Here is a 57,671-nt window from a genome sequence, read left to right as displayed (position 1 = left end):
ACCCAATGGCCAGATAACGCACCCAGAGGATCAGTGACCGCCTTCTGCACTGAGCACGGAATCAGCCGCAAAACGTTCTACCAAATCCTCAAACGGGCCCGCGAAGAAGGCCAAGCCGCCGCGTTGGAACCGCGTTCACGCCGTCCAAAGCGCTCTCCGGAAAGCACCAACGAGGCGCTCAAAGACCAAGCCGTCGCGGTCCGCAAAGCACTGGAAGAGGCCGGGTGGGACCACGGGCCCATCAGCGTGCACGACAAAATGCTCAGCCTCGGCATGAAGGCCCCATCCATCGCGTCGCTGGCCAGGATCTTCAGGGAACGCGGGGTCATCACCCCGTCACCACGCAAACGTCCCAGATCTTCTTACCGGTCCTTCCGCTACCCCCTGCCCAACGCCTGCTGGCAGTTGCACGCCACCGAATACCTGCTCGAAGGCGGACGTAAATGCGTGATCTTCCAGCTGCTCGATGACCATTCCCGACTGGCAGTTGCCTCGCTGGTCGCAAGGACAGAGAACAGCAAAGCAGCGGTGGAAGTCTTCCGCCGAGGCGTTGCTGCCCATGGTGTTCCGCAACGGCTCTTGAGCGATAACGGGGACGCCTTGAACCCTATCCGCCGCGGCGTGGTCAGCGAATTAGTCGCCTACGCCAATAGCCTGGGGGTCGCGACGATCACGGGCAAACCGTATAAGCCAACAACCCAGGGAAAGAATGAGCGGTTGCATTCGACGCTGTTCAAGTGGTTGAAGAAGCAGCCCTACGCCAAGGATTTACCGGCGTTGCAACGGCAGGTCGATGTCTTTAACCATGCCTATAACAATGAACGGGGCCATCAATCCCTGGAAGACCGGATGACACCTCAGCAGGCATGGGACGCGACCCCGGTGGCTGCTTCACCAGAGCCTGGATACGCGCTGAAATACAGTACCAAGCCACCAGGCAAAGCCATTTCTGAACCGGTTGCTGACTTTGCCGGACCTGTCGCTGAGCAGGTCGGTACTCCTGCCAAGCTCATGGCAACGTTGCGGTCCGAGGATATGGGCAGCAGCGGTGAGCAGTTGATGCGTGCGAACAAGAACCGGTGCATCCGAATCGCCGGGGTAGAGATTTATCTGGGCAAGCTTCTACGCAGCACGCCGCTGAAGGCTTGCTGGGATCAGCAGGAATTGATGCTGGTGACGATGCACGGTGAACTCATTGCCAGATACGATTTCCCTTTTCCAGAAGGAACGAAATATCGGAGCTTGAAGCATGCGACAGCCCTGTTCGAAAATCCTCGGGAAGATCAGTGAGTGTTACCGATGTCTTGATACAGCAAGTGTTACCGATGTCTTGATGCAGTTTTGTCACCGCTGTCCTGATACATGACACGTTTTTCTTATAACAGGCACGCGCATAGCCAGGGGCATTGTGTGGCAAGCTGGTCACTCTCCCCGTGGTGTTCCATTCGAATCGGTATTCTCAATTCAACTTCGTTCAGCTTCATGATTCGGCGGTTACATGGGCTCTGCTGCAGCAAGTACTGCCCAAAGGAGCGCTGTGACAACACCATGCATGAGTCTTTCCAGTTGACGAAGCAGGCTGAATTCGATGAACTGCACTGCCGGGGCATCCGGTCGGGTGCGAAATATGCAGTGCCTCGGTGGATTGAGATTTTCTTTAGTAGTTTTCGGCAGCATTCATGCCTGGGGATGGTTCTTGCAGTGGAGTTTTATCAACTGGCTTACGCCTAGAATATTCTAGTTGAAGCGCGAGAATCCCCGGATTCTCCATGTCCTAAGCCATTTAATGCTGAAACATCGAACGCAGTTGCGAGCGGATAATCTCGCAACTGCGTTCTAATGGGTTCTTAGTTTCTCCCCCAATGACCTCAGTTAAAGTAGACTCCACCATTAGCTTGGATTACTTGACCGGTAATGGCCCCCGCTCCCGGGGTAAGCAGGAAGTTGACGGTCTCAGCAATTTCACGCGGGTCGATGAATCGTCCAATTAGGGAGGATGACAAGATTCGGGTCTGATCTGATTCACTGAGATTTTGTGTCATAGGCGTGCTGGTCGCAGCTGGGGACACCAAGTTCACACGTGTGCCCCACTCAGATAATTCCCGAGCGTACCCCCTTACCATGCCTATGACTGCAGCTTTCGAAGTCGCATAGACACCGCTGCCCATCAACCCGCCTCCTGTATTTGCAGATACGCTGCCCAGGACAACAACTGAAGAACCACTAGACCTCATGAGGTACTTGGTTGCAGCTGAAATTGAGTTATGCACTCCTTCGACGTTGATCGACATGACTCGCCGGAACTCTGCCTCAGTGACATCTTTGAGAGGTGTCTGGCACACGATCCCGGCGGCGGCAACCAAAGCAGTTGGACTGCCAAGAGTATCCGTGATCGTTTCGAATGCTACTTCCACTTTTCGACGATCTGTGACGTCGGTTTCAATGGCAAGGTGCAAATGCGGTTCAGGCAGGACGGCTAATGCCTTTTCGCCTGCCTGCTGGCTGATATCGAGAATAGCTACTCTGGCGCCACGAGCAGCGGCAACTTTTGCGCATTCGAGCCCGATTCCTGATGCACCACCAGTAATGACTACAACTTCAAGATTCTCGGTCTGATTCATTTTGATCCTTTGGGTGGTCTACAAGATTGCTATTGCATTTGCTGGGCTGCCGACTCCGCCGACGAGGTTCAATGGCTGAGCGAAAATGAATGACTCGTAACGGTTCAGTTGGTGGCATCTCTCTGCAAGTGAATCCAGATTCCATAGCTCGCCAAGGGAAAACCCTAGCAAGGGAATAAGGATACGGTGGAGCATCCCAGTGTGGCTCGAAGTTTCAAGCCGACCTGATTGTTCCGCTAATGTAGAAATCGAGGTCCGGTTGGGAGGCCATGCCTCGACAGCAATATTATCTGCGGCAACGACTGAAATTTTCTGGTCCCACAACCATGCTGCGATGTCTTCGCTTTGTTCCAGCCCAGCACTGTTTGTAGAAGGTTTCTCCACGGTTGCGTAATGCTGTAGCCACCCGAAGCGCAATAGCAAAATATCGCCTTCCCTAGTTTGCACTTTCTGGTGCTTCAGCGTGGATTCCAAGTCCTGAACTGAGATCTGTTCAGTGTCTTGATGATTGATCGGTAGACCAATACTGTCCCGATATCTTGCTATGTCTAGTAGCAAACCCCGTCCAGCGATTCCATGTTCCGCGACGCTCTGGATCCCCAAAGTGGAAGTTCCCTTGGTTATGGAATCGTCAGGGAAGCCATTATAGAATCCATGATCCGGATGCGCGAAGTGGCGGAGGCTATCAAGCTGAGTGGAAGATTGCGGATAAAAATTATCTATCTTGTCGTCACGGTGAAACTTGTTGAGACCGAAAACTTTATGTTCGAGTGCACCGCGATGAGCTATCAGTGGCGGATCAAAGTAATCAAGCGGGAGGTTCAAGTTGAACCGTTGTCCGGTCTTGATGAGGCCGGATGCTTCGACCACGCGCTCATTCGACAGCAGGTTCAACGTTCCGAGCTGATCTTGGTCGCCGAAGACTCCCCAAGCTGTTCCTGGGTGATTGCGCTCAGGTGATTTGAGTTCCTCATAGGATGGCCGTTCTCCGGCAGCCATTCGAGTACGTGATCGATGCATGGGTCCGCCTCCTTACTTCTTGACTTCGTGGATCTCGATCATGTTGCCAGCGGGATCGGTGAGGAAAATTTGGTGCCAGCCTTCGACAGACCAAATTCCCCAGTCATCGAATGGAATTCCATGATCCGTCAGCTGTTGCTTGATCTCTTCGATGTTGTCAGTTCTAAAAGCAAAGTGTCCGCCGATCAACGGATTGACTGAATGCCCTTCCTGCGCCGCAAGGTATGGCTGACGCTGCGTGGCATGGATTTGCAACTCCTCAGGGTCACCAGCCTCGAAGAATTTCGCACCGGTATCCCACTCTTCGTCACCGCTTTTCCCCTCACTCCCTTTAGTGGCGATCATTGCTGGCGACGGAAGCATGTCCAGGCCCAGTGCATTCTTGTAGAAATCAGTCAGGATCGACATATCGTCGGAGGTGACATTGACGTGGTGTAGGCGTAGATTTGCCATGGTCTTCCCTTTCGGTTGGGTGTGGAAGTTATTTATCGGTTCTGTAGGCGTCGAGTTTTTCAGGATCGATTTCAATCCCTAGCCCAGGATCGTCGGTCAACAGCATCTCGCCGTTTGAGATATGCAGGTCTTCGGTGAGCAGGCTGTCGCTGAGGTCCAAGTAATTCGAAAGTTCGGCGGCATAACGTGACGTGCTTCGTTGCGAGGCACCGAAATGCAGCGAGCAGATGGTACCAATATGAGCGTCTATCTGGTTTCCGATCACCGCTTGAATACCCAGACCTTCGGCAAGGTAGGAGACCCTCAACGAATCAGAGAACCCTGTCCGTGCCGTCTTGATGCTGACAGCATTGGCAGCCCCAGAAAGGACTTCCCTCGTGATATCCGCGGGCGTCGGCGCACTTTCATCCGCAACGAACGGAATCGACGATTGTGATACCAACCAGCGACGTGACAAAACGTCATCCGCTGGGCAGAGCTCTTCCGCCCTTGCCAGATTGACGTCTTTTAGTTCTCTGAGTGCATGTGCTGATTCTGCTGCAGTCCAGCCGCGGTTCCCATCAATGTAGATTTCTGCGTCCTCCCCGAGCGCTTCACGCACGGCACGGCAAACAGCAATATCTGGATGTGAAGGAGTTCTGCCAACTTTGATTTTGAACGAATTGATCCCATACTTTTCGCGAAGGGCCAGAGCTTCGTCCGCCATTCGAGCTGGTTCGTCGAATCCAATCATGTGGCTAACTTTTAGCCGATCCGTGAAACCACCCAAAAGCCTGTGCACTGGCAGACTTGTGGCCCGGCCCAGAGCGTCCCAGAGCGCAATATCAATGGCCGCTTTAGCGGTCAGATTTCCAACTGTACGATCAAGCTTTGTCTTGATGATCTCACGATCAAGTAAGCTATGCCCAACCATTGCCGGCGCAAAGAGCTTGTTGATTACAGCAACGATGGATTCTTGAGTTTCACCATAAGTGTAGGGACGGGGCGGCGCTTCTGCTATTCCGACAATCCCGTCTCTTGTACGGATGCGGACAATCACATTATCAGCGACTGAAATTGAGCCACTGGCAAACGCTAATGGTTTGCTGTAGGGGATTTCATATGGAATTGCTTCAACGGCAACAATTTCCTGGTCAAAGCCCATGTCCTTACTCAAAGTAACGCCGCTTTGAGAATGGAGCTGCATGTCTGTCACTGAATTCCTAACTGTGTCTTGGAAGTTGGGGGAAGCATTTACTAAGGACTAGACCAAGCCGGAGATTCCGCCAGTTCGCTTATCGGCCCATCGCGTACCGAAAAATACGCATACTGCGGCAAGCGCAAACGAGCCCGACATGATAAGCAAACCGGTGTCGGTGGAACCTGTCAGATCTTTGAAGTATCCCAGGATGTACGGACCAACGAGTCCGCTCACATTTCCAACGGCATTTACGAAAGCGATGCTCACTGCAGCCAGAGCTCCCGCATAGACCTGCGCAATCGTTGCTTGGAATGTGGATAGGACACCAAAGAATCCTGCTGCTGCGAGAGACATTCCAACTAGGGAGGCTACAGGGCTGCCTGATACTACGCCCAAGAACAATCCAACTGCCGAGGCAACCATCAAGCCTGTCATATGCCACGTTCGATCACCAGTGGCCACAGTCGTTTTTGCCACAATAGCCATGACAGCGATGGATACCAGCCACGGAACCGAGGAGAGGAACCCGGATCCGATCACCCCTAAGCCGAACTGCTCCTTCACGATCGTGGGAAGGAAGTAGGTGATCGACCAAAAACCCGCGAGGATCAAGAAGTAGGTCAATGCAAAAAACCAAACTGAACCCTTTTTCAGCATCTTAGGGATCTGACTCAGCCGATGAGAAGCCTCAGATTTTGACTGAGTAACAGATGCCTCGAGCATCACTTTCTCTTCCTCAGTTAGCCATTTTGCTTTGGCCGGACTTGAAGGAAGATTGATGAAGATGATGATTGCTAGCGCAATCGCGGGTAGCCCCTCTAAAACGAAGACCCAACGCCACCCGGCAATGCCAGCGATTCCATCCATCGTTAAAATCAGAGTCGTAATTACAGTCCCCAGACACAGCGCCACTGGTACCGCCAGGTTCAATGCGGCCACTGCCTTCCCTAGAGCTTTCGGTGAATACCACATGGCCAGGTAAAGAATAACTCCCGGCGAATATCCCGCTTCTGCCGCTCCGAGCAGGAACCGCATGACATGCAAGCTCCACTCAGTTTGCATGAGCGACATGAGAACGGTCACGGCTCCCCAAGTCAGCATGATGCGTCCGAGCCAAAATCGAGCACCATACTTGGCAAGAGCCATATTGGAAGGAACTTCCAATACCAAATAGCCAATGTAGAAGAATCCAGCAGCCAAGGCGAAGGATGAGGCCGTAAGTCCTAAATCGAGTGAAAGCGGTTCGGAAATAACGCCCAGGTTGGCTCGATCAATGTATGAAATGAACATGCCTAGAGCCAAAATAGGCATTATGCGCTTGGTGATTTTCCGGTTGAGCTGACGCTCAGTACCGGCCTTGCGGGTGGTATCTATTTGCATCGGGGACCTCGTCGTCTGAATTTCATGACCTCCGCTGTAGGCCATGTCACATTCGAGAATAACGACAGGTATTGATTAGAGTCCAATACTATTCAGGAAAGGATTATTCTCAATATTTGATAAGTCTGGTGTGGGAATAGCAGCCTCTGATACCTCTAAAACGCTCCTCAGAGCGGCCGAGCTATTGTCTTTCCTCCACGCCAGAGTCGCGAACATATGCTTAGGCCTAATACCCATCAGTGGCTTGTAGGCGATCCCTTGACTTTGAGCACCTTGAGTCGAGCTTAAAGTAATGGTTACGCCAGCACCTGCAGCTACAAGCGCAAGCACTGTGGCCGAGTCAGGGGCTTCCTGGGTGATGTTCGGGTTAAAACCTGCAGCCACGCAAAGCGACAGCATCGTTGATTGGAGGATTGACCCCTGAGTCGAGGGGAGGCTGACAAACTCTTCATCGGCCAGCAAGGAAATGTCAATCTCATCCAATGCGGCCAAGTGATGATCCTCCGGCAACGCGCATATGAGACGCTCGATTTCGATAATCCTGCTGTCCAGCTCATCGTTCGAAGTAGGTAGACGCGAAAAGGCGAGATCCAGAGTGCCTTCTTGCAACATCTCCATTGCCGTGTAAACGTAAGTCTGAGAGTGCAACTGCAGATCGATTTCAGGGAACGCCTGGCGGACGGCACGCGTAAGTCTCGGAAGGGATCGATAGCTTGAGGCGCCTGCGAAGCCTATCGAGACCACACCAGCTTCACCGGACACTAGAGATTTGGCAACATCCGAGAATTTACGCATTGTCCGCAGGGCGTGGCCAGCCGGGGCGACCAGCTGTTGCCCAGCCGAGGTCAACCGGACATTCCGAGTGCTGCGGTCGAACAATTGGATGCCGAGCTCCTTTTCGAGCTGTTTGACCCTCATGCTCAGCGGAGGCTGGGACATGTGAAGCTTCTCAGCTGCCCGGCCAAAATGCAGCTCTTCAGCTACTGCCAAAAAGGCTTCGACTTCCTTAAATTCCACGTTAGCACCTTTCGAGTGATCAATATTTTGAATCAATATACACTCTATTTGTATTGGACTCAGTGGTAATACGGGACTTAGTGTTTCCTTGCAATCCCTAACTTCAATTGGTCAAGATTGGACAAAAATGAGTGAAAGATTATTGGTCACCGGTGGCGCTTCGGGTATTGGACGAGCAATTGCAGAAAATGGGCTGAAATCGGGATGGGATGTAATAGTAATCGACCGGGATTCAGCACAGTATGGTCACTCGCTGATTGCAGACTTGTCGGACACAACCGAAACTGCTGATGCACTGAGTGAAGCGCTCTCACATGGTCCGATCACACGCTTGGTAAATAATGTCGGCGCGGTATTCCCTGGACCGCTAGAGGAGCAAACTCTTGAGCAAATCAACGCATCGATGGCCCTGAATCTCCGAACGGCCATTCAGGTGTCCCAGACGCTGATCCCTGGCATGAAATCAACTGAGTTTGGACGCATAGTGAATATGACTTCTCGGGCGGCGCTTGGAAAAGAGCTACGAAGCGTTTATGCTGCAGCAAAGGCTGGTTTGATCGGACTGACTCGCGTCTGGGCACTTGAACTGGCGCAACACGGCATCACAGTGAATGCTGTTGGTCCTGGGCCAATTGCTACGGATCTCTTCCTTGCGGCAAATCCTGCCGAGTCAAACCAGACGAAGGCCATTATCCAGGGGGTGCCGGTGGGACGGCTCGGCAAACCTGAAGATGTTGCCAATGCCGCTGGGTTCTTTCTGGAGGACAAGACAGGGTTCGTTACTGGCCAGACACTTTATGTTTGCGGAGGACTTACAGTCGGGACCAACCCCTTCTAGATCCGTTGCCATACTCAGAAATTGCAAAAAATTTGAACGCAGCAATTCGGAAAATTTTGAGTTCATAAACGCTGAAAAGCTGTGAAGGATTGAGCGTGTTCGGACGAACAAGATCCAGCAAATATTGAAAAATGTTCAATCAGGATATCGTTTCACATTGTAACTAAATCATGTTTCGAGCAACCTCCCACTATCTGCTGGTTGCCTGCAATATGTCAGCCTCCCGTTTGGAGTGCGGAAACGCGATTACGCGCCAAACGGAGAGCCCCAACAAGATAGCGATATCTTTATGACGAGGTGAAATTCTCATAGCCTGAGGCTCTGGTATCCGGCAGAATCGCCCTAGACTCATCAATTTGTATCAAACCAAGATAGGCCACGCGACGGCCCATGGCATCGACATGCAGACAGGGACCGAACAAAGCCGTTTTGATTTCCCCCGGCTCGTTGCGCTGGTCGCACTAGAGGCAATTTGCCTGTGGATACGTTAGGCATCGATGCATCCTTCAAACTGCACCAGAATGAACCAAGCCGGGGCCCTTTGGTAGGCCCCGGCAGTCCTTTGCTCCACGGGAGGCATCTGCTAAGCAGTGCAGTCAGTTGAAAACCATACCGCCGTCGACAAGGATCGACTGCCCGGTGATGTAATTCGAATCTGGTCCGGCCAAGAAGGATACGACACCGGCAACCTCGGCAGGTTCAGATAGCCGCTCCATGGTAATGCCACTTGTGAACTGCTCCCAGCCCCAGGCTTCCGGTTTACCGGCGGAGACTGCAGTTTTCTTTGCCAGATCCTCCATCAGGGGTGTTCTTACAATCCCCGGGGCGTAAGTATTGACTGTGATTCCGTACTGCGCCAGGTCCCGAGCCGCTGTCTGGGTCAGTCCCCGAACCGCGAATTTTGTGGCCGAATACAGGGCAATGCCTGGATTTCCGATGTGCCCGGCTTGTGACGCTGCACTAATGATCTTGCCGCCATGACCGAGCTTCCTGAAGGCCTTGGTTGCTGCTTGGATTCCCCATACAACTCCGTTGAAGTTGATAGAGAAGATCCTATCGATGCTTTCGGGCGTGATCTCGTCGATCGGGGATTGAGGGGCGATACCGGCGTTGTTGACAATGACGTCGAGCCCACCGAGTGTAGCTACGGCTTCATCGACACATGCAAAAACACTCTGCCTATCGGAAACATCCACTTGCACCGCAGTTACCCCATGGTCCTGGCCGCCCAAGGTGCGTGCCAGCTGTCCTGCACGTTCGATATTCAGATCTGCGATGGCGACCTTGAATCCATCTGCATGAAGCCTCTCAACGGTTGCTTGCCCGATGCCCTGTGCACCACCGGTCACAAGAGCGACCTTACTGTTCCCTGTCTTATTCATCATGACTGTTCTTTCGTTTGGATGATTCGGCACTTGTGATGGACAACCTCTGAAAGCGCCGGGACGTTTGCTTCTGGAAAACCTTGTCTCATGCCACTGGTGACCCGCTCCGCGAAACGTTCGAGGATTCTCGGGCCCCCACGCCTGTTGCGTGTTGAATGTTCATTTAGGACCGCCGCTTCCGATTGTCCGCAACGGGAATGCCGCCTCTTGCCCCAGTGCGGGATGTCCTACGAGATTCCGGTTCAAAGCTTGAAGCGTACCTGTAGGATCGTCCCATGCCTGACACGCCAAATCTGGAAGTCGCTTTAGGCTTTCCACAGTTCAGAGGCGCCACCAGTCAGGCATTGACCAGAATCTCCTGGCTAGTTACGAAGTTCGGGAAACCGCCAGCGGACTCTGTGATGACAAGATCCCGAAATGCTTTTAATCCACCCAGATAGAAGAGCACGGTATGTTTCTTGCCGGGAATATTCGCGCCGAAGATCCAGGAATCGGCCTTGGGAAAGAGCGTGGCATTGGCGATGTCAGTGCAAAGCTCAGTCCACCTTGTTTCGGCTTCCGGCTGTACGTCCATCCATGCAGTTTCATTGGATCGAAGATGCTTGATGGCTAACCCGATGGCTTCGACCTGCGCTTCAATGGAGGGGACTAGGTTAGTGAACGGGCTGTTCGGGCCAAGAACCATGAACATGTTCGGGAAGCCTGCGGTAGAGATGCCCATGTAGCTGGTCGGGCCTTCGCTCCAGTGGTCTTTGAGGGCCACCCCGTCGCGTCCGGTAATGTCGACCTTTACATAGTTGCCATCAACCGCATCGAATCCGGTGGCCATGACAATGACGTCCAACTCATATTCCGTCCCGTCCGCCAGCACGATGCCGTTCTCGTTCAAGTGGGCGATCGGATTGTCCTTGACCAAAGCCACTGAGACATTTTCACGGTTGAATGCCTCGTAGAATCCCGAATCGCACTGAGGACGCCGGGCGTATAGATCAGTCGGGGTCAACGCTTTGGCTGTGTCCGGGTCCTTGACGATCTGTGCGATCTTCCTACGGATGAACTTCGCGGCTTCCTCATTGGCCACCGGATCAGTCGCCAAGTCGGAAAAGGTCTCGAACATGAATCGGAAGCCACCGCCTTCGTTCCATGCCGCCTCAAAAATCCTTTCGCGCTCTTCAGAGCTGACGCTCATGGCAGGAGTAGTGCTTTCTGCAAAGCCGAAGGCTACCGAGGAGCCCCGAACTTGTTCCCACGTTTTCTCGAAGTTTTCCTTATACGACCTTTCCTCAGCTTCAGTCAAAGACCGGTTACCCGCTGGAACGCTGTACTGCGGAGTACGGATAAAGGCAGTAAGGTGCTTGACGATCGGCGCGGTCGATGTGATGACCTGGTTGCCGGTGGATCCGTTACCGATCACCCCGACGCGCTTTCCGGTCAGATCCAGATCATCAGGCCAGTTCCCAGTGTGGACGATCCGCCCCTGAAACCTCTCAACGCCTTGGAAATCCGGGATGTTGGTGGCCGAAAGCAGACCCAGGGCTGTGATTAGATATTGCGCCTCATAAGTGATCCCGGCGTCCGTTCGAATACTCCAAATCGACTTGGCCTCATTGAACTCAGCCCCAGTCATGCCCGTCTCCAGACGGATGTGCTCACGCAATCCAAATCGGTCAACAACGCCATTGAGGTACTTGAGGATATCGGGTTGCTTGACGTACTTGCTGCGCAGTGGGTTGTCCTGGTACAAATCCTTGTCGAATGAGTATTGGTAGACGAAGGCCTCGGAGTCAGATAATGCACCCGGGTACTTGTTCCAATACCAAGTACCGCCGACGCCGGCCGCCCGATCGATAGCTTCAGCACTCATTCCAAATTCATTGCGCAGCTTGTGCAGTGCATGGATCCCGCCGAACCCGGCACCAACGACCAACGCATCAACCGACAGTGTTGTCTCTGGGACTACTTTGTCCATGAGAACATTCCTCCAAAATTCTTCTCGTAACCTGCTACGTGCATTCCATTCTGTGCGATGGAACACATCGGCGGTTGTTCCACTTTGAAACACCTTTCTCCAGCCTCTGCGCATGACAGTGATACTTTCGACGCATCAGTCGGCGCTTCACGAAACGAGCGCGTATGATCTAGATCTCATAAGAAGAATCCGCAATAACGGGAGGCGAGTCATTGAGCGATCCTGTCCGTGCTTCACGTGACCGTCTAATCCAACAAGGGTTGCAGGACTCTTGGATGGAGCTGGAAAACGTACCCGACGTGGTCGCAAGGAGTTGGCGTAGATCATTAGGAAATGCCGTCCCCAGCGACCGTGAGCCGAGATATCTACATGACTTCGACCCCGAATCGTTGCTCTGCAGGGCAGCCCTTCCGGTTCTCGATCGCTGGGAACAACAATTGGTCGACACCGGCACTACGCTATTCCTCAGTGACCGCGGGGGGCAGATTATTGCTCGTCGTTCCAGCGACCGTACAGAATTGAACCGGTTAGATAAAGTCAATGCCGCTGAGGGTTTCGACTACTCGGAAGACGGGATCGGCACCAACGCCCTAGGCACTTCATTGGCTGAGCGCTCTCCGATATTCATCAAGGGTGCTGAGCACTATAGCGATATCCTGCAGGTGAACGCTTGTGCCGCGTCTCCAGTCACCGCGCCTAGCGGCTTGATTATAGGATCCATCGCGTTGGGGAGTTCTCATGATTCTGCTAGTCCGCTGATGCTCTCGATGGCCAGAGAAGTAGGGCAGCAGATTGAACGCCGCCTCTGTTCGGCAACAAGGCCTCAAGACCTTGCAGTTGCTCTATCGTTCATGCGCTACGGTAATTCGAATCGCCCGACAGTAGTCATGGATCAGGAAACTGTATTGGCGAATAACCCAGGATTACCCTACGTCACTGTGGAAATACATGTCATGTTATGGGAGTTGTTTCGCGCTCACAACTGGGATAGCCATCCGGACTTCAGCCAGGAGCTGGAAGGAGCATCGCTACGTGTCACAGCTCGCCGCATCGCCGAAGGACCAAACACTCATTACATTGCCTATTTCGCCGACACGGGCTCCCTGGCTTCCCCGAGGCGCCCTATCGCACAACACGAATTCTCGACTGCCAGGGCCAAACAGAATCAGCATAGCGAGGGTGTCGTCGTCAATGCCGGTCCGCCGGGGTCTGGACGTGCGACCGCACTCAAGGCACATTTCAACCGGCACGACAGACCACCTCACTCGGTGGTCGTGGCTGCGGGGCACCCCGTGAACTGGGGCGAAGTGGGACGCGCTCTTGAATCCGGCCAAGATGTCATTGTTCGACGCGCCGAGGCCCTGGGTCCGGACCAGGCACGAAAGCTTGCCCTCATTAGCTTCGATCATATGCAGCAATGGAAAATAGGAGTACGGAGAAGTCTTCTGGGGATTACCGTTCACCTTGATTTGGCCACGAAGCCACTCGTCGACGTTCTCAATGACATTGGAATCTCTGAACGCATCAGGCCGCTGAACGCCACTCCGGAACGGATCCCGCTTCTAGTCAAGTCGATTCTTGACGCAATTGACACCAAACCCCTCCATACATTTTCCCCCGCCGCGTTGCAGTCAATGACGCAGTGGGACTGGCCTGGAAACATCAGCGAGCTTGCCGGCGTCGTCAACTATGCGATTGAAGTAGCTACAGCTTCAGTCATTGAACGTCGACATTTGCCTCAGCATATTCAGGCAGCCCCGCCTCGGAAGAAGATGACTATGATCGAGTCAGCTGAGCGTGAAGCAATTATCCAAGCTTTGGAAACTGCGGAGGGGAACAAGTCCGACGCGGCAAAGCTGCTGGGAATCGGGCGAACCACTATTTACCGGCGAATGAGGCAGTTGCGAATTTACACCGACGAACGATCCATTTAATTCGTCAAGCCGGTATAGCCAATGAACCAAAGTCCAGGAGCGATCCAAACGTGCTCCGCGCAGTGGCCACCGTCATCGGCAATCGCGATGTCGTTTCGCCACGAGGTTGGTTTGCCTCCGGCCAATCATGCGGACACAGGACTCGCGTACCGACAATAGCCAAGGGACAAGGAAGTACACAGAAAGTGGTACCACCACAGCCGTCAGGGTAAGTGCACGGAGGACCGGATGCCATCTGGGCGCGACCCAAGCGAGAATGCACATGCCCAGAGAAACGAGGGGAAATATCGCCACCCAAGTGAACGCCGCTCTTGTATGGATGGAAGCGGGGGCGACGGAAAATTCACGAATGGCAATGGCCCCGTCGGCTTCACGTATTTCTACTTGCATCTCTTCTTGCATAAAAATTCTCCAACCTAACAGTTGGAATTAGCATAGAGCATGAAGTATCGTTATCACCAAACCTATGTCTGGAGATTTGACTGAGCGCATGGCATGGAACACTGAAGCCACTCGGCTAAATTTGCTGGAAGCGGCGAGCGACGAATTCGCGAAACGAGGTTTCTCCGGAGCCAGAATCAGTGAGATCTCCCGCGCATCAGGGTGCAATCGAGAACGCATTTACCACTATTTCGGCGACAAGTCCGGGCTATTCACCGCTGCCCTGCTACACCGTCTAGTCGAGGCCCTGGACATTGTGCCTGTGGCCGGCGTGGGCCCCGAATCAATTGCTGAGTTCGCCGGCAGGTACTTTGATTATTCGCATGAAAACCCCTCCCTGGCTCGGCTGACCTTGTGGGAGGGTCTTGAACTGGGTGAACCAGTCGGGAAAAATGAACGAATACGCCGCTCAGCACGCAAGATCTCCGAGTTGCATAATGCACTACCGTTGGCGCAGATATCAGAGATTGAGGACCTCCTGCTAACAATTGTCTCGCTCTGCAATGCTTCTGTATCGACGTCCAACATCGAGACGGTGATCATAGGCGAACCGGAACTATCGCGCAAACGCGCGTCGATCACGAGAACCAGCTGGCTACTCGCCCACGGACTAAGTCATCAAGTTTGACGGTCCTTCGTGATTAACTGCTGAAATCAACCGCACCCCGGATACCCCAGCACATCGCTGGCCACCATCAAATAGCATAATTTCACCTATCGAAAGGCACACCATGATTACCCACGTATGGGGCATGACATTCAACGACCATGCCACCGCTCAACGACGCGAGGAATTCTTGCAGGCGATGGCTGAGCTTCCCGCACTGACCGGGGAGACCGCTTCTTTCAAGGCTGGCGCAGACATCGGACTCAACCCGGGAAACTCCGACGTCACCATCGTCGCCGAGTTCACCGACGCCCAAGCTTGGCGTAATTATATTGATGCGCCCGCACACCAGGAATTCATCGAAAAGCACGTTAATCCTTTATGCGCATCGTGGAACGCGATTCAGTTCAACAGCTGATCAGCTTCGAAGCCATCGATATCAATTGCTGACTTTCAGCGCTTTCCACAGATCTTCAGCATGTCGGTAGTTCTCCAATTGTCCAGAAAATGTATCCGCCGTACTGGCATCCAGATTGCGACCCTTTCTAGGGTTGTCCCCTGAGACGACTTGACAGTGCAGCGGCGCCACATGCGACGCAACAACTACCCTGCCACGGCAAAACGGTTCCCACCCCCAGTTGATCTTAGGGGTGGGAACCGCCACAGCAATGTTTAGGGTAAATAACCGCCTAACTTTTGACCCACTTATGTTGGGATTGCCGGTATCTGCCTCAACGTTTCCTACTTGAGCAGCCGGATGGCATGTTCCTCGACATACTCGGACAAACCGGCCGTGCCGAACTCACGACCTATGCCGCTCTGCTTAATCCCCCCGAAAGGCATCCGAAGATCCAGAGACTCGAACGCATGGGTATTGATGAATGTGCTCCCGGCCTCGATGCGGCTGGCAATATCGAATCCCTTGGAATCATCTGCGGTCCAGATTGACGAACCGAGACCGAATTCGCTGTCATTGGCCCATGAAATAGCCTGTTCGATGTCGTCGTAGGGAATCAGAGGAATGACTGGACCGAATTGCTCGCATGCGGAAATCGCATCGCTATGTGAAGCATTGCGCACAACATGAGGCAGGACATAATAACCGTCCTCCCAATTTGTGTCCGCGGATTTGCGTCCAAGCTCGACAATATCCGCGCCCGAGGCGCGGGTTTGGCTTATAAGCTCAGTCACCTTGCCGTATTGCTCTTCGGTGGCCAGCGGACCGAATTTCACGCCATCATCCAACCCGTGCCCGACAACGAACTCGTCGACCCTCTGAATTAGTTCTTCTGCGAACTCGTCATGCAGTTCACGTGGCACGTAGACCCGTTTCACCGCAAAGCAGATTTGGCCGCTCCGTGTGTAAATACCCATCAGCATCCGGTCAAGGGTTGCACTGATATCCGCGTCGTTCAACACGATTGCAGGATCATTGCCACCCAGCTCCAACGTGAGATTCTTGACCGTCTGCGCAGCAGACTTCGCCACCGCCCGCGCGGTGGCGATGCCACCGGTGAAACCCACTTTCCGGACCAGGGGATGGCTGGTCAGTGCCTCACCGACGTCACCATCGCCGTGGACAATGTTGAGCACGCCCTCGGGCAGGATTTCTGCTACCCGCTGCAAGAGCATGGTCAAGGCGGCGGAAGCGAACGGCGAAGGCTTCAGCACCATCGTATTGCCGGCCAATAGGGCCGGAGCAAGCTTCATCATGGTCAGGACAACGGGCATATTCCACGGAACAATTGCAGCCGCTACACCGCGAGGCACTTTTTCGATGCGGATAGTTGATGCCTCATCGTCGTAGGTCACCGGGGCAAAGAAATCTTCGGCCAAGGACGCCGTATGTTGGAGGACTCCTGCCCCCAGAGCGAAATCAGTTTGAGCTTCCCAGAGCACGCCGCCATGTTCGCGAACAAGCAGGGGGGCAAGTTCTTCGGAGGAAGCACCGAGGATCTCCGCTGCTTTAAGCAGCAATGCCGAGCGTTCCGCGACTGGAACACTACGCCAGTTCTGGAAAGCCTGGTGCGCTGCCTTCACAGCAGCATCCACATCGTCAGGGGTTCCAATTGCCACCCTTGCGACGATCTGTGAATTCTTCCCGGGATCACGTACATCCCGATAGTTCTCGGCTTCGAGCATATGCCCGTTGACCACGTGGCCAATAGTTGGAATTGCGGTTGCAATTGAGGAGGTATTCATGCGATTCAGTACCTTTCGTTGGAGATTTCCATGGGATGTGAACATGAAAGAAGGAGTCAGGCCTTGCCCTGCCTGGGCCCTGTTGTACCGGTGCTCGACGTGGTGTCCAAGCTCAAGCGTGGCACCAGCAAGACCGAGGCAAGACCGATTGCCGCGGCAATGGCCCAAATGGAGAAGTTGATGAATGTTCCAAGCGATGCAGCAATCAAAACCCCACCGCCATAAATCGCGATAACCGCTCCAATGCGGCCTACTCCCAACATGAGGCCCAAGGCCGTTGCACGGACTCTACCGGGATAGTAGGTTCCAAGGAACCCATTGACCAGAATTTGAGCGCCGACAGATCCGAACCCGACAACTGCAACCAGAACATACATCACCAGAAGAGGCATTATTCCAGTCGCCATCAATACCAGCGCCACCCCGGAACATACAAATGACACTGCTGTTACTGAGCGAGGTCCGAACCGATCCGCCAGAGTGGAGGAGACCAGTACACCAGCCACGGCTCCGACATTGACGGTCAATAGGAAAGAGAGGGAAGAAGCCAGGGAATAGTTCGCGGCGACCATAAGCTGCGGAAGCCAGGTATTCAGACCATATACCAACGTCTGCCCTGCAATACCTGCCAAGCAGAACATGAGAGTGGCAACCAGGAGCTTGCCGCTGAAGATCGCGCGGAATCGCCCCTGCTGAACGGGTTCGTCGTTGGCTTCATGCTCCGCATGCGTGGGCATCGGCTCCAACCCATACGCCCGGACAATCTGCTGAGCCTCAGCCTCGCGCCCGCGAGCCGATAAGAAAGCCGGCGATTCTGGCAAGAACTTCAGTAGCAACGGCACCACTATAATCAGAGGTGAAGCACCGATGGCGAGCATCCCGCGAAAGCCAATGTGCTGAAGCAGCGCGAGCGCAAGCAAAGCAGCCATCACTCCTCCCACAGCATAGCCGGAAAACATCAGCGCATTGTTGAAATTTCTCTTGGTGCGTGGAGAGAACTCAATAGTCATGGCTATGGCAGTGGGAATCACGCCGCCAAGTCCCATTCCTGCAAGGAAACGAGTTACTCCAAAGAATTCCGGGGTCGGCGACCACGCACTAGCAAGCATTAGCAAGGAGAAGAACGTTACGGAGGAGATCAGAACCTTGCGTCGTCCAACGATATCTGTCAAATAGCCGATACCAATTGCTCCGAAGAACATTCCGGCCAGCGCATAGCTTCCAATAGCTCCAGTTTGCACAGGCGTCAGATGCCAAGGCTCGAATGCGAGCAACGCTGGGGTGATTGCTCCGTATACAACCAGATCGTATCCGTCGAATACGATGGCGATGAAGCACAGACCAATGACTGCAGCGGTTGAACGCCGTGAAGTACCTTGATGGGTTTTCATTTGGAATACCTTTCAGGAGCGATCTTGTGTTTCATCTCACAAAACCTCGACCCGTTAAGGTATAACAATATTTTCACGTACCGTCAATAAACTGTCACTAATCTATTCTCAAGGCTATCTCCCAAAGGAGCACTCATGACACCGAAACCCAGATCTTTGATCATGGACCTGTTTGGCGACTATCTTCGCTACAACAATGGCGAGGCTCGATTGGGCGAACTGACCGAATTGCTGTCGGCATTCGACATAGAGCCCTCTAGCGCTCGCATGACCCTATCCCGTCTGAAAAAGCAGGGTTGGTTCGAGACCCGTCGGGAAGGCCGGGAAACCATCTACACCCTCTCGGAATCTATGCTGCAGGTGCTAGCAGAAGGACGCGAGCGGATTTTCCAACGACGCGACAGCCCCTGGGATGGGCGATGGACGATGGTCCTATACCAAGTTCCCGAAACCGAACGGGCCGTACGCGAATCACTAAGAAAGAACCTGTCCTGGCTCGGATTCGGCCAGCTTTCCTCCTCATCCTGGCTCGCCGCCCATGATCTCATGCGCGAAGCCAACGAACTAGCCGAGCTATACCCCCAAGCCTCAGTGGATATCATGTGGACCTACACAGATTCGACTGCCAAAGACAAGTCGCTGGCTTTGCGTTGCTGGGACCTGGAGGAACTCGCAGGCGATTACCGTGAATTCATCGACAAATATGCGCCTGTCGAGCAAAGCAGGGACTTCGAGAAAGCCACTGGCGCCGCCGCGCTCGTCATGAGAACCACCCTGGTTGCGGATGCCCGCCGGTTTACTTTCCGCGACCCCCGCCTCCCCCTGGAACTGCAGCCAAGGGACTGGCCGGGCCGCGAAGCGTACGAACTGTTCCGGAGGCTGCATGCCTACTTGGGCCCAGCCGCCCGCGCCTATGTGGAATCCATCATCAAATCCTCGCTCAGTGCTTACCCGCCCCACTAGTTGTTATCGAACAAGCCAAAATTATAAATAACAAAAACTTGACGTTGCCCAAATTAATGTCACACAATGGAGGTGTACATCACATCTAGTAAGGAGTCCCAATGGCTTTCCGAGTTGCATGCGTAGGTGGCGGCCCCGGCGGGTTGTTTTTTTCGACCTTGCTCAAGCGCCAGCTTCCAGAAGCAGAAGTAGTTCTCTTCGAACGAAACCAGGCCGCTGACGCCTTCGGCTTCGGGGTCGTCTTTTCAGATGCCACGCTCAATGCGATCAATGACGCGGATCCAGTCCTTCGTGACGGACTTCGTGACCACGGAACCCATTGGGACACGATCGAGGTCTGGCTCAAGGGCCAACAACTGCCGTTCACAGGCAACGGAATGGCAGCAATACATCGCCGCACCCTGTTGCCGCTACTCCAAAGTCGGGCACTGGCAGCCGGCGTTGATCTTCGTTTCGGCGAAAATGTTCCAGATCCACTGGTGCTGCGTGATGAATTCGATGTAGTAGTCGGTGCCGACGGGGCCAATTCGCGTACGCGAGAGGCTTTGGCAGAGCATCTGGGACACAGCACCGAGTCAGCCAGCGCCAAGTTCATCTGGTTCGGCACTACCCGCAAATTCGAGGGTCTGACGTTTGTGCATCGGGAAAGCGAATTCGGAAACTTTGCTGCTCATGCGTACCCGATCAGCGACGATCTGAGTACCTTCATCGTGGAAACCGACGAAGATACATGGCTTAAGGCCGGGCTCGACGAATTCGACACAAGCCAGCCCCCCGGCATTTCGGACGCCAAAACCCATGCATTCCTCGAAGAAGTCTTCGCCGAAGACCTGGCTGGGGACTCCATCGTGGCCAACAACTCTCGGTGGGCGACTTTCCAGACCCGGAGAACCGAACGCTGGCACTACGGGAATGTAGTCCTGCTTGGCGATGCGGTCCATACCGCGCATTTCTCCGTGGGATCCGGCACTAAAATGGCCATGGAGGATGGCATCGTCCTGGCCCGTGAAATCGCGGCGCACACACGGGATCTTCCCACTGCGTTCGCGAACTACCAGGCCGAGCGCGCCCCAAAGGTCTCGAAAATCCAGAACGCAGCCAGTGGTGGATTGAGCTGGTGGGAGCACTTCGGGCGATACTACAATGCGTTTGACCCCACGACTTTTGCCTTCCACTTCTTCTCACGCAGCATCGATATCGACAAGATGGCCCAACGGGACCCTAGGTTGGTGGACGAAACGCGGGAGCATTGGCAGCGTATCCACGGAACCCCAGTGCTCGATACCAGCGTGGAGATCGCCGGAATCACATTCGGCTCCCGTGAGCTGGCGTTGCACCAGGCTGAGGACACCACCCTGCGTCTGCTGGACCAGCGTGGTGCCGAACTGCCGGTGACCGGAGCCATTGCCAAGATCGTAGCTCCGATGGAATCGACGAAAGTCCCCGACATCGCTGCACAATTGCCCCCGAACACCAAAGCTGCCGTGATCGACGGCGGAACTGCGTTGACCCGGACCCTGCTCTCAGAAGAATTGCGCTTGATCCGCGGCATATCCACGATAATCGTCCAGGACCGGGACCCAGTGAGCGCAGAAACCCTGGTTCTCTCTTCACGCGCAGATGCTGTGGCCAGCCCAGCGCACGCGAACTCGGACAGCGGTGTATCCCATGACTGATCTCAATTCGCTGTTCAATCCCGCCGGAACCATGGTGGTCGGCGCCTCAGCGACCCCAGGCAAGCTGGGAGCGGTTATGGCCAGCTCCCTGGCGACCTACCGTTCCGGTCCCGCACTGGTCAATTCCAGGGGTACCGACGGGATGCACCGCTCGATTGCCGACGCGGTGGCCGCCGCCCCTGACACGATTGATCTGGCAGTTCTGTGCGTGCCAGCCGCAGCCACCGCGCAAGCAATTCGCGAAAGCGCCGCGCACGGGGTGAAGTCAGCTCTGGTGTGCTCCGGTGGATTCGCTGAAGCTGGCGGAGAGGGGCTGGATTTCGATGCCCAAGTGCGTTCCGCTGTCACAGAGACCGGAATCCGCCTGCTCGGCCCGAATACTTCTGGTTTCTTCGTGCCGCGACTGGGTCTGCGCGCCAGCTTTGTCCCCGGCGTCACCTCGCTGGAGCCCGGATCGGTCGCCGTGGTCGCGGCCAGCGGAGGCATCAACCACGTGCTTTCCTTCCACCTGCAATCAGCAGGCGTCGGGGTCAGCCTGGGTGTCGGCATCGGCGCTGGACTGGATATCACGGCACCTGATGTCCTTGACTACCTGATCGGCGACGCAGCAACTCGCGCGGTGGTCCTGCATCTGGAAACTGTCTCCGACGGGCCCCGGCTGCTGGACGCTGTTCGCCGGCTCAGCTCGGTCAAACCTGTCATTGCCTTGGTCATCGGCCGCAACGACGTCTCCGAATTTGCCCAATCCCACACCGGAGCATTGGCCACATCCTGGCACACCACGCGCGCGGTGCTGCGCCAAGCCGGAGCGGTTGTCGTTGACAACGAGACCGAACTTGTCGATGCAGCTACCGCGCTGTGCGGCAGGCGGCCTGCACCGTCACCTGAATTGTCGGCGGGCCTGGTCACTGGCCAGGCCGGTCCTGGCCTTCTGATCGCCGATGCGCTCTACGGCAACGGGATCGGGTTGCCTCGACTAACTGAGGATTCCATGCGCGAGATCGGCACCTTGCTTCCCCCGATCACCTTCCAGGGTAATCCAGTGGACACCGGTCGCCCTGGCCCTGGCTACCCGCAAATCCTCCGTACGGTGGCCGAGGACCCATCCATCGATGTGCTTGGCGTCTACGGAATCACCGAACCGGTCATCTCCTTGCCTGACGCGGTGGCCGAGGCGGGAGTCGCCGATGGGCTACCGGTATTGATCGGCGTCGACGGACCTGACGAAGAGATCCATGCCGCTCGGACCAAGGCCGCGGCTGCCGGTGTGCCGTTGCTGGTTGGTCCCGGCGCGCTGGCCCGGGGCATCGGGGCGCTGGCTGCCGATGCCCGATCGCAGTACCTGCGGTCTACAGAAGATGGCGACCCGGCGGAACCCGTGCGGATCGATGCCGGGGGGCCCTGGGATGAAGCACGGTCCAAGGACCTGCTTGACGCCCTGGGTTTCGCTACCCCCGATCGCCGAGTCTGCACCACCCGAGCCGAAGCCCATGCTGCCTTGGCGGAGCTGGGAGGCCGCGTTGCGGTGAAATTGCTTGATGCAGCGGTCTTGCACAAGACGGAAATCGGCGGCGTTCATCTTGGGATCACTTCCCCGGAGGAACTTGACGCCGCGTTTGATGCCCTGGTCCGCATCAACGCCCGCCAAGTGCTTGTCGAGCGCATGGCAGACGGGGGCGTCGACCTGGTTCTCGGGGTACGCCGCGATCCGGTGTTCGGGCCGATCGCAGTCTTGGGCCTGGGCGGAATTGCCACCGAGGTATTCGCCGATTCGACGATCCGGTCCCTGCCGGTGACTCCTCGCTCAGCTGCCGCCATGCCCGATGAGCTGGCCGCGGCAGCGCTCTTGCGCGGTTTCCGATCAGGACCGACACTGGATGTCGCCGAGATCGCCCGGCTGATATCGGTCCTGGGGTCCGTGCTGGAGACCAATCCCGTCATATCCGAAATCGAAATCAATCCACTTCGTCTACAGGACACCGGTTTGACGGCCCTTGATGCCGTCGTCATCAGCGAGGAGAACTGAGCATGCCACAGCATACTTCACAGGGAACCGTCCCCTGGCCAGAGGCCTTGGAAAAAAAGTTCCGTACCCTGGGATACTGGCAGGATCGACCACTTGGATCCTACATCCACGAGGTTTCAGACCGGCTGGGTGAGAAAATCGCGCTTGTTGATGGGGACACCCGGATGACCTATGCCGAGGTGGCCGATCGCATGGACGCCGGTGCCGAAAGACTGCTGGCGCTGGGATTGCGGCCTGATGACCGGGTCATGGTCCAATTGCCCAATTCATGGCCGTTCGTCATCTTCACGCTGTCCTGCTTCCGTGCCGGGATCGTCCCGGTGATGGCTCTCCCTGCCCATCGCCGATTCGAACTCAGCGCCCTGAGCGAGATCGCCGAAGCACGTGCCATTGCGGTACCCGATTTGGTCAAAGGCTATGACCATCGAGTGCTGGCCAGGGAAGTCCGCGAGGCCGTGGGCAGCATCGAGCTGACTTTGGTCAGCGGCCAGCCCGGCGAGGACGGGATCAGCTTAGAGGACATCCTTGCCCCAGGCGGGGATCCGGACGCAGCCCGAGCCCGTTTGGATGCGGCAGCCCCCTCGCCCGATTCGCCGGCCTGCTTCCTTCTTTCCGGTGGGACCACCGGTTTGCCCAAGCTGATCACCCGCACCCATAACGACTACGCCTACAACATCCGGGTGTGTTCCGAAGCCTCGGACTTGGATGAGGGCACCGTGTATCTGGGCACCTTGCCCTCAAGCCACAATTTCCCGCTGGCCTGTCCTGGCATCCTCGGAGCGCTGTTCGCCGGTGGTCGGGCCGTCATGCTGCCAAGCCCTGCCCCGCAGCGAGCTTTCGCCACCATAGAAGCCGAAGGTGTCACTATCGCTTCCGCGGTTCCCGCAGTAGCCCAGCGCTGGGTGGAATACCAGCAGGAAACCGGGGGCCGGCAAACCGAGTCGCTGCAGGTCCTGCAGGTGGGCGGTTCCCGCCTGCCGGACGAATTCGCTTGGAAGATCAAGCCCGTTCTGGGAGCCACCTTGCAACAGGTCTTCGGCATGGCCGAAGGGCTGATCAATATGACCGCGCTCGATGATCCAGAGGAAGTCATCTGCACCACCCAGGGACGTCCGGTCTCCGTGGCTGACGAGATCCGTATCGTTGACGAACTGGGCGATGACCTGCCCGACGGGACTCCTGGTTCCATCCTGACCCGTGGTCCCTATACCCCGCGTGGATATTACCGGGCTCCCGAGGCCAACGAGCGGGCCTTCACCGACGGCGGCTGGTATGCCAGCGGAGACATCGTGGTGCGCCGGCCAGATGGCAATCTCGTGGTGCACGGCCGTGACAAGGACATGATCAATCGTGGCGGGGAAAAGATCTCGGCAGAGGAAATCGAAAGCCTCGTCTACCGGATGCAGGATGTGACCCTGGCCGCGGCCGTGGCCATGCCCGACCCGGTGCTTGGTGAGCGTTTATGCCTCTACGTCACCATCCGCGAGGGAAGCAGCGTGACCCTGGACCGGATCCGAGAGGAGATCGAGCAGGCCGGTGTCGCAGCTTTCAAGATCCCCGAACGCCTGGTGATTCTCGATGAGCTGCCGACCACCAAGGTCGGAAAGATCAACAAGAAGGAACTGCGGGCCGACATCAAGGCCCGTCTGGATGCCGAGAACCCCGCAAACAGCCAGCCCTCGACTCCCAGCTAATAGCACCGGACCCGCTTCGACCAAATCATCCAATGACCATTCACATGGAAAGGACGACCCATGAGTGAGAACCAGATGGCTGTTCCCCCGCCCACGCCGGAGGAACAGCAGCAACTAGACGCCCTGTACCGCGATTTCGAAAGCGAGAACCTGATCCCGCTGTGGACCGAGATCGGCGACCTGATGCCCATGGAGCCTCGCCCGGCCGCCCTGGCCCATGTCTGGCGCTGGAAGAACCTGCTGCCCATGGCCGAACGTGCCGGCGATCTGGTACCAGTAGGCCGCGGTGGGGAGCGGCGCGCCATTGCCCTGGCCAACCCGGGACTCGGTGGCCGCCCATATGCTACCCCGACCCTGTGGGCCGCCATCCAGTATCTTGGCGGACACGAGACTGCGCCGGAACACCGGCATTCGCAAAATGCCTTCCGCTTCGTGGTCGAAGGCGAGGGAGTGTGGACCGTGGTCAATGGGGACCCGGTGCGGATGTCGCGCGGTGATTTCCTGCTGACCCCCGGCTGGAACTTCCATGGGCATCATAATGAAACCGACCAGCCCATGGCCTGGATCGATGGGCTGGATATTCCGTTTGTGCACTACACCGACACCTCATTCTTCGAATTCGGAACCGAACGGGTCACCGACGAGTCAACCCCGGACATATCCCGCTCCGAAAGGCTCTGGGCCAACCCCGGACTGCGCCCGCTCTCCGGCTTGGACAACACGGTTTCCTCCCCTATCGGAGCCTATCGCTGGGAGCACACCGATCGCGCCCTGTCCGAGCAGCTCGCGTTGGAGGACGAAGGCCAGCCAGCCACGGTCCACCAGGGCCATGCCGCTGTTCGGTTCATCAACCCGACCACTGGCGGCGATGTCATGCCGACCATCCGTGCGCAATTCCACCGGCTCCGAGCCGGGGCAAGCACCCCGGTGACCCGGGAGGTCGGATCCTCGGTGTACCAGGTCTTCGAGGGCCGCGGCACCGTGACCGTCAATGGCGAGCGTACCGCGCTGGATAAAGGCGATTTGATTGTTGTTCCATCTTGGGCCGCTTGGTCCATGGAAGCTGAGACCCAATTCGACCTGTTCCAGTTTGGCGACCAGCCGATCATGGAACGACTGAACTTCAACCGCACTTACATCGAAGGGCAAACCAAATGAAACTGGCTACCATCCGCACCGAGAACGGCACAGCTGCCGTCCGCCAAGATGGCGACAGCTACACGCTGATCGCTGGATACAGCAGCGTCGACAAGCTGCTGCGCGAAAGCAACTGGAAGCAAATCGCCGCCGATGCCACAGGTTCTGCCTCCGCAGGTACCGAGTTCGCAGTAGCCGAACGTGAACTGGCACCTCTGGTGACTGCACCGGGCAAGATCATCTGCGTCGGTTTGAACTATCGGACCCACATTCTGGAAATGGGGCGCGAGCTTCCCGAATACCCGACCCTGTTTTCAAAGTATGCCGAAACCCTGATCGGTGCCACCGACGACATCGAGCTGCCCACGGAAGACTCCGCGATCGACTGGGAAGCGGAACTAGCGGTGGTCATCGGCAAATCCGGCCGCCGTATCCCCGAGGCCGAAGCCACCAAGCACATCGCCGGCTACTCGATCTGCAATGACATATCAATGCGAACCTGGCAATTCCGAACGAAGGAATGGCTGCAGGGAAAAAACTGGGAGAATTCGACACCGCTGGGCCCTTTCCTGGCCACCACCGACGAATGGTCTCCAGGCGGGACGATCCGCACCACGGTGGACGGGGAAGTGATGCAGGAGGCCTCCACCGGGGATCTGGTCCATGGCCCTGAATTCCTGGTTTCCTATATTTCCACGATGATCAGCCTGAATCCGGGAGATGTAATCATTACAGGAACTCCGGGCGGAGTAGGCCATGCGCGAAAACCACAGCGCTACCTCACCGATGGACAGGTCGTGGAAACCAGCATTGAGGGTCTGGGCTCCTTGCGTAACCGCGCCAGCGGAAAGATTCCAGATCACGCCTAACTGCGTGCCGCTTCGAAACTCAACCCACGGTTTACCCAGGAGATGCCCATGGTCGCCCGTCATGATCTAGCCACGGATCCCGAACTGCTCGATGCCCTGCTGACCGTTCGGCGTGGAACGGCATTTTTCGGCCGTAAGCTCAACGAACTTCCCGATTCCGAACTCAGCGCCCCGTCGTTGCTGGATGGATGGTCCAAAGCGCACGTCATCGCTCACGTCGGCTACAACGCGCGGGCGCTGTGCCGGTTGATCGAATGGGCCAACACCGGGGTGGAGAACCCGATGTATTCCTCGCCCGTGGAACGCAATCGAGAAATCGAGTTCGGGGCCACCCTGAACCCGACTGCCCTGCGCAATCTCTACGAGCATTCGGCTATACATCTGAATGTAGAGTGGCGCGACACGCCAGACGAGGCGTGGACCCAGCAAGTCAAGACCGCCCAGGGGCGCACGGTCGCGGCTTCCGAGACGATTTGGATGCGCACCCGGGAAATCTGGATCCATGCGGTAGATCTGGACAATGGTGCCGGGTTCGAGCAAATCCCCGAGAATGTCCTGGACCGGTTGCTGGCAGACATCACCGGCATGTGGAAAACGCGGGGGCAGGGTTCGGGGCTCCTCCTGCGCGATATCGACACCGGTACCTTGTATGGAGAGGCGGAGGGCGCGCAAGAGATTTCCGGCAGACTTCCGGACCTCGCGGCTTGGGCCTCCGGACGCCCATCGAGCGGCTTGAGCGCCAATTACGGTACGGTCGAACCCGCACCACGCTGGCTCTAAGTCGTTCGCATCACCGATGGCCGTCGATCCGGCATTGCACTTACTTGATGCATCAACTAACGTGAAGATGTAGGTTGGAAACGTGCGTTGCCGGCTGCTGTCTCAGCCAGTGGCCCCGCTATTCCGATCCCCCTAGATAAATTTGGAAAGGTGACACCATGAAGATTTCGGCAGCCGTGGCCCGCGGCCACGGAAAACCTTTGGCAATCGAAGAATTGGAGCTCGATGCCCCCCGGCACAACGAAGTACGTGTTCGCATGGTGGCGACAGGAATCTGCCATACGGACGCGGTTGTGCGAGACGGAATCTACCCGACCCCGCATCCTGCGGTGCTGGGCCACGAAGGCGCTGGAGTGGTCGAGTCCGTCGGCGATTCGGTGACTACAGTCTCCCCCGGTGATCACGTGGTGCTGGCCGCCGCGTACTGCGGGCACTGCAAGCAGTGCCGGAAAGGGGAGATGGCCTATTGCGAAAACCTGTTCGCCGCTGATTTCGGCGGACGACGCCACGACGGAAGCACCTCGCTGACCGCGGCGGACGGCGAAATGGTTTCTTCGCATTTCTTCGGCCAGTCCTCGTTCAGCACCTTCGCCAACGTTGTTGAGGAGTCGGTGGTCAAGATCGACAAGGATGTTCCGCTGGAGCACCTCGGCCCGCTAGGCTGCGGCTTCAACACGGGTGCCGGAACCGTTCTGAATGAGCTGAAGCCCGAAATCGGCTCGACCCTTGTAGTCTTCGGCGCCGGCGCCGTAGGCGATGCGGCCATCATGGCGGCATTCGCCTCCGAATGCGGAATTATCGTCGCGGTGGACATCCATGATGACCGCCTGGCCTTGGCCAAGGAACTTGGGGCAACCCATGTCATCAACTCATTGACCGAGGACATCGCGGCACGGTTGGACGAAATCACCGGCGGCAATGGGGTCAACTATGTTGTCGATACCACCGCGAGGCCCGAACTGCTACGGGCCGCAGCGGACTCATTGGGTGTTCGCGGTACCGTCGCACTGGTCGGCGCAGCCAAGCCAGGGACCGAAGCCACCTTCGAAGTTGGAGGTTCGCTGGTCAAGGGTTGGACCTTCAAAACCGTGGTGCAGGGCAGTTCTGTCCCTCAAGTATTCATTCCCCGCTTGATCCAGCTCTGGAAAAACGGACGCTTCCCCTTTGAAAAATTGGTGAAGGAATACGCATTCAAGGACATCAACCAGGGATTCGAGGACTCGAAATCCGGCAAGACTGTGAAGCCGATTATCGTCTTCTAACCCAATTTGCCAGCAGGATAGTGGGTCGGATCCATCCGTCACGGGTGCCTCCGGCCCATTCTCATGCCACGACAAACCCTGGAATGGCATCGGATTCCTGCAACTCCTATCCATTTCATGCATTATGCAATTTTGCTGGATCTGCTCTATGCCATAGCTGCGGTCAAGAGCGCCCTCGGTGACAGCCAGTATCAGAGCCGAAAATCCCCTCGTCACCCACACTTTGGGGAGCTCACTCGTAATCACGATGCCCCTGAAGCTCGGTAGCCTGCAACGCATCATGGAGTTTCCCACGAGCTCCAAGGCAGCCTCAATTCCCGAACGCCACTATGGCCTGCGCTTAGCTGGCGCTGCTTGGCCGATCAGCGCATGCGCCCCCCCTTCCTCTCGCCGCAGGCAGCTGTCAACAGCATCAGCTGGAAAAGAACACTTTCGACATCCAAGAGTAGGATATCCGGCGCATCGGCGGCGGCCATCGAAATCTCCAAGCGATTACCGAGTCCCCCGCAGCCTTGAGCCTTAGAAGGCCACCCGAGCCAGGGGCTGGTCTTCATCGTCCAACGAGCGAAGCTCGAGTTGCGCGGCCAAGGCGTGGACTTTCTCGCTGATCAGCTTCCGATATCCGAGGGGCGCGTTTGCTCCGGTGCCGAAGAGTTTGCTGTAGCGCTTTCCGAGGTCGGGACGGTTCTGTCGAACCCATGCCTGGAACGATTCGAGCGCGCCGGGGCGAAGGTGCATAACCCCGTGCCGTACGGTCGATGCCCCGGCGTCCTTAATTCGTTGGAGCGCGTCGCCAAGTTGCTCGTCGGAATCTGTGAGAAACGGGATCACCGGCATGAGGAATACGGTGACGTCGAAGCCCGCACTTGAGAGTTGGCGCACCGTTTCAAGGCGTGCGGTGGCGGCCGGCGCCCCCGGTTCGAGGAGCCGGCGAAGCGATTCGTCGAGGATCGCGATGGACATGCTGATTTCAACCTTGACAACTTGACGGGCTGCGACGAGCGCTGGGATGTCCCGGCGGATCAGGGTGCCTTTGGTCAGAATGGAGAACGGGGTGCAATGCGTGGCGAGTACCTGGATAATGCCCGGCATGAACTGGTATCTGCCTTCAGCGCGCTGATATGGATCGGTATTGGTACCCAAAGCGACCAATTCGCGCTGCCAAGTGCGTTTGCGGGTAAGTTCGCGGTCGAGGACATCAACGATGTTTGTCTTGACGACGATCTGCTGGTCGAAGTCGGGACCGCTGTTCAACCCGAGGTAGGCGTGCGACCCGCGGGCGAAGCAGTAGCGGCAGCCCATCGTGCACCCGCGATAGGGATTGATGGTCCATCGGAAAGGCATGCGCGACGATTCAGGTACTTTCGTGAGCGCAGATTTGGCCTCGACCTCGTGGAACACCACACCGGCGAATTCCGGTGTGCGGACAATGCGCGTCGCACCAGCCAGCTTAAGGATAGGTGCCCCAGTGGTTTCCTCCCGTCCGACATCCTGCTTCTGGGCATCCCAGCGCGTTGGCTTTGGGATCAGTGCATCGAACTGCTCGCCAGTCATCGTTCGGTCAAGACGACGAGCTTGCCGGCCGCAGCCCCGGATTCCATCTTGCGGTGGGCATCATGAATGCGCTCGAAGGAGAAAACCTCGTCGACGGGGATCGGGACCATGCCGCGCTGCGCGTCATCTAGATACGCCTGCAGGATGTCGGCAGGAAGATCCTCCGGCCCCCCGGAGTACGCGGTGAGGCGCACGCCCTTGGGCAGATACTCGATCGGATAGAAATCTTTGACAGTCCACTGATTCGAGAGCATCCCCGAGAAGCACACCGTGCCGTGCACCCGCACGGCACGGAGCGTGTCCTGCAGGGTCGGTGTTCCGACGAGCTCGAGGGCTGAATCCACCCCGCCGGGCAGGATGGCGCGGATCTGAGCGGCTATGCCACCGTCATCGATAAGTACGTGATCGACGCCAAGGCGGCGCAGCGCACCGGCCTTGGCAGGATTCCTCGTAGTGGCGAAGATGGCAGCGGCACCCTGGCGTTTGGCCAGTGCTACGGCAGCCATCCCGATCGAGGATGTGCCACCCCGGATGAGAATGCTCTGGCCGGCTTGGAAGTCCATGCCCACATTAAGCGATCCGTAGGCAGTTTGGAGCATCTCGGGAACCGCGCCGAGCGATTCCCAGCCGAGATTCGAGGTGAAAGGGATGACTTGCCCCAGCGGCACGCAGGTGTATTCAGCATAACCGCCGTCGAAGCTTCGACCCATGCCTCCCATCATCGTCACAACCTGCTGGCCAGGGACCAGCGTGCCACTGGGGTCAAGATCGATAACACCGGTGGCCTCGATGCCAAGCACGCGAGGATAGGTGACCGCTTCACCGGCGAAGCCGAGCCTCGTGTGCAGCTCCGAACGATTGATGCCGAACGCCTTCACCCTGATGCGCACCCATCCCGGCTTCGGTAACGGGATCGGGACGTCGCGGATCTTGAGGGATTCGACCGGGCCGGGGCCGTCGAGCACGATTGCGCGCATCGTTTGTTCCATCGTGGTCACTCCGAATCCGCTTCGAGCAGTTCACACAGCCAGGCGCGTTGCGCACTGTTCGCTGCCTTGGCTGTCACGAAAATTCCCCGCCGGTAGGGGTCGGTGATCTCGGCGCTCTTCAGTGCCCGTCCGCCCGACGTGAAGAAGCTCGCTGGCTGCTCAAGAAAATCAAGGCGGCGCTGCAAGACAGCCCGACGCTCTGCCGGATCGGGCAGGTGCGCAAGGAACGCAAGCACGACGAAGAAGCTGTTCAAGTCGGTGAGGTCCTGCCCCTCGACCCCACGCAACAGCGATTCCAGCCGTTCTCGACCGGTGGCCGTGAGGCTCAGGGTCTTCCGGGGAACGCTCCCTACACCGGGTTCGACCTGCTCGCCCAGAAACCCGGCCTTGGCCAAACGCTTGATCGCCGGATACAAGGTACCGTCGCTGATCTTGCGGGCATGGCCATGCAGCTGTTCCATTTTGCGGCGCAACTCGTAGCCGTGCAGGGGCCCATCGGCGAGGAATCCGAGAATCATCAAATCAATCATGATTCAACGATACACCACGATTCGATGTACAACGTTTCGATGTATACTATTCATCATGATCGAGTTCCAACATGTCACCAAGGCCTACCCGGATGGCACCCTGGCTGTTGCCGACTTCTCCTTGCGGGTCGACTCGCACCGCACGATTGCCCTTGTTGGCTCGTCGGGTTCGGGGAAGACAACGCTGCTGCGCATGGTTAATCGAATGGTGGAGCCCACTTCTGGCCGGATCCTCATCGACGGCGAAGATGTCGCTTTGGGCGACCCGGTTCGCTTGAGGCGATCAATCGGCTACGTCCTGCAATCCGGCGGACTCATGCCGCACCGAACCGTTCTCGACAACGTTGCAGTCGTCCTGCGCCTGAACGGCGTCGGCAAGGCGCAGGCTCGCGAGCGGTCGCTGGAGCTGATGGATCGCGTTGGCCTTGACCGGGCACTGGGCAGGCGGTATCCGCGACAACTCTCCGGTGGCCAGCAGCAGCGCGTGGGCGTGGCCCGGGCGCTCGCACCCGAGCCGGACATTCTCCTCATGGACGAGCCATTCGGAGCTGTCGACCCTATCGTGCGCCGAGAACTCCAGGACGAACTGCTGCGCCTGCAGCGGGACCTGGGCAAGACAATCCTCTTCGTCACGCACGACATCGAGGAAGCATTCCGCCTCGGTGACGAGGTCGTGATCCTGAAGCCCGGCGGCGCCATCGCCCAGCACGGCACGCCATCGGAAGTTCTCGCATTTCCTTCGGATGAATTCGTGCGCGGCTTCATCGGTGCCGACCGGGCTGAGCGCCAGATGCGACTCCAAACCCGCGGTTCGCGCACGATCGTCCTGGACGGCAACGGGCGCCCCGTCGGAGCGGTCTCCAAATGACGTGGTTGTCGCTCAACTGGCCACAGGTCCTCGATCTCCTCTTGGCGCACCTGGCCTTGTCGATCCCGGCGATCCTGCTCAGCGCCGTGATCGCGATTCCGCTCGGGAGGTTCGCCAACACGAGGCCCAGGGCCGGAGGCGCAGTGCTCGGAGTCGCGACGTTGCTGTACGCGGTCCCGTCGTTGCCGCTGCTCATCGTCATTCCGGTGATTCTCGGGGTGGCGCTGCGATCCGCTTCGACGATGGTCATCGCGCTCACGGTTTACGGTGTCGCCCTGTTCGTACGGACCAGCGCTGACGCGTTCGGATCAGTCGACCAGGGGACGAGGGATACGGCCACCGCGATCGGCTATGCGCCACGCGCAGTATTCTGGCACGTCGACCTGCCTCTTGCGGCTCCGTTGCTCATCGCGGGCCTGCGCGTCGTCTCGGTCTCCACGATCGGCCTCGTCACCATCGGGGCCCTCATCGGAGTGAAGAACCTTGGCACTCTCATGACCGATGGATTCCAGCGCGGCATTGCGGGCGAAGTCGCGGTTGGAGTCATCGCCACCGTCTTCCTCGCCCTCATCATCGATGCCCTCCTGCTTTTGGCCGGGCGTTCGCTGGCCCCATGGGCACGGCAGGCGCGCGCGGGAAGGGCGGTATCGGCATGAACCTGCTCATCGAGGCTTGGGCCTGGCTGATCGACCCCGCGAATTGGTCGGGCGTCTCGGGTATCCCTCACCGTCTCTTCCAGCACATCACCATCACCGTGCTGGCCCTGCTGGTTGCGCTCGCCATCGGCATACCGGCCGGGATGGTCATTGGGCACGCCCGGCGCGGGGCTGCCCTCGCTGGCGCGCTCGCCGGAGGCATCCGCGCGATCCCGACCTTGGGACTGTTGACCCTGCTGGGCCTGTGGCTCGGGATTGGAGTCGAAGCGCCATTCATCGCACTCGTGATTCTCGCGATCCCCTCGCTGCTGGCAGGCGCCTACTCAGGTGTTGAAGCAATCAATGTCCAGATCCCGCAGGCTGCTCGCGCTATCGGAATGCGCCCGGCCCAGGTGCTCCTGGGTGTCGAACTGCCGTTGGCACTGCCTGTCCTCGTCGGCAGCATCCGCGCCGCGACCATCCAGCTCGTCGCAACCACCACGCTCGCCGCCTACACGGCTGATGCAGGCCTCGGCCGCTATCTCTTCGCCGGACTCAAATCCCGCGACTACGGCGAGATGCTCGGTGGCTCGATCCTCGTCATCCTCCTCGCACTAGTCTTCGAACTCGCCCTCGCCGGATGCCAGCGCCTCGCACATCGCATCGCAGCACCTGCGATATGATTCGGCGCCCGCCGGCAATCAACAACACCGTAAAGGAATCACAATGTCCCGATTGAACCGCACGAAATCTTTCGCCGCGCTCGCGCTCGTCAGCATGCTGGCACTCACCGCCTGCAGCGGAGCAAATGACCCGCTAAACGAGGGCAGTGCTGCGACCGTTGCGACCGAAACGATCGTTGTCGGCTCGCAGGACTACTATTCGAACGAGATCATCGCCGAGGCGTATGCGCAAACGCTTGAGGACGCTGGATACGACGTGGATCGGCAGTTCCGTATCGGACAGCGCGAAGCTTACCTGCCCGAGATCGAATCCGGTGCGATCGATCTTTTCCCCGAGTACTCGGGGCCAGCGCTCCAATTCTGGGACCCCGATACCGAAGCTCGGCTGCCAGATGATGTCTACGCCGCATTGCAGGGTGCCGCACCCGAAGGTCTTCGCGTTCTAGACCGGTCGCCCGCCACCGACCAGGACTCCTACGTCGTTACCCAGGCGTTCTCCGAAAAGTGGGACGTTCACACGATCGAGGACCTCGCCAAGGTCACGACGCCGCTCACCCTTGGCGGCAACTCTGAAGGCGAGGACCGGCCCAACGGGCCGAATGGCCTGAAGAACACCTATGGCATCGATGTGGAGTTCACCCCGATCGAGGACGGCGGCGGCCCGCTCACCGTCAAAGCGCTCAAGGACGACGACGTGCAGTTGGCGATCATCTACACCGCCGACCCGTCCATCCAGGAGAATAGCCTCATCTCTCTCGAAGACACCAAGGGCCTCTTCCTCTCCTCCAACGTTGTTCCGCTCGCCAGCGACAAGATCGATGGGAAGGCCGCCGGAATCATCAACAAGGTCAGCGCAGCGATGAGCCCCGAAGACCTCATCGCCCTCGACAAGCGCAGCGTCACCGACCAGCTCCCAGCCGCGGAGATCGCCAAGAACTGGCTCAGAGACGAGGGCCTCATCTAGCGCACGAGCCAGCTGTATGGACAACAGCTCGACGACCCAGCACGTGGCTATCGCGAACGCTTCACGGGAGCGTCCAGCAGTCGAGAGGATGGGCACGGGGCTGACGCCGTTCTTCAACGAGCTGGCAACGGGCCGGTTGTGTGGCGCGGCCCCTCTCATGCACCGGCCGCATGCTCCGCTGATCCCCGGTAGCATGCTCACCATTTCAAGCGGGATAACCTGCCACTCTCCCCTTTAGAGCTTGGCAATGCTAGTACCCACTAGCAGGATCGGTCCCGCCTGCGGCAAAGTAACCCACCAGTCACATATGCCGTCGATCTGGATCTCGTCAAAGACTTCACCGGCGTGTGCCGTTCAGCAACGAGTAAACGTTCCAACACCGCCGCATGGTGCGCTTGGAAGTCTTAGCACTCGGCCTGGGCGTGCTTGCTCATTAGCCAGTTGGCGAAGCCGAAGAGGATGTTTCGCTGGGCGGCATCTGGACGTTTGAAACTCGTTCTGGCATTGCAGCTGACACATTGCCATCACTGGGTCCCTGCCGCTTTTTTCACCGGTGGCTGGTAGATGATCCAAGTATGGGTCTACCCATCATGGTTCGCGCTGATGGGCAACCCCTGATGAATTGGATCCTGGCCCGCTTCAAATCCAGGGCGTCGTCAGTTTTCAGGCCCCCTATGACCTATAGGCCAGAGCCCGGAAGAGCTCGCTGCGAGCCCAAGGACCCGCGTCAAGCCCTCATCGCCCGGTTCGCCCTACGTCGATAATGATTGATACGAAGCACGGAATGCCGAAGAGGAAATTGGTATTGGATATTGAAAACCAAGCCACGCTAGGCTATCCCGTGAGTCCCCTCACAGGTAGATCCCAACGCAGTGATCCTCCCGGAATCAATCTGCCCAACCCGCACACAATGAGGTGAATAGACATGGCACTGCCTCCAGCACATGCCTTGATAAACGTCGCTTCCAAGGACGGCACGATGCTGTCAGTAACAGTCACTGGGGAAGGGCCGCCCATGGTTATTGTGCCAGGTTCGCTCGGTACCGCGCGTGACTGGCAAGCCGTCGCGGATGCAACCGCCCCCTACCTGACCACGTATGCCATCGATCGCTGCGGCCGGGCTGCCAGCGGAGACCACAGCGAGTACAGCCTCCAGCGGGAAGTTGAAGATGTTTCATCAGTCCTCGATCTCGCCGGACCGGAGGCCATCCTGTTCGGCCACTCCTTCGGAGGACTGGTAAGCCTCGCTCTTTCGATAGACCGCGCGATATCCGGCCTAGCCTTGTACGAACCCGGACTGCCCCTGAATGGGCCAGTCGCAGGTGCGGCGCTCGCGCCGTTTAGTACTCTCGTGGCGAGCGGCGATATGGACGCTGCCCTCCGATTCGGAGTCGAAAACTATGTCGGCCTCACAGCCGATGAGGCAACGGCATTTGCTCAAACTCCGGAGTGGTCCAAGCTCATGCCCCTGACGCCAACCTGGACCCGCGAGCTTGCCGCGATCGACAGCTTCACTTTCGACATTCAGCGCCTGTCAACGCTGGCCACACCTGCACTCATGATGGCTGGCGAGCTGAGCCCGGCATGGCTGGTCGATGTTACGCGGCAAATGCACGAGGCGCTCCCCCAATCGACGTTCGCGGTTCTCCCTGGCCAAGGACACGGAGCCAACGCATCTGCACCGGACTTGGTGGCAGCTGAGTTGGTCAGGTTTGCATCCACCCTGAACGCCTGCCTGACATAGCCCAAGAAATCCTCTAGCGTTGCTGCTCCCTGCTGCCACACCCGGCCGGGCTGACTCCTGGCTGCAAAATATGGAAAGTTGGCAATTCAAAATTATGTCGATTGCTTGACCGCGCCGTCGGGCCAGCACAATCGGAGTCACTGATCCCCCTCGGAATCCACAACGGCCTCGCAGCATGCAAAGACGCTAAGCCCCCACGGCCCGTACCCCGGATCGCGCGGGGTCTCGGCGGCAGGCTCGTTCCGATCTTCGTGCTCGTCTCCAGTCTCGTCCAAGCTCTCGGAGCCCATGGGTTGGCCAACTGGAAGCGGATCGACACCCCACTGGCCGTCACAATGCTTAGCTGCAACGGCGTGGCGCAGGCGATCCATTGGCGAATGAAACACAGACCGCGGCCGGAATCGAGCACAGGTCTTCGCCAGGACCGGTCGCACGCCTTCCGCAGCCAAGGCGACCCCTGGCGCCCGCATGCATTGGACCTCTTCCAGCGCTCGCCGTGCCTGACATCATCTCCGGCTTCCCGATGGGCAGCACCGCACAACAATCCCGCAAGGGCAAGAACGCACCGCATTCCTGCTCCACGTTCGACTCGGAACCAACGATAGTCATAATCGATTTTATCGCGATCGAGGACGTTTGCGACCCGCTTTTGGGAAGGTGCTGGTATGCGACAGTGGCCGTCATTGACGCGGGTACTGGCGGGCAACACCGCAAGGAGGAACGACCCTGGCATCACCACCATGATCCATCCCTATTTGGTCCCGCTATTGGGCACCCTGAGTCGCTCAGGGTCGGCGAACGAGTTTCAGGTTCGCAAATTCATCAATCCCCAGAGGGCCAAGCTCACGTCCGACGCCCGAGCGCTTCACCCCGCCAAATGGCAATTCCGGTGAACTCTTCGATACCGAGTTGATGTAGACCATCCCTGTTTCCAGGTCCTCGCTGATCTGCTCGGCCATCTCCTTGTCGCCGGAAAAGATCGCGCTGGAAAGTCCGTATGGCGAATCATTGGCCAAGTCGATGGCCTCCGCGACCGAACCCACCTTGAAAACCATGGCTACAGGGCCGAACATCTCTTGATAGTAGGCGCGGTTCCCGGGCGCTACATTAGCCAGCACTGTCGGTGGAAAGTAGGCCCCCGGGCCTTCCAGGCGCTGGCCGCCGGTAAGCACATCTGCTCCATCCGCCACTGCCAGGGCGACTTGCGTCTCCAATTCCTGCAGTGCCGCGGACGATGAGAGCGACCCCATTTCGGTGGCCTCATCGAAGGGATCCCCGACAACCACACCTTCCATGCCCTTGACGAAAAGCTCCACGAACTCGTCGTACACCGGCGCCTCGATAATGAAACGCTTGGCTCCAGTGCACTGCTGCCCGGCATTATTGCAACGTCCTTCCACGGCTGCCTTGGCTGCTCGATCCACATCGGCATCGGCAAGCACGATAAAGGGATCCGCGCCACCAAGTTCCAGCACACATGGTTTGATGTGCTTCCCAGCCAGTGCGCCGATCCGTTCTCCGGCAGCGTCCGAACCGGTCAACGACACCCCCTTGATTCTTGTATCTGCCACCATTGATTCGATCTGGGCGTGATCCGCGAAGATATTGGTATAGATGCCTTCGTCAGCCCCCGCTGCGGAAAAAATGTCGGCAATGTTCTGTGCCGATTGTGCGCTGATGGAGGCATGCTTGATGATGGTTGTGTTTCCCAGCATCAGGTTGGGAGCTACGAATCGCGCTACCTGGTAGTGCGGAAAGTTCCATGGCATGATACCAAGAAGCACCCCGATAGGATCCTTGCGCAGCCTAGCGGTGCCGCCGCCAAAGACTTCCAGGTCCCGGGTTTCCATCATTTTCCCGGCGTGATCTGCATAGTACTCAAAAATCGAGTTCACCAGTGCGATCTCTGCCAGCGCGGCCTTGTACGGCTTGCCCATTTCAAGAGCGATGTCGTGGGCCAGCTCTGCGGCACGTTCCTTGTACAGATCAGCCACCGCATGCAAAAGTGCCGAGCGTCGTTCCAATGGCCGCTTGCGCCATTGCTTTTGGGCCCGGTCGGCCGTGGCCATGCGCCGTTCCAGCTCGCTGTCGTCAATACGTTCGAAACGTCCCAGCTGATCGCCGGTGGCTGGATTCACTGTGGTTATGGTCGTCATGTCATTCTTTCGTCGTTGGAAGTGAGTGCACCGCGCGTCGGGCATATGCTCAGGGACTCTTGCGGTTGCGGGTAAAGGCGGAGATTCCGGTGATGTCGCGTCCCAGGATCAGGGCCTGCATGGAATCGGTCCCCTCGTAGGTGGAAACGACTTCCATGTCGGTCAGATGCCGAGCCATATGATTTTCAAGCAGCAGGCCGTTGCCCGCCATCATGTCCCGCGCTTCCCGGCATAACGCCAAGGCCTTGCGCGAGGTGGACATCTTGACCATGGAGGCCATCGGTGCAGTCAACTCATCGCGCTCCTGCAGTTCGGCCATGCGAGTGCACATCAGCTGCATAGAAGTCAATTCAGCGAGCATGGTTGACAGCTTTTCCTGAACCAGCTGGTAACTGGCGATCGGGGCGCCGAATTGCTCACGGTCCATCGCGTAACGTGCGGCTAGTTCGAAGGCTGCCATTCCGTGGCCGACCGCCTCCCAGGATGCGCCGCCGCGGGTAGCCTTTAGGACACGGTTGACCCCTGCGAAGGACTCGCAGTTCTCCAGCCGGTTCTCCGCGGGAATGCGCATGTTGGTGATGACGATATCCGCCTGCAAAATGGCCCGTTTTCCCATCTTGCCGGTGATCGGAACCGGATGGTACCCCTCAGGATACTGCCCGGAATTATCCTTTTCCACGATGAATGCCTTGACATTGCCATCGGCCACATCTCGGGCGTAGAGCACAATGACCTCGGCTTCATGACCGTTGCCGATCCACCGTTTATGCCCGTTGATGACCCAATGGTCGCCTTCCCTGCGCGCGGAAGTTTCCAGAGACACGGAATCGGAACCGTGCGTGGGCTCCGTCAGCGCGAAGGCACCTGTCTTTTCAAGGCGAGCCAGTGAAGGCAACCAGCGCTGGCGCTGCTCTTCGTTGCCCAGCATATAGATCGAGCCCATGCAGAGGTTGGAGTGAACACCGAGGAAAGTATTCACCGATCCGTCGATTCTTCCCATTTCGCGGGCCACGATTCCCGCGGCATGACGCGATAATCCCGGGCATCCGTATCCAGGGATAAAGGTCCCGACGATCTCCAGGCCTCCTAAAGCCGGGATTACTGCACGGGGAAATTCAGCCCGTTCCCAATAGTCATTGATAATTGGCTCAACCGAGAATCGCCCAAACTCGCGGATCTTATCGCGCAAGGCCAAGTCCGCAGAGCTCAGATCCGAATCAAGCAGGAAGTAATCGGGGTGATCGATAACAGATGACATAAGGTAGCTTTCCAACTCAATGATCGGCATGCGGCCAATCGAACGAATTTGTTGATTGCATTTTCCGGGAATCCGGACTTCGGGCTAGGCCATCGCGCGCGGCCGGGAGGATTCCAGCCACTGCAACACACTGGCACGGTCTTCATCAAGGGCCGGCGGTGCCTTGTCGTAGCGAATCGAGCTACGGCTGAACACGGCTGGATGCCGGATCGTCGGGACCCTGGCATCGCCTCGTCCGGTCAAAGCGACCGGCTCTAATCCGATCCGCTGTGCGAAGTCAATCCCTTCCCCGACTGTCAGGATCGGAGCGCATGGAACCCCCGCGTCTTGGAATTCGTCGAACCATTCATCGGCACTTCGCTTTGCCAGAGCCTCCTCGAGCAGGGAGCGCAATTCTTCGCGATGAACGTTCCGCTGGCTCATCGAGGAGAACTCCGGTTGCCTTGCCAGGTGCGGCTGGCCCAGAATGCTGGCCAGACGGTTGAACTGCAAGTCATTCCCGCAGCAGATCACAAGCGGCCGATCGGCGGCCTGCAGTGGGCCATAGGGAAACAGGCTCGGATGGTCATTGCCCATCCGCATGGGCACATTTCCAGCGGCGACAAATCCAGTGGTTTGATTCACCAGTCCCGACATCGCAGAGGAAAGCAGGTTAAGCGCCACATGTTGTCCCTGGCCGGTGGCATTGCGTGCCTGCAGTGCTCCGAGCACAGCCACCGCGGTATGCAACCCGGTCATAACATCGAATACTGCTACTCCAGCTCTCTGAGGATCCGCGTCGGGCGCCCCGGTCAGTGACATCATCCCCGACATTGCTTGCGCCAACAGGTCATAGCCAGGCATGCTGTCTCCGGCACTGGTGCCGAATCCGGTGATCGATGCATGGATGATGTGAGGCCAGCGGATCGCAACCGATTCCGCATCCAAACCGAACTTCTCCAACCCACCGGGTTTAAAGTTCTCCACGAACACATCGGCACGATCGATAATCTGGTATGCCCGGGACAAGTCCTCTTCATTGCCCAGATCAAGTTTGATGGAGCTTTTATTTCTATTGATCGACATGTAGTAGGTGCTAATTCCTTCCCGTTGCGGAGGAATCCAGCTCCTAGTGTCATCACCCCCTGGCCCCTCGACCTTGATCACAGTGGCGCCCATATCGGCCAAGAGCATGGTGCAATATGGGCCCGCCAGAATACGGGAAAAATCCGCCACCACTATGCCATCCAGCGGCCCGGGGGCCTCGGCAAGCGGCGGAATTTGTGCTGCGCTCATGTTAGTTCCTCGTCGGTTTTACTGGTCCCTGAGAACAATGCATTCCGGTGTCAGTGGATGCTTTGTTTCAATTTCATGAAAACACTTTGATTGTTACTAGTCCAAGACCTAATCTTGAATTGATTTATAGACAAATCACATAAGTTAGGATCGAGTATGGATGTCCACCAAGCAGAAGCCTTTTTGGCTGTCGCCAACGAATTGCATTTTGGTCGCGCTGCCACCAGATTGCGAATAGCCCAGCCAGCGCTGAGCCGTCTTATCAAGCAACTGGAGCACAACCTAGGCGCCCAACTGCTCGAACGCAGCACAAGACACGTGTCATTGACCGCCGCAGGCTCCGCCCTGATCGAACCCGCGACCGAGCTTGTCGAGACCTCCCGCAGGGCGAAACAGATTGTGCGGACAGCAGTGACCGGCGAAACTGGTGAAGTTCGCATCGGTTTCGCCGGCGCATCAACGAATCTCAGCATAGGAATTCTGGCCAGGGAAATCCGTGCTAGGCGTCCAGGGATCAAACTTGATTTCCATAGCTCCCAGTTCTCGCATATCGGCCTGGAACGGGTCTTGGACCGTGGGCTAGACCTAGCTATCGGTCGCTGGGACTTTTTGCCCGCCGAAGTAGACTCCTACGTAATATCCCTGGAACGAGTCATCGCTGCTTTACCCGAGAGCCATCCCTTGGCAGACCGTTCTTCCTTGTCTATGGCCCAGTTATCCATGGATCCATGGATCACGCTGCCCGGGGGGTTCAGCGCGGCGCTGCAAAATCGGATGAATACCCTGGCAATGGCTTCAGGCTTCGTACCGCGAGTTGTGCAAATCGCCCCAGATACTCTCACTCAGTTGGTTCTCGTGAGCACTGGGATGGGGTGCGCACTGACACTCGATTCCGTACCTGGCAACGTCACGATTCCAGGGGTGGCCTATATCCCACTGCGCGAAGACAACACACAGCTAGAGGCACGATTGATCTGGCGTCGCGAGGATCGTGCACCGGCCCTGCACAACGTCATCGACTTGTCGCGCCAGATCTTTTCCGCCAAGATCGGCGGTCAACCGGCGTAGTCATACCACCCGCTGCCGGACTTGCGGCCGAGTCGTCCTGCTTTGTATAAGTCCGTGACTGCCGGATCCGGCAAACTCTCCGGGTCGCCGGTTTGCTTGTACTCCGCCATTCGAATCAGGTAGACGACATCCAGACCTACTAGATCCATTAGTTCAAAAGGTCCCATGGGGTGGCGCAAGGCGGTCTTCGCCGCGCGATCGATGTCTTCAACACTGGCTACGCCGTTGTTGTACAAGTAGAGGGCTTCCTTGCGTATCGCATTCAGAAGGCGATTGGCGACGAACCCGGGGATCTCCTTGTTTACGGTCACTACCGACTTACCAAGCGACTCTGCCAGCTTGGAGATACTCTGCACCGTTTCGGTGGAAGTTTGTCCATGGGGAACTACTTCCACGCATTCCATAACCATTGCTGGATTGAAGAAATGCATGTTGCACACCTTATCGGGACGCGTTGTGGCTTCAGCGACCAAGGAGGAAACGATATTCGATGAATTAGTTACAAGCAGTGCATGGGACGGAGTGATGTCATCGAGCTGCGCAAACAGCTTCCGCTTGATACCCAGATCCTCAACCGCTGCCTCAATCACGCAATCCGTGGCCATCGCCGCAGACACAAGATCGGATCCGAAGCTCAAATGCTCTTTCGCGGACTGAACCTCCTGCTTAGTACGGCGCCCCTTGACCATATCTCGGTCGAGGCGGGACCATAGCTGCTCACGAGCACGTTCCAGCGCCTCATCGTTGAGGTCCACCAGCGCAGTCTCGAATCCGGACAGGGCGCATACCATGGCGATCTGCGAGCCCATGGTTCCGGCACCAATGACCGTGATGTGCTCGACTTTAGATTCAGGTGCATTCATCCGGGCTAGTCCTTTCGAAAACTTCTATTTCGTGATTGATGCGGGTGCCGCGGAACGTTCGTGGTGCACTCTGGAAAAATCGGGACGGCGCTTCTCCACAAACGCACTGGTCCCTTCGTGCTTCTCAGGAGAGCTGTAGGCTAATGCCTGGGCAAGCTGCTCGAGCAACATCCCTGTTTCATGATCCACATCGAACCCGCGTGAGATCACCAGCCTGGCAAGCTTAGTCGCCAGGGGCCCTCTAGAACCGATGCGACCAGCCAATTTGAAGGCTGCCCCGATTAGTTCCTCCGGCTCGACTAGCTCCGTGATCAACCCTGCATGGAGCGCGTCCCGGGCTGCCAAGTTTCGCCCCGAAAGGATCATGTCGGTAGCTCGCCCGATGCCTACGATGCGCGCCAACCGTTGCGTTCCTCCAGCCGAAGGGATGATTCCCAGTCCAGTTTCAGGCAAAGCGAACTGTGCGTTTGTTGAACCAATGCGGATATCACAGGCCATGGCAAGCTCGCTCCCCCCACCAAACGCGAAACCATTGACAGCGGCGATCGTCGGCTTGGAAAATTTGGAGATCCGCTCGTAGAGGTTCTGCATGACCGCCTTGATGGCGTCAACCGGAGTACGTGCGACTAACTCATTAATGTCCGCGCCAGCGACAAAGGATTGCTCACCTGCGCCCGTGAAGACAATCACGTTCACGGAGTCATCGGATTCAAGATCATCGAGCAGCGCGTGAATCACCTTGATGACATCCTGGTTCATCGCATTGTGCGCTTGGGGACGATTAACGGTCAGCAATGCCACGCCATCGATGTCATCTCTCAGAACAAGAGTCTCAATTCTTTCTAACATACCTTTCTCCTTTTTCTTTGTTCAGCGCACTAATCACGTGACTCCCACTTGTCGACAGAACTATTTATACTCTATGAAAATAAGTTTAGATTGGACATTTCATTATTCATGCGATTTAAGTACTAATATCATGTACGACCGGTAATCATGCGTGCTGCGTTTAGCAAAGATTCAGCGAACACCAGCGCGGAGAATCAAGCGTGAAAGGCACCCCTATGGTAAGCGAGGCACTGGTCCGAACCGCCCGCTATGACAGTTGTTTAGATTCGTTCCACCTGCATCCTGTCAGACGCAAACTGCATATAAGTAAGCATGATAAGGGTATGCAGATATCTAATGACTCTTGGCTTGACGTGAATAATTCACTGAACTAGATCGACGAGAACAACGCCCGATAACTGTCCATTCATTCACATTCACGGTAGAGGAGGAGGCTTTTGTCCTTATGCGCATACACGCCACGGCATCTTCAAGGGATCTAGAACTGAGCTGAAAATCACTCGCTCACCTCTCGGATCGGCTGAGAGCTCTAAAGATTGACCCACTTCAGACTTAATTTTAGTCCGACACACCCGCATCAACACTCACACGTTATAAAGATTCGGTTAGGTTTAAGGGCATGAGCACGTCAACAACGACCCCTCGGATTGGGTACGGAATGCGAAAAGATGCAGTCACTGCAACTTATGCCATCTCGGCCGAAAGCCGAGCCAGGTTCAAAGAAATCGCTCATCGTTCTGGGATGAGCGCCGGCCACTTCCTCGAAGTCCTTGCCGATCAGTTACCCCTCGACGAAAACGGGATTCCCTTATTCTTGTCTGAGCAAGCAGCCGAAAGGAACGAGGAGCCCAAACTTAAAGCTGGTTAAACAAAAGATGAGCGGATCAGCGCCAACCGATCCACTCATCTTAGAAGTCTGAAGCATCACTTAGCGCCAACTGAGTAATGCAGAGAAGGCTTCTAACCTTCACGATCTAAACGAAATTGCGAGTTTCGTTTGATCCATATAAATCCGATCCACCGCATAAAGAAGAAAGGACTGTTTCGTTAACAACCTTCCCCGAAGGGAAGGCGGACATTTGCATACCCACAGGAGGATTACTCTGTCTATGAACCAATATAGGGACTCCCATGCCCTCTTGTCCACAGGGACATACCATTTTGCGAGCGAATCCACAGACTCAGCAGATGCCCAATGGAACTTCTTCGCACCCAAAATCGCCGGCCGGAACACCTACCGCTGGATGAACGCCGAAGGCAAATACCTTCCTAGCAACGAACGGACCATCAGCCAGGGGTCACCAGCACGTCCCGCTGCAGTCATGATCTATTCTGCTGAAGGCCAGGCACAAACTATCTGCCTCGACTTCGATGCGAAGTTCCCCTCTCTTGAAGGTGACCTCGAAGAATGCCGAACTTGGCTTGATTCATTCAACATTCTGTATGTAGTCGACCGCTCCATCTCGGGTGGCCACCACATCTATATTCCGCTCAACGAGACTCTAAGCTGCCTCGATGCCAGGTTCTTCGTTGAACACCTCGCAACGCACTGGGCTTCTCTGGACGCTTCCCCGCATCGGGTGGCCAAGCATGGCTGTATCCGTGTTCCAGGTAGCAGGCACAAAAAGGGTGGTAGCCAAACCCTCATCACTGACTTCGACCGGTCAGTGATGATCTTCACAGTGCGCAACACTGCTGAATCAATCAATCAGCTCCTCGATGACGCTGTGCACTGCTCTGTGAGCAAGCCTGCAGTACCCGAAACAGCGACAGCTTCTCTAGCCCCAGCTCAACCCACCGTCCAAAGAGCTGCAAGCATCAAACCGAAAACTTCACTGGCCCGCGCCATCGCAGAAGGAGCACCTTTCGAAGGCTCTTATGCATCCCCTTCTGAAGCACGCATGGCCGTTATCTGCTCGCTTGTATCGTCCGGGTGGGACATTCACCAGATCGACAACGAAATGACCTCCGGTCGGCTTCCAGGGCTTGCCGCCTTGTACTCCAAGTACTCAGCTGATGCTAAAAACACCCGACTTCAAGCCGAAATCCTGAAAGCTGAATCTTTTGTAGAAAAACGTCATGTCAGCAAGAGTTTTATCCCTGTTCGTAAAAGCAACATGAACGACACTCTTAACTCACAGCGGGGGGATATTCATAGGGAGATTCGGAAGATGAGGGCTCTGATTGATCTTTTTGATCAGAGGCTTTCTCGGATGCGATCGGGGATTTATCTTCGGGTACTCTTGCGGGCATTGTTCGAGTTTGCTCATAAGACAGGGCAGACTCGGTTTGCTGTTGGGTGTAGGGCACTAGCTATTGCGACTGGCATGCACTTCGCCACGATTTCTAAGTTGCTTAAGGAGCTTGTCCAGATTCCAGGAACTCCCGTTGTCAAGACGAAGAAGGGCTATCTTGGCGAGGCAGATGAGTATGAGCTTCGCCTGGAATCTGCTGATCGGCTGGTTGCAAACGACCAACGGTTGGCTAAAGGGAAGATCTACTCAATTCGCCCTGTATTTCGCGCTCTAGGGCCTGTTGCAGCACTTGTGTATGAGTCGATTGAGGAAACCCCTTACCAGTCGAGAAAAGACATAGCTCGTTCTACGGGGCTCTCTGCGACAGCCGTGTACGAAGCATTGAAAGAAATGTCTTCGTTAGGCATGGTCTATCTTGACCATGGCGTATGGCGCATACGAATTTCAGCGAATCTTCGGCAGCTCGCAAACATGCTTGGTGCGCTTGATGAAATGACTGAGCAGATCTCTCGATACCGTGCTGATCGTAAAGCCTGGCATGAGTACCTGGCTAGAGTTCCTGGAAGTCGCTACTACTTGGCGCCGGTGAATGAGCGCGAAATCTTCGACCCGGTTACTGATGAGGCCATAGTGGGGCCTCCTCCCCCGAAGTATTGTCCAGAAGAGGATTTCAGGCCTCTTGATGAGCATGAGCTCTATGATGCGGAGATGGACTACTTTTGGGTCCATCCAGGCGCGGATAGCGACGCTTCCCTTGTCGATATTTCGCTCCTTCGCCCTTACGAACGGATCGCGGCCTAGTCTTTTCAATCTATCTGATCATTCTTTTTGACACCTTATTATGCTAATCTTAATTAACATATAGGGCATTGGGAGATCTCCTCTGCTCGCAAATGAATTCTTCTTCACTACATGGGCGTCCAGGGACGGTGAGCAAAGTGTTGCAACGGGTGAGATACTCCTGCACAGTGGATCAGATCGTCGACCTCGACTTGAACCAGGTAGCCCATTGGGCTGCCACGACTTGCTTGATACGAGAGCTTTCCGGAAATGAGCCCGCGCCGGTAATCGCAGAAGAAATGTACTGGATGCTTCTTAAAAATTCCGCACTTCGCACTGAAATCTGTAGCCGATACGCAAAGCACCACGCAGTTTCGGGAACATCGAATTTTGCTTGAGACAACTAAATGCAGATGGGGCCAGAAACGTTCTGTTTCTGGCCCCCACCTGCATATTTCTATCGTGGTTTGCGAGGGTACTCCACGCTTTAGAGTGGAGGTGAATCGCTGGGGTCACTATGGGCGACGTTGCGATTGAACATACTTCGCTACTACCTCCAGGGGTGCCCCGCCCACAGTTCCGGCGTAGTACGACCGCGACCAGAGGTGGCCGCCCCATAGGAACTGGCTCAAATGCGCCATGTGATCACGACGCAAGTATCGCGACGATACGCCTTTGAGTGAGTTCACCAGCTTCGAGAGTTGCACCGTGGGCGGAAAGTTCACCAGCAAATGCACATGATCATCTTCACCGTTGAATTCAACTAGCTCGGCTCCGAAGGAACCGCAAACTTCCCTCATGATCTGCTCGCAGTGATCTAGTATCTCAGCCGTTAGTGCGTCACGCCGATATTTTGTCACAAACACCAAATGAACATGGCATTCCCAAATCGCTTATCTACCACGTCGTATATGGTTGTTTTGAGTCATGACACCAAGTGTCTAGTCAATGGTATGAAGAAGCGTTACCGCTACCGCGCGTACCCCACCGGGGAACAAGCGCACGCGATCGCGCGCTTATTCGGGTGTGTCCGTGTGGTCTGGAATGACGCGCTGGCAACCCGCGAAAGGGCAAGGAAAGCTGGGGAACCGTTCATCAAACGTGGTGAACTCTCCGCCCTGCTCACCGCGTCAAAGAAAACCCCAGAGCGATCATGGCTGACCGAAGTGTCCTCCGTGCCTCTGCAACAGTCGCTGGTGCACCTTGAGCGCGCTTACACGAACTTCTTCAACTCCCTGACTGGTAGACGCAAAGGCCGTCGCCTCGGCGCGCCGAATTTCAAAAGGAAAAGTAACCGCCAGTCAGCGGAATTCACGAAAAGCGCCGGCTTCTCAATCATCGAGACCACTCACGGGGTGGGATATGTCCGCTTGGCTAAGATCGGGCATATCCGTTTCAATCTCTCCCGTTCTTTGCCCTCGCCACCGTCCTCGGTGTCGCTGATTCAGGAGCCTGATGGGCGCTACTACGTGTCCTTCGTCGTGGACGTGCAGGAACAAGCCTTGCCAGCCACCAGCACGGCCTGTGGCATCGACCTCGGACTGACCGACCTGGCTACCGTCGCTCAAAGCAACGGAGAACGCGACAAAGTAGAGAACCCACGCTGGATGCGCACCCGGCAGAAGAAACTAGCCAAGGCCCAACGGGCGCTGTCTCGGAAACAGAAAGGATCAAAGAACTGGCACAAAGCCCGCCATCAGGTCGCTATCGAACACCGTAAGACCCGCGAAACCCGACTAGACCACCACCACAAGCTTGCCCTCAACCTTGTTCGTGAGAACCAAACGATCTGTGTTGAAGACCTAGCAATTAGTGGCCTAGCTAAAACCCGGTTGGCGAAGTCGATCCATGATGCCGGTTGGGGCATCCTCATCCGGTTGCTCAAAGAGAAAGCCCTCGCTTACGGGCGGGAAGTGATCACCATCGACCGCTGGGCACCCACCAGCCAGACATGCGCTGTCTGTGGTGCACCAGGAGGTAAGAAGCCTCTGAATATCAGGCAATGGGAATGCTCTGAATGCCTGGCCTTGCTGGATCGTGATTACAACGCTTCAGTAAATATCCTCGTCACTGCTGGGCTGGCAGAGACGTTAACTGCGTGTGGAGGGAGCGTAAGACGTGCACTAGCAATGGTGGACGCTGACCCGGTGAAACACGAACCCACCGAACTCCTCCCTGCCTAAGAGCAAGGCATGGAGTGTAGGAATCCACCCCGTTCACGGGGTGGAGGAAGTCAATCAGTACGTCGCGTCGCGTTCAGGGGCTTGCCCGGGCCCTTATAGAGCTCACGTGCCTGAATGAACTCCTCTACCTCATGTTTCAGATGCAAAAGAGGCCGTTGCACGACCGGACTAGGGAACGAATCCTTCCACCTACTGCGCTGCACCCTAGCTACGGCCTCGGACACATTCAGGCGCTGCGCGAGCCATTGGGTATCGACTAGTTGCTCCCTGAGAGTGCGGGCTAGCTCAGCCGAGTCAACGGAAACATCGGCCGGCAGCAGCCTGTGCAGGGCTCCACTCAAAAACTCTTCGATCCTGTCCTGGTCAGCCATGCTGGTATGTCCCTCCTCTGACTATCATTGATCACGATTCCTTCGTCGCCGACGTGATTTTCGTCCAGAAGGTGGTTGCGGATCAATCAGGCGATTGCCCTTCTTGTCGCGATTCCAACGTCGAGCGTCCTGCTGATCCAGCGCCTTACGCTCTTCCTTGCCTCGGGCAGCGTCGTAAATTGTGATGTCAGTCTGCACAATCGAATAGTCATCAGGATCAAAATCTTCTCCTTTGTACCGTTCCATGAGCTGATCTTTAATCCAGGCTTCTACATCTCCGTCCTTAAACGTTCGAATATCAGAGAGGACGTCTGAGAGGTGATAACCGTCGTGGCTACCGATTTCGACGGTGCGAAAATCACCATTCCCCAGATCGAAGGTGACGCCGATTTTTCCACGTTTGTCTCTAGCTCGTTGACCCTTAGCAGCGCGGCGCATCGTGTCCAGAAAAGTAGCCATACCTTGTTGATGGCCTTTTGATCGCTTTCCTTTAGGCATCGTGATGACATGTTTGCGTCCACCGTTGGGCATCACCGTAGTCTTCTTGAAAAACCTTCTCCGGCGCTTCTTAACTAAGTTTTTAGAACGATCTTCTGCGGCATCGAGCTCTTCTTGATTCTCGTCATCAAAATCTTCATGCTCTGGTTCATGCTCGACAGGAGTCACGACAGGCTCAGGAGCGTTCCGCTTAGCGCGGACCTTAACTAACTGTCCTGCCTTGTTTCTCCTACGCGCAGGAACATGGATAGCCCGCCCATGCTGCAGAATCTCCAATAACGCTTCTCGATAGGATTCGCCGCTAGTCTCCCCCTTGGAGATCTTACGAACCATCTTTTCTGAGCGCTCGATCATATCGCCGATTTCTTTCCACGTTGCGTCAAAGACTCGGCGGATCTCATCGACTAGCTCAGAAGGTGTGAAGTCCCCATATTGCTTGGACATCGTTATGCCTCTTCAGCTGGTTGGTAAATGGCATCGTCATCAGCAATCTCGAATTCCGAATCGTTATACGAGCGCTCCCACAAAGCTCCTGCCTCAGACGATTGTTTGCGCAGCTTATTCCTGGCCTCACGAGTAGTCGGGACTTTATATGAACCTTGCAAGTAGCCTTGAAGACGCATCCTCCCTACACGGCCGTCATCGAACCCTCCATCAGCTGTTGGCAGCGACCAGGTTGGAAGAGTCGTCGTGTAGATAGCATCGCCATTAATGCCCAGAAGCGTCGAAGGATCGACGCTAAGGGCTCCACCTATGACCTTGCGATCTGAAGTAGGGCAATGTAGCACTCGTGCACGGCCTCTGGCCCAAATTTGGGCAGCATACTCTGGATGATAGAACTGGTAACTCCGCTCACTCATCTGTTGCCGCTCTTTGTAGACCCAGAGCTTTCCTTGGGGCTTGGCTTCTCCTTGAGCGTAGGAGGGTAGGTCCTGCACACTGCCGGTGACAATCGACTTGGAGCGGCCACGAGACGCAAAGGCACCAATGGTCTGAATCAGAATGGCTCGGATTGCAGCTGCTACTGCAGCGCGTATTGTCGGATCCATCTCGTCATCATTTTGTACCCATTCGCGAGCACGGATAATTCGCTTGGCGAATGTATCGAGCGGTCGAGCGGTGGTTAGACCATGGCCAGCGTCTTTACGGCTCCGCTCTGCATGTCCTTCAAATCGGATACCCTCGATAGGCTCGATGAGCCATCCGAATTTCCTGGCTACATGAATCTCAGAGGTATCAGCCCATGTGACTGCTGTGGCACCCGGACGATTTGGGTAGTACCATCCGTCGTCAGCGTTTTGATGCTGCACGCCAAAGATCCCCACGTGATTCCATGTGTCGGGAACCGTGTACTTGATGAGAAGCCTTCCGCGTGCATAAGGTTCGTGCTCGAAGAGATCATTCGCAGCTGATCTATTCAGCCTGACTCCAGGGCCAGTCCCCAGCTCGCGGCATAGGGCCGCGTACATGAATCTGGCATCCACGTAGGCAAACTCATCGGCTTCTGGTGTCTTAGTAGGATCAACCAGGGGGATGCAGTCTTCATGTTTCGAAAATGAAGGCCCTGCAACAAGATGTTCCAAGTGATGCTGGCCTGAAGTGCGGTGGATTTCCTCAGCGATATCTTCAGTGAGGTGAATGGGATCTAGATTGCGCGGCAAAGAAAAGGCCCAAAGGTTGGTCCCTGTTCCGGCTGGACTCAGGGCAATTGGAGCACCTTCAAAGGCCTCGTCGATCATGACCTTTAGAGCTGTCCAGGCATCTTTGGCTTTATTCGGAGTAAGTGGAGTATTGCCGAACCATTCAGCAGCTGTGCGAATTTCAACCCGTCGGCCGGTATTGATGTGTTCAAACCTTCCAGTGACAGGTTTTCCCATCCAGTGTCCGAGGCCATTCCAGCCAGGGGTTTGAACGAGGAGCCAGTGACGCTGTCCGCGGTCTGCTGTAGGGACGTTGCCTGTGAACATGACTCGTTGAGCACCTTCGGCTAAAGCTGTATCCAGGATGTCCTGCAGATTGGGTGACTTGCGACGCGCGCCAACCTTGGCGATTACTGGTTTGCCGTTCTGCATGACGCCCCTCTGGCCCCGGAAATCAATCCAGAGGGTAGGGGGGTCCGCGAGGTTTCGCCAAGGTTGAGGGCGCATCGTCAGGGGTCCTTAAATCTAGAGCAGAAGGCTACTTCGCCTACTTTGTGGCTGCTTCCGGGAAGGTATCTTCTTCGAGCTTGGTGTAAAGATAGGGGCCGCGGATTGTTGTCTGAATGGATCGAGCCCAGAGCACTGGGTTCTCTGAGAAAGAAACAAATCCTGAACCATCTGCAGCTACAGTGTTGAGGTCCAGCTCAATGACGTCCGGCGCCTTCCCGGTAATCTCATGGGTAAGGTCATCGTTGAGGGTGAGCGTGGCTAGGACCTCATCCTGGTCCCCATCGCGAAGACCGAAAAATCTGAGTGTAAGCATGTCCACTCCTTTCTATATGCTATTCTAGATTAGCATAAATTGTTTGCTGTTGATAGTGATAGCTACAGGATTTTTCCTGATTTCAACATCGCTTCCGCCCTACGTTTGAGCGAGTCTGCGCGCTTAGCACCGATGATCTTTTTCATACCCAGACAATCATCGGATTTGGTGATCTTAATAAGCAATTGGAACTCATTTTGCGCCAGTTCCGGCTCACGCTGCTTGCGATAGCGTTGGAATTTTGAAGCATTGACTCTGTCTCGATTACGGGCGAATGTGAATCCGTGATCAATACCCACAACTCCGCGGTTATCGACAATGAAGTTACCGCCATGCCTATCTTGCTGTCCGATAAGCGCGTCGTAGAAGGCCAGATTATTGACCTGGTCTTTGGGAAGATCGCTCAAGGGGATTCCTGTGTTATTTGAAACACGCCCAGATTGTCCATACGATACCGAACCCAACTGGCCATCGACTTCTCGAATGATGCAAGGCGATACCAACTGCGCGTATTCAGGACCCATGGTTTTGGCGAATTGCCAAGCCGCCGCCTCGTGGATTGGCTGCAGAGCTTTATCTTGACCATAGAACGCGGCCGTCGAGTGGTCCAGGTCGGAGAATGGCTTGAAGTATCCATGTTCATCGTCCCGACCGATCTTGATTTTCTTGGTCGTATTAACTCCTTCGCCAATGATGCGTATTGTTTCGCCGCGCCTCAGCAGAGCCCCTTCTTGCCAAGTGCCCGACGAGGTTTGAACGTCAACCAAAGCCTGGATCTGGTCCTTGACCGGTTCAACATATTTACGATCACTGTCAGACACAGTGATGCCACACAGCGTAAGAGGTTCTTTATTGCCGCCCTGGACGGGATCACCGGCATCGCCACTAATGCCCCCGCGGCCGCCGCCCATACCCCCTCGGCCACCGCCTCCGAGCCCAGCCCCGCCACCGGCAAACCCGCCGGCCATGCCGCCGTCTCTGAACGGCTCCGGGGCGGGGCGATGAAGATTATCGTTCTGAACATCGACTCCAGGTCTATATGTGCCTGCCAAGAGCACTTCAGCAGGGGCACCATGGTCCTTGGCCCAGATTTTCAGTTGGTCTGCAGGTTTTCCTTTGACGTCATTGAAGTCTAGGTTTTCTTCATTACCTGCCCACGCTTCAATGTTCTTCTTGATTTTTCGATTATCTCGGCGCCGCCTGTTGTGTGCTTCGCGAGCTTTAGTGCAATTCTGCCCTGGGCAGCGGCGATCATCTCGACACATGATTCCATCCCTCGTCGTGGTTTGCCATACGGGAAAGGGATAGCCTCAGCATCTGCTGAAATCGGTCACAAGAGCGCCTAAGAATTTTCTCGTCACCACAGAGGCCTCCTGCCATCCAGGTTATGGATGACAGGAGGCCTCTTGAATGAACCAGGGCTATTTTTCCCCTTTGCGACGACGAGCACCGGCAGAGATGAGAAGAGCGAGCGCACCTAGAAGCACGGCGCCAGTGAGCACTATTCGAGGAAGATCAAGACCAATCCCCCATTGGTCGATGGACACCAATGCTTCCTGAGTTGTCACTACAATCTTCTTCTCCAACAACCAATCTCGTACTGGGGTGAAAATACCGGCCAACAGTGATCCGACTCCAATCATTCCCACAAGGCTGATTACCGCGATTATCGCGATTGGCGCATCCATTTCATTGTTGTTGTCCATTGCGAGCTGCTCCTAGTCTTCAACTACTGGGTCAACGGGTTTACGTGTCCGAACCTTGTCGCTTGGTTCTAGAGCAAGCATTTCCGGCTCGCCGGTGCTCATGGCGCGATAGTCGATTTGCGCTCCCACTTCATCAATGAGTACATCTTCGACAACGCCCCAAAGTTCTAGGTCTTCGTCAATTTCAACGAGGTCGCCGGGTTCGAGTTTCGCGGGTTCAACGGAGATTGTTTGATCGGAGAATCCTTCGAAGCTCTCATCGTCATCTTCACTATCCGAAGCGCTGTCATCGCCAGGTAGCCAGGATTCGAGGATCTCTGTTTCTTCGACTGTCTCAGGTGCTTCATCCGCGCTCTCAGCGGGACCTTCTCCTTCTTCATGCTTGACCCAGTTCGGATGCGGTCCATCGATGATCTTTGCGTCCAGATAATCGTCCAGCAATGAAGGCTGCTCTTTGCCGTCGATGTCGATCTGAATGTCCGGCACATCTTCGATGTGTTTGATACCCCACCGGGTTTGAGAAGGCCTCACGGCTGTAACGAATGCTGGGTCAAACCCTGGTGCGACAGGGTCTGGATTCGGTGCGTAGATGAACTGAGATTCAACCACATCGCCATCCAAAGTTGTGGCGAATCCTCGACCCTTCTTGCTGCGCGCCACAGTCGTTCCGACAGCGGCGTTTTCCCACATCATCATCGCGCCCTGGGGATCCAAACGGCCAACGGAGTATCGAGCACCGAAATTTGAGCGCATTTCGCCGTTAAGGAATTCGACGTCGGGACGCTGCAAGCCGAGTACAAGGTGAATTTTGGCTGTTCGTGCAAGACGTCCGAGATCTGAGAGCCATTCTTTGACAGGCGGTTTGCCCTTGTACCCTTGTTCAGCCCACCAGCTTTCAATGCGCTTCACCAGTGAAGCAACTTCATCGATGATAAGGATCAGCGGTTCGAAGTCATCCAGCGAGGCCTTGCCGTCTTCGATCAGGTCATATCGCTCGTCCATCAGCTTTTTGGCATCATGGATTAGCTTGATCTGATGCGGAACCTTGGCCGCGATGAACTCAACGTTGGGCCACCAGCGGAATCCAAGGAACTCAACGCGCTTTCCATCAACAACCCACACGCGAAGACCCGCATGTGAGCATGCGATAGCCATATTGTGCAGGATCACGGTTTTACCTGAGCCTGTGGGGCCAACAATCAATGCGTGCGACTGCAAGTAGGGACGCCAAGTAACGACCAAGTTATTTTCAGCTGCAGCGATAGGCACTTCAAAAGCCGTGTACTGGGAATGCGTGAGGATCGGCTTGAATGAGCTGATATCGATTTTCACCATTGAAGGTAGCTCCTTGCGTTGTTTGAATACGACGACGTCTCCCACGGTGTCCCAATGGGCGCGCCAATGCCCTGGGACACGGGTATTGAAGATTCTCTCGACCCTGTTGCGCCGTGCTGCCATGGCGAAATCAGTGCCCTGGTGATGCTTCACAGTCACTTCTTCGACTCCGTCAGGGTCCGCCGTGGTTTCGACTTCCATAGGATCCTTGAACAATTCGGAGGCAACGAGCTGTGCTCGGGTATCGGCTGATTCCTCGCTGGTACCTTCTTGCTCAGTCTCAACGTCTTGTAATGAAGCCACTAACGTGAAGGGCTGCGGCCCTGGCTCGATTTTGATGGCCATGGCTGGAAACAACTTTTGCAGTATTGGTTTAAGAGCAAGTCCGATCACCAGATTTGCTCTGGTCTGTCCTAAAGGTTTGCCGTCCCAGGTCACTGGATTGTGATGGAAAAGCAGCACAGCTGGTTTGGGCAAAAGCGAGCGTGTCCATTTATCGCAGCGGATCAGTTTCCGGTCAATTCGTTTAGCACCGAGAGCGTCGTAAGTTCTCAGTACGAGCTCGTCCATGATGCGGTCTTTGCGGCGGCGCCTCCCATGAAGTGCGGACGCGCCAACAACAACTATGCCCAAAAGGCTGAAGGCAAGAGTTGCGTTGATCGAGTATCCAAGGATCTCTGCGACGGCCCACCCCGCTAGAGATGCGATGACGAGGGCGAGCAGTCCTTGGGCGAATAGATATCGACGTGGAGGTAGGAGAGCGAACTCGTCCGGCGTCTCCAGCGCCATGGATGACATTTGATTTCTCATGCTCAGGGGATAGCCCTTGCACACTTCGAAATCGGTCATGTGAGAGATGAGGAAATCTGGATTTTCCAGCACTCCTACTTGACATGGTGTGATATCATCGAAACTAGGTTCTCGTAGAGGTTCTTTGATTCGATGAATCAGCACCAGCCAAGGGAGTTAGAGAAGAAAATCAAGGTATCCTGCCAGGTTTAGGGCATGGTTCTCCTCCCCAGCACGAGATGATCTGTCGGCTCGTTTCTTGCTGGCGAAACAGGTTACTTTTCTACCAAAGGCCGCTTGGTCAGAGTGTTCTCGTGGATGCCATTAGTTTCATCCATATCTACTTACCTAGTTGCTCCACTAAGGGGTTTACTGCGATCCCAACTGTGATTTTAGTTAGATCGGTGGGAGCCGAAACCAAGCTATGAACATCGTCATGTCTCTAGGACCTGACGTAGGTCGTACCTAATTCGTCATCTAGGTAGTTCACTATTTCCATCACTGTTATGCACATAGTTGCTGGCTTATGAGTACTGCGAGTTTGTATAGATGCTTGCTCCTAGGCAGAACAATAAGTAAGGCGCCCTCTTCCAAGAGGGCGCCTTTGTTGCGTTTCGAAGCTATGCAGGAAAGTGGTTATCCAATGAAATATTGATCGTCAGGTGAATCTGTTGGAGCGACTTCGTCAACAAATTTTGGTCCGTCGGAGAAGTCAGCCCAACTATTGACTAGCCACCCTTCACGTGTGTTGACGAGTTCGATTACTTTGTTGGCAGCACGGTATCCGTCGCCTTCTGCTGATTGGGTGACATGATCGAAAGAGACCAAGAATTCTGCTTTGTCGTCGGTCAGACTCAACTGAGAGATTTCTAGATTTTGAGCAGAAGATACTTGCCGAGTCTCTTGGATTTCGGTCCAGGCGCTGCCGCCATCTCCTTGGCCGTAGGTCTTCAGGATTTTTTTGGCGTATTGACTGGAGCACCATTTAGCTGCGCGGTCGATCCAATCAT

Annotated in this window: 47 protein-coding genes (2 of these 47 only partly in view); 21 read left to right on the top strand and 26 right to left on the bottom strand. The window is 56.2% G+C overall.

Annotated features, from left to right (window positions below; genetic code table 11):
- Positions 1–1,290 carry the 3' portion of an integrase core domain-containing protein gene (locus tag ACFVHU_RS17305; protein ID WP_388025690.1) on the top strand. Its footprint begins 15 nt before the window's first position, so the window shows 1,290 of its 1,305 coding nt (coding positions 16–1,305); the start codon falls outside the window, past its left edge; its stop codon occupies positions 1,288–1,290.
- 578 nt (positions 1,291–1,868) lie between these two features.
- Here the strand turns inward: ACFVHU_RS17305 and ACFVHU_RS17300 are convergent.
- From ACFVHU_RS17300 to ACFVHU_RS17275, 6 genes are all read right to left on the bottom strand, one after another.
- Positions 1,869–2,621, bottom strand: coding sequence for an SDR family NAD(P)-dependent oxidoreductase (locus ACFVHU_RS17300; protein ID WP_388025641.1), 753 nt, complete (start codon positions 2,619–2,621; stop codon positions 1,869–1,871).
- An 18-nt stretch (positions 2,622–2,639) separates the two neighbouring features.
- Positions 2,640–3,641, bottom strand: coding sequence for a cyclase family protein (locus ACFVHU_RS17295; protein ID WP_388025638.1), 1,002 nt, complete (start codon positions 3,639–3,641; stop codon positions 2,640–2,642).
- 12 nt (positions 3,642–3,653) lie between these two features.
- Positions 3,654–4,094: a VOC family protein gene (locus tag ACFVHU_RS17290; protein ID WP_388025635.1), complete on the bottom strand. Its 441-nt coding sequence runs from the start codon at positions 4,092–4,094 to the stop codon at positions 3,654–3,656.
- Positions 4,095–4,122: 28 nt separating this feature from the next.
- Complete coding sequence (locus tag ACFVHU_RS17285) at positions 4,123–5,280, bottom strand: mandelate racemase/muconate lactonizing enzyme family protein (protein ID WP_388025687.1); 1,158 nt, start codon at positions 5,278–5,280, stop codon at positions 4,123–4,125.
- Between the two features lie 57 nt (positions 5,281–5,337).
- Complete coding sequence (locus ACFVHU_RS17280; RefSeq protein WP_388025633.1) at positions 5,338–6,654, bottom strand: MFS transporter; 1,317 nt, start codon at positions 6,652–6,654, stop codon at positions 5,338–5,340.
- A 75-nt stretch (positions 6,655–6,729) separates the two neighbouring features.
- Positions 6,730–7,671 carry a LysR family transcriptional regulator gene (locus tag ACFVHU_RS17275; protein ID WP_388025631.1) on the bottom strand — a complete coding sequence of 314 codons (942 nt, stop codon included), beginning with the start codon at positions 7,669–7,671 and terminating at the stop codon, positions 6,730–6,732.
- A 127-nt stretch (positions 7,672–7,798) separates the two neighbouring features.
- Here ACFVHU_RS17275 and ACFVHU_RS17270 point away from each other — a divergent pair, with 127 nt between their 5' ends.
- Positions 7,799–8,509 carry an SDR family oxidoreductase gene (locus ACFVHU_RS17270; RefSeq protein ID WP_388025628.1) on the top strand — a complete coding sequence of 237 codons (711 nt, stop codon included), beginning with the start codon at positions 7,799–7,801 and terminating at the stop codon, positions 8,507–8,509.
- A 596-nt stretch (positions 8,510–9,105) separates the two neighbouring features.
- On the opposite strand, the gene ACFVHU_RS17265 is transcribed toward ACFVHU_RS17270, so the two are convergent.
- Both ACFVHU_RS17265 and ACFVHU_RS17260 read right to left on the bottom strand, forming a co-directional pair.
- Complete coding sequence (locus ACFVHU_RS17265; protein WP_388025626.1) at positions 9,106–9,894, bottom strand: (S)-acetoin forming diacetyl reductase; 789 nt, start codon at positions 9,892–9,894, stop codon at positions 9,106–9,108.
- A gap of 337 nt (positions 9,895–10,231) precedes the next feature.
- The gene (locus tag ACFVHU_RS17260; protein ID WP_388025623.1) at positions 10,232–11,863 is read right to left on the bottom strand and encodes a flavin-containing monooxygenase; all 1,632 of its coding nucleotides are present in this window, start codon (positions 11,861–11,863) and stop codon (positions 10,232–10,234) included.
- Between the two features lie 275 nt (positions 11,864–12,138).
- Between ACFVHU_RS17260 and ACFVHU_RS17255 the strand changes: the two genes are divergently transcribed.
- From ACFVHU_RS17255 to ACFVHU_RS17245, 3 genes are all read left to right on the top strand, one after another.
- Entirely contained in the window at positions 12,139–13,797 is a 1,659-nt protein-coding gene (locus tag ACFVHU_RS17255; RefSeq protein ID WP_388025620.1) for a sigma-54-dependent Fis family transcriptional regulator, read from the top strand.
- A gap of 490 nt (positions 13,798–14,287) precedes the next feature.
- Positions 14,288–14,866 (top strand): TetR/AcrR family transcriptional regulator, encoded by a 579-nt coding sequence (locus tag ACFVHU_RS17250; protein WP_388025618.1) that lies wholly within the window; start codon positions 14,288–14,290, stop codon positions 14,864–14,866.
- Between the two features lie 103 nt (positions 14,867–14,969).
- Positions 14,970–15,263, top strand: coding sequence for a Dabb family protein (locus ACFVHU_RS17245; protein WP_388025615.1), 294 nt, complete (start codon positions 14,970–14,972; stop codon positions 15,261–15,263).
- Positions 15,264–15,586: 323 nt separating this feature from the next.
- Here ACFVHU_RS17245 and ACFVHU_RS17240 read toward each other — a convergent pair whose 3' ends face one another.
- Together ACFVHU_RS17240 and ACFVHU_RS17235 are read right to left on the bottom strand one after the other, a co-directional pair.
- Positions 15,587–17,047, bottom strand: a complete 1,461-nt coding sequence (locus ACFVHU_RS17240) for an aldehyde dehydrogenase family protein (RefSeq protein WP_388025613.1) — start codon at positions 17,045–17,047, stop codon at positions 15,587–15,589.
- A gap of 56 nt (positions 17,048–17,103) precedes the next feature.
- Positions 17,104–18,438 (bottom strand): MFS transporter, encoded by a 1,335-nt coding sequence (locus ACFVHU_RS17235; protein ID WP_388025610.1) that lies wholly within the window; start codon positions 18,436–18,438, stop codon positions 17,104–17,106.
- A 135-nt stretch (positions 18,439–18,573) separates the two neighbouring features.
- Here ACFVHU_RS17235 and ACFVHU_RS17230 point away from each other — a divergent pair, with 135 nt between their 5' ends.
- The 8 genes from ACFVHU_RS17230 to ACFVHU_RS17195 all read left to right on the top strand — a co-directional run bounded on the left by ACFVHU_RS17230 (position 18,574) and on the right by ACFVHU_RS17195 (position 28,845).
- Positions 18,574–19,401, top strand: coding sequence for a PaaX family transcriptional regulator C-terminal domain-containing protein (locus tag ACFVHU_RS17230; protein ID WP_388025608.1), 828 nt, complete (start codon positions 18,574–18,576; stop codon positions 19,399–19,401).
- 101 nt (positions 19,402–19,502) lie between these two features.
- Positions 19,503–21,077, top strand: a complete 1,575-nt coding sequence (locus ACFVHU_RS17225) for an FAD-dependent monooxygenase (RefSeq protein ID WP_388025605.1) — start codon at positions 19,503–19,505, stop codon at positions 21,075–21,077.
- Entirely contained in the window at positions 21,070–23,103 is a 2,034-nt protein-coding gene (locus ACFVHU_RS17220; protein WP_388025602.1) for an acetate--CoA ligase family protein, read from the top strand. The genes ACFVHU_RS17225 and ACFVHU_RS17220 overlap by 8 nt, the downstream gene beginning before the upstream one ends.
- 2 nt (positions 23,104–23,105) lie before the next feature.
- Positions 23,106–24,797 (top strand): (2,3-dihydroxybenzoyl)adenylate synthase, encoded by a 1,692-nt coding sequence (locus ACFVHU_RS17215; RefSeq protein ID WP_121867910.1) that lies wholly within the window; start codon positions 23,106–23,108, stop codon positions 24,795–24,797.
- A gap of 60 nt (positions 24,798–24,857) precedes the next feature.
- Positions 24,858–25,955 (top strand): cupin domain-containing protein, encoded by a 1,098-nt coding sequence (locus tag ACFVHU_RS17210; RefSeq protein ID WP_121867911.1) that lies wholly within the window; start codon positions 24,858–24,860, stop codon positions 25,953–25,955.
- Positions 25,952–26,803 carry a fumarylacetoacetate hydrolase family protein gene (locus ACFVHU_RS17205; RefSeq protein WP_388025599.1) on the top strand — a complete coding sequence of 284 codons (852 nt, stop codon included), beginning with the start codon at positions 25,952–25,954 and terminating at the stop codon, positions 26,801–26,803. Before ACFVHU_RS17210 ends, ACFVHU_RS17205 begins: the two co-directional genes overlap by 4 nt.
- 48 nt (positions 26,804–26,851) lie before the next feature.
- The gene (locus tag ACFVHU_RS17200) at positions 26,852–27,583 is read left to right on the top strand and encodes a maleylpyruvate isomerase family mycothiol-dependent enzyme (RefSeq protein WP_388025596.1); all 732 of its coding nucleotides are present in this window, start codon (positions 26,852–26,854) and stop codon (positions 27,581–27,583) included.
- A gap of 158 nt (positions 27,584–27,741) precedes the next feature.
- Positions 27,742–28,845 carry an NAD(P)-dependent alcohol dehydrogenase gene (locus ACFVHU_RS17195; protein ID WP_388025594.1) on the top strand — a complete coding sequence of 368 codons (1,104 nt, stop codon included), beginning with the start codon at positions 27,742–27,744 and terminating at the stop codon, positions 28,843–28,845.
- Positions 28,846–29,364: 519 nt separating this feature from the next.
- Here the strand turns inward: ACFVHU_RS17195 and ACFVHU_RS17190 are convergent.
- From ACFVHU_RS17190 to ACFVHU_RS17180, 3 genes are read right to left on the bottom strand one after another with little or no spacing between them, the layout of a single operon-like run.
- Positions 29,365–30,399 (bottom strand): Rv2578c family radical SAM protein, encoded by a 1,035-nt coding sequence (locus ACFVHU_RS17190; protein ID WP_388025591.1) that lies wholly within the window; start codon positions 30,397–30,399, stop codon positions 29,365–29,367.
- Positions 30,396–31,388, bottom strand: a complete 993-nt coding sequence (locus ACFVHU_RS17185) for a zinc-binding alcohol dehydrogenase family protein (RefSeq protein ID WP_388025588.1) — start codon at positions 31,386–31,388, stop codon at positions 30,396–30,398. The genes ACFVHU_RS17190 and ACFVHU_RS17185 overlap by 4 nt, the downstream gene beginning before the upstream one ends.
- Before the next feature lie 5 nt (positions 31,389–31,393).
- Complete coding sequence (locus ACFVHU_RS17180) at positions 31,394–31,918, bottom strand: PadR family transcriptional regulator (protein WP_388025586.1); 525 nt, start codon at positions 31,916–31,918, stop codon at positions 31,394–31,396.
- Positions 31,919–31,973: 55 nt separating this feature from the next.
- Between ACFVHU_RS17180 and ACFVHU_RS17175 the strand changes: the two genes are divergently transcribed.
- The 5 genes from ACFVHU_RS17175 (at position 31,974) to ACFVHU_RS17155 (ending at position 36,812) form a co-directional block, all read left to right on the top strand.
- Entirely contained in the window at positions 31,974–32,786 is an 813-nt protein-coding gene (locus tag ACFVHU_RS17175) for an ABC transporter ATP-binding protein (RefSeq protein ID WP_388025584.1), read from the top strand.
- Positions 32,783–33,442, top strand: coding sequence for an ABC transporter permease (locus ACFVHU_RS17170; protein ID WP_388025582.1), 660 nt, complete (start codon positions 32,783–32,785; stop codon positions 33,440–33,442). Before ACFVHU_RS17175 ends, ACFVHU_RS17170 begins: the two co-directional genes overlap by 4 nt.
- Positions 33,400–34,104 carry an ABC transporter permease gene (locus ACFVHU_RS17165; RefSeq protein ID WP_388025579.1) on the top strand — a complete coding sequence of 235 codons (705 nt, stop codon included), beginning with the start codon at positions 33,400–33,402 and terminating at the stop codon, positions 34,102–34,104. Before ACFVHU_RS17170 ends, ACFVHU_RS17165 begins: the two co-directional genes overlap by 43 nt.
- A 43-nt stretch (positions 34,105–34,147) precedes the next feature.
- Positions 34,148–35,068: a glycine betaine ABC transporter substrate-binding protein gene (locus ACFVHU_RS17160; protein WP_388025576.1), complete on the top strand. Its 921-nt coding sequence runs from the start codon at positions 34,148–34,150 to the stop codon at positions 35,066–35,068.
- Positions 35,069–35,993: 925 nt separating this feature from the next.
- Positions 35,994–36,812, top strand: a complete 819-nt coding sequence (locus ACFVHU_RS17155) for an alpha/beta fold hydrolase (RefSeq protein WP_388025573.1) — start codon at positions 35,994–35,996, stop codon at positions 36,810–36,812.
- Positions 36,813–37,597: 785 nt separating this feature from the next.
- Here the strand turns inward: ACFVHU_RS17155 and ACFVHU_RS17150 are convergent.
- The 3 genes from ACFVHU_RS17150 to ACFVHU_RS17140 are packed head-to-tail and all read right to left on the bottom strand — an operon-like array spanning position 37,598 to position 41,501.
- Positions 37,598–38,968 (bottom strand): NAD-dependent succinate-semialdehyde dehydrogenase, encoded by a 1,371-nt coding sequence (locus ACFVHU_RS17150; protein WP_388025570.1) that lies wholly within the window; start codon positions 38,966–38,968, stop codon positions 37,598–37,600.
- 49 nt (positions 38,969–39,017) lie between these two features.
- Positions 39,018–40,256 carry an acyl-CoA dehydrogenase family protein gene (locus tag ACFVHU_RS17145; RefSeq protein ID WP_388025568.1) on the bottom strand — a complete coding sequence of 413 codons (1,239 nt, stop codon included), beginning with the start codon at positions 40,254–40,256 and terminating at the stop codon, positions 39,018–39,020.
- A 54-nt stretch (positions 40,257–40,310) separates the two neighbouring features.
- Positions 40,311–41,501 carry a CaiB/BaiF CoA transferase family protein gene (locus tag ACFVHU_RS17140; RefSeq protein ID WP_388025566.1) on the bottom strand — a complete coding sequence of 397 codons (1,191 nt, stop codon included), beginning with the start codon at positions 41,499–41,501 and terminating at the stop codon, positions 40,311–40,313.
- Positions 41,502–41,657: 156 nt separating this feature from the next.
- Here ACFVHU_RS17140 and ACFVHU_RS17135 point away from each other — a divergent pair, with 156 nt between their 5' ends.
- Positions 41,658–42,569: a LysR substrate-binding domain-containing protein gene (locus ACFVHU_RS17135; RefSeq protein ID WP_388025564.1), complete on the top strand. Its 912-nt coding sequence runs from the start codon at positions 41,658–41,660 to the stop codon at positions 42,567–42,569.
- On the opposite strand, the gene ACFVHU_RS17130 is transcribed toward ACFVHU_RS17135, so the two are convergent.
- Positions 42,557–43,432, bottom strand: coding sequence for a 3-hydroxyacyl-CoA dehydrogenase family protein (locus ACFVHU_RS17130; protein WP_388025561.1), 876 nt, complete (start codon positions 43,430–43,432; stop codon positions 42,557–42,559). The genes ACFVHU_RS17135 and ACFVHU_RS17130 overlap by 13 nt on opposite strands.
- Positions 43,433–43,456: 24 nt before the next feature.
- On the bottom strand, positions 43,457–44,281 hold the full coding sequence (locus ACFVHU_RS17125) for an enoyl-CoA hydratase/isomerase family protein (RefSeq protein ID WP_388025558.1): 825 nt from the start codon (positions 44,279–44,281) through the stop codon (positions 43,457–43,459).
- 1,139 nt (positions 44,282–45,420) lie between these two features.
- On the opposite strand from ACFVHU_RS17125, the gene ACFVHU_RS17120 reads away from it, so the two are divergent.
- Positions 45,421–47,337, top strand: coding sequence for a winged helix-turn-helix domain-containing protein (locus ACFVHU_RS17120; RefSeq protein ID WP_388025555.1), 1,917 nt, complete (start codon positions 45,421–45,423; stop codon positions 47,335–47,337).
- 494 nt (positions 47,338–47,831) lie between these two features.
- On the opposite strand, the gene tnpA is transcribed toward ACFVHU_RS17120, so the two are convergent.
- On the bottom strand, positions 47,832–48,206 hold the full coding sequence (gene tnpA, locus ACFVHU_RS17115) for an IS200/IS605 family transposase (protein ID WP_388025684.1): 375 nt from the start codon (positions 48,204–48,206) through the stop codon (positions 47,832–47,834).
- A gap of 63 nt (positions 48,207–48,269) precedes the next feature.
- Here tnpA and ACFVHU_RS17110 point away from each other — a divergent pair, with 63 nt between their 5' ends.
- The gene (locus tag ACFVHU_RS17110) at positions 48,270–49,499 is read left to right on the top strand and encodes an RNA-guided endonuclease InsQ/TnpB family protein (RefSeq protein ID WP_388025553.1); all 1,230 of its coding nucleotides are present in this window, start codon (positions 48,270–48,272) and stop codon (positions 49,497–49,499) included.
- 395 nt (positions 49,500–49,894) lie between these two features.
- On the opposite strand, the gene ACFVHU_RS17105 is transcribed toward ACFVHU_RS17110, so the two are convergent.
- From ACFVHU_RS17105 to ACFVHU_RS17075, 7 genes are all read right to left on the bottom strand, one after another.
- On the bottom strand, positions 49,895–50,812 hold the full coding sequence (locus ACFVHU_RS17105; protein WP_388025550.1) for a hypothetical protein: 918 nt from the start codon (positions 50,810–50,812) through the stop codon (positions 49,895–49,897).
- A 2-nt stretch (positions 50,813–50,814) separates the two neighbouring features.
- Entirely contained in the window at positions 50,815–52,440 is a 1,626-nt protein-coding gene (locus ACFVHU_RS17100) for a hypothetical protein (protein ID WP_388025547.1), read from the bottom strand.
- A 115-nt stretch (positions 52,441–52,555) separates the two neighbouring features.
- Positions 52,556–52,831: a hypothetical protein gene (locus tag ACFVHU_RS17095; protein WP_133834585.1), complete on the bottom strand. Its 276-nt coding sequence runs from the start codon at positions 52,829–52,831 to the stop codon at positions 52,556–52,558.
- Between the two features lie 62 nt (positions 52,832–52,893).
- On the bottom strand, positions 52,894–54,096 hold the full coding sequence (locus tag ACFVHU_RS17090; RefSeq protein ID WP_388025544.1) for a hypothetical protein: 1,203 nt from the start codon (positions 54,094–54,096) through the stop codon (positions 52,894–52,896).
- Between the two features lie 156 nt (positions 54,097–54,252).
- Entirely contained in the window at positions 54,253–54,537 is a 285-nt protein-coding gene (locus tag ACFVHU_RS17085; RefSeq protein WP_388025541.1) for a hypothetical protein, read from the bottom strand.
- Between the two features lie 12 nt (positions 54,538–54,549).
- The gene (locus tag ACFVHU_RS17080) at positions 54,550–56,754 is read right to left on the bottom strand and encodes an FtsK/SpoIIIE domain-containing protein (RefSeq protein ID WP_388025538.1); all 2,205 of its coding nucleotides are present in this window, start codon (positions 56,752–56,754) and stop codon (positions 54,550–54,552) included.
- Between the two features lie 543 nt (positions 56,755–57,297).
- Positions 57,298–57,671: the 3' portion of a hypothetical protein gene (locus ACFVHU_RS17075; protein WP_388025536.1), read on the bottom strand. 232 nt of this gene lie beyond the right edge of the window; the window shows 374 of its 606 coding nt (coding positions 233–606); its start codon lies off the right edge, out of view; it ends in the stop codon at positions 57,298–57,300.

The organism is Glutamicibacter sp. NPDC127525 (assembly GCF_042672105.1).
GTDB lineage: Bacteria > Actinomycetota > Actinomycetes > Actinomycetales > Micrococcaceae > Glutamicibacter.
Note: the sequence above shows the minus strand (reverse complement) of the source record. Positions and strands in the feature narration are given on the sequence as shown.

Bases quoted from the DNA above. Each gene is read 5' to 3' on its own strand.
- ACFVHU_RS17300 (WP_388025641.1), bottom strand. From the start codon at position 2,621: ATGAATCAGACCGAGAATCTTGAAGTTGTAGTCATTACTGGTGGTGCA.
- ACFVHU_RS17295 (WP_388025638.1), bottom strand. From the start codon at position 3,641: ATGCATCGATCACGTACTCGAATGGCTGCCGGAGAACGGCCATCCTAT.
- ACFVHU_RS17290 (WP_388025635.1), bottom strand. From the start codon at position 4,094: ATGGCAAATCTACGCCTACACCACGTCAATGTCACCTCCGACGATATG.
- ACFVHU_RS17285 (WP_388025687.1), bottom strand. From the start codon at position 5,280: ATGCAGCTCCATTCTCAAAGCGGCGTTACTTTGAGTAAGGACATGGGC.
- ACFVHU_RS17280 (WP_388025633.1), bottom strand. From the start codon at position 6,654: ATGCAAATAGATACCACCCGCAAGGCCGGTACTGAGCGTCAGCTCAAC.
- ACFVHU_RS17270 (WP_388025628.1), top strand. From the start codon at position 7,799: ATGAGTGAAAGATTATTGGTCACCGGTGGCGCTTCGGGTATTGGACGA.
- ACFVHU_RS17265 (WP_388025626.1), bottom strand. From the start codon at position 9,894: ATGATGAATAAGACAGGGAACAGTAAGGTCGCTCTTGTGACCGGTGGT.
- ACFVHU_RS17260 (WP_388025623.1), bottom strand. From the start codon at position 11,863: ATGGACAAAGTAGTCCCAGAGACAACACTGTCGGTTGATGCGTTGGTC.
- ACFVHU_RS17255 (WP_388025620.1), top strand. From the start codon at position 12,139: ATGGAGCTGGAAAACGTACCCGACGTGGTCGCAAGGAGTTGGCGTAGA.
- ACFVHU_RS17250 (WP_388025618.1), top strand. From the start codon at position 14,288: ATGGCATGGAACACTGAAGCCACTCGGCTAAATTTGCTGGAAGCGGCG.
- ACFVHU_RS17245 (WP_388025615.1), top strand. From the start codon at position 14,970: ATGATTACCCACGTATGGGGCATGACATTCAACGACCATGCCACCGCT.
- ACFVHU_RS17240 (WP_388025613.1), bottom strand. From the start codon at position 17,047: ATGAATACCTCCTCAATTGCAACCGCAATTCCAACTATTGGCCACGTG.
- ACFVHU_RS17235 (WP_388025610.1), bottom strand. From the start codon at position 18,438: ATGAAAACCCATCAAGGTACTTCACGGCGTTCAACCGCTGCAGTCATT.
- ACFVHU_RS17230 (WP_388025608.1), top strand. From the start codon at position 18,574: ATGACACCGAAACCCAGATCTTTGATCATGGACCTGTTTGGCGACTAT.
- ACFVHU_RS17225 (WP_388025605.1), top strand. From the start codon at position 19,503: ATGGCTTTCCGAGTTGCATGCGTAGGTGGCGGCCCCGGCGGGTTGTTT.
- ACFVHU_RS17220 (WP_388025602.1), top strand. From the start codon at position 21,070: ATGACTGATCTCAATTCGCTGTTCAATCCCGCCGGAACCATGGTGGTC.
- ACFVHU_RS17215 (WP_121867910.1), top strand. From the start codon at position 23,106: ATGCCACAGCATACTTCACAGGGAACCGTCCCCTGGCCAGAGGCCTTG.
- ACFVHU_RS17210 (WP_121867911.1), top strand. From the start codon at position 24,858: ATGAGTGAGAACCAGATGGCTGTTCCCCCGCCCACGCCGGAGGAACAG.
- ACFVHU_RS17205 (WP_388025599.1), top strand. From the start codon at position 25,952: ATGAAACTGGCTACCATCCGCACCGAGAACGGCACAGCTGCCGTCCGC.
- ACFVHU_RS17200 (WP_388025596.1), top strand. From the start codon at position 26,852: ATGGTCGCCCGTCATGATCTAGCCACGGATCCCGAACTGCTCGATGCC.
- ACFVHU_RS17195 (WP_388025594.1), top strand. From the start codon at position 27,742: ATGAAGATTTCGGCAGCCGTGGCCCGCGGCCACGGAAAACCTTTGGCA.
- ACFVHU_RS17190 (WP_388025591.1), bottom strand. From the start codon at position 30,399: ATGACTGGCGAGCAGTTCGATGCACTGATCCCAAAGCCAACGCGCTGG.
- ACFVHU_RS17185 (WP_388025588.1), bottom strand. From the start codon at position 31,388: ATGGAACAAACGATGCGCGCAATCGTGCTCGACGGCCCCGGCCCGGTC.
- ACFVHU_RS17180 (WP_388025586.1), bottom strand. From the start codon at position 31,918: ATGATTGATTTGATGATTCTCGGATTCCTCGCCGATGGGCCCCTGCAC.
- ACFVHU_RS17175 (WP_388025584.1), top strand. From the start codon at position 31,974: ATGATCGAGTTCCAACATGTCACCAAGGCCTACCCGGATGGCACCCTG.
- ACFVHU_RS17170 (WP_388025582.1), top strand. From the start codon at position 32,783: ATGACGTGGTTGTCGCTCAACTGGCCACAGGTCCTCGATCTCCTCTTG.
- ACFVHU_RS17165 (WP_388025579.1), top strand. From the start codon at position 33,400: ATGGGCACGGCAGGCGCGCGCGGGAAGGGCGGTATCGGCATGAACCTG.
- ACFVHU_RS17160 (WP_388025576.1), top strand. From the start codon at position 34,148: ATGTCCCGATTGAACCGCACGAAATCTTTCGCCGCGCTCGCGCTCGTC.
- ACFVHU_RS17155 (WP_388025573.1), top strand. From the start codon at position 35,994: ATGGCACTGCCTCCAGCACATGCCTTGATAAACGTCGCTTCCAAGGAC.
- ACFVHU_RS17150 (WP_388025570.1), bottom strand. From the start codon at position 38,968: ATGACGACCATAACCACAGTGAATCCAGCCACCGGCGATCAGCTGGGA.
- ACFVHU_RS17145 (WP_388025568.1), bottom strand. From the start codon at position 40,256: ATGCCGATCATTGAGTTGGAAAGCTACCTTATGTCATCTGTTATCGAT.
- ACFVHU_RS17140 (WP_388025566.1), bottom strand. From the start codon at position 41,501: ATGAGCGCAGCACAAATTCCGCCGCTTGCCGAGGCCCCCGGGCCGCTG.
- ACFVHU_RS17135 (WP_388025564.1), top strand. From the start codon at position 41,658: ATGGATGTCCACCAAGCAGAAGCCTTTTTGGCTGTCGCCAACGAATTG.
- ACFVHU_RS17130 (WP_388025561.1), bottom strand. From the start codon at position 43,432: ATGAATGCACCTGAATCTAAAGTCGAGCACATCACGGTCATTGGTGCC.
- ACFVHU_RS17125 (WP_388025558.1), bottom strand. From the start codon at position 44,281: ATGTTAGAAAGAATTGAGACTCTTGTTCTGAGAGATGACATCGATGGC.
- ACFVHU_RS17110 (WP_388025553.1), top strand. From the start codon at position 48,270: ATGAAGAAGCGTTACCGCTACCGCGCGTACCCCACCGGGGAACAAGCG.
- ACFVHU_RS17105 (WP_388025550.1), bottom strand. From the start codon at position 50,812: ATGTCCAAGCAATATGGGGACTTCACACCTTCTGAGCTAGTCGATGAG.
- ACFVHU_RS17100 (WP_388025547.1), bottom strand. From the start codon at position 52,440: ATGCAGAACGGCAAACCAGTAATCGCCAAGGTTGGCGCGCGTCGCAAG.
- ACFVHU_RS17095 (WP_133834585.1), bottom strand. From the start codon at position 52,831: ATGCTTACACTCAGATTTTTCGGTCTTCGCGATGGGGACCAGGATGAG.
- ACFVHU_RS17090 (WP_388025544.1), bottom strand. From the start codon at position 54,096: ATGTGTCGAGATGATCGCCGCTGCCCAGGGCAGAATTGCACTAAAGCT.
- ACFVHU_RS17085 (WP_388025541.1), bottom strand. From the start codon at position 54,537: ATGGACAACAACAATGAAATGGATGCGCCAATCGCGATAATCGCGGTA.